This is a genomic window from Collinsella sp. AM17-1, assembly GCF_003470665.1.
Taxonomy (GTDB): Bacteria; Actinomycetota; Coriobacteriia; order Coriobacteriales; family Coriobacteriaceae; genus Collinsella.
Genome location: NZ_QRJZ01000010.1, coordinates 1 through 57,671 on the forward strand (window position 1 = coordinate 1; position 57,671 = coordinate 57,671).

The window sequence follows — 57,671 nt, forward strand, 5'->3', positions numbered from 1 at the left end:
AGGGCAACACGGTATGGCTCTACGAGCCCAACGGGGGGCCCGCCCAGGCATGGGTCCTTACCTAGCCTGCAAGACCCTTTAAATACATTTTGACAATCTCCCGACATGATTCAGGGAGAAGCCTTCTTACTAATTTCTTGGTATAGAAAATTATTCCACGCTCTCGCCTTTTATACATACACTCAACGGAATGCCAACCACCTTCGACAAATGCGTCAATATAGAGCTGTCTGTCTTTTGGAAGAGCGCTCGGGTGGCGGAGCTGATCGTTACCCTTAGCGATATCGTCAAATTCGACAGGGTACAAGTCCAGAGCGTTGCTGGATTCAATAAACTCCCTGCCGCGTTCGTTATTCACCAGCAGGCAGGAAACGCCCTTCATCTGATTGAACTTCTCGGCATCCTTCAGGACGTCGGGCCTGTTTACATCGACGCCCCAAAAATCGCCGATAGTAAGATCGCCGGCGCGAAATTTCCCTGCATAGGGGCACCTATAGCAGCTGTCGCGAAGCGTCTTGAGGTTCAAGAACATGTCGTAGTAGGGGGATTTCGACGCAGGAATGGTGACCTCTCTTCCGTTCTCAAGAAGAAGAAAAAGAAGGAGAGAGTTGCCCCACCCCTCGCGCTTGCACCTAAACCGGAAATCAACCACGGGAGACCCAAGCTGTTTGCCATAGCCCTCAACGCAGTCCGCGAACATGCGGCCGGAAGGGACGCCGTGGCAGACCAGGTCAACGGTTGTCAGGTTCCCATAATCGCGTCCGAGAAAGCCCCTAAGGCCGGCGACTTGGCAGGGTGTTCCGCAGAACAGGACCTGCCTGCCCTCACGAAGATCCGCCTTAACATCGGCAAAGCAAACTCTAGCATCGCTCTGCACGTATTTTGAATTAAGAAGCGGGCGAAGCTCATCAACGCTCGCCGCACGACGGTGCAACACTCGAAGCGTATTCCCCTCACGCTCATAAGCAGCACCATATGCGACGCCGCCAGAAGAAATAAGCTCACGCGCAACGGCACCGAAGACTCCGCCAGAAGCGGACTCCGAGACATCATCCCTACCGGCAGCGGCAAAGAACGGTCCAGCGGAATTGGAGCCTATCCCCCGGTTGAGGCCGCACGCCCTCGTGCAGGCGCCGCAACCGATACATAGATCGCCGTCAATTACAGGAAGAATGAACCCGTCCTTGCCCTCGGACATGGCGATGGCGCCTTTCGGGCAAGCGGCGGCACACGCCCCGCATCCGCAGCAATGCAACGGTGACTCAAACAGTGTGGGAACTTCGCCCCTTTTCACGGTAGACATGCAGTTATCCCCCTATTTGCAAGCCGAAATGAACTTGCGCAGAATATCGGCGTTCATATAAACGGAAAAAGCCAGCGCAATTGCCAGGCAGGCGATCGAGCTTAAGATGCCCGCACCGTAAGCGGACAGATAATAGAAAACGAATACGCCGACAATTGAAACTAAAGTTAAAACCTGCTCAACCCGGTCTTCGACAAGCTTCGTAAACTTAGCGACCTTAATTCTGCGGTACTCATTAACCACGATCATCGCCAAGAGCGTTGCAACAGATGCACCATAAAGACCGAAGTGCGGAATCAACACAACACACAGAACGGCGCAAAGGGCTGCAGACACCGCAGTGGTAGTACCCATAATTCCGGTTTCCTTATGTGCGGTAAAGATGCCACCGTAAAAGCCGGAGATGTTGCTGAAGTACGTCGCCAGGAGCAATATCGGCACATACAGCAGGCCCTCACCGAATGAACCCTTAATCAGGATGCCGTACACGAGGGGCATAAGCGCAGACATAAGCAGAACGACGCTCATCATGAAACGCCTTAGCGCACGATACACAGAGTTATAGAAAGTCGACTCGTCCTCATCGGAGTTGAGGACGCGCGCCGAGCTCTCCTTCCAAGATTGATAGAAGAAGCCATACACCTGGTCCATGACACCGGGGAACTTGTAAGAGACGGCGTACACGCCGGCGGCAGAAGCACCGAGCGTATTCATGATAATCAGCCTGTCTAGCAGGTTGTTAATAGTCCAGGAAACCTTGTTGGGAATGAGCGGAAAGGAATACCGCAGGAGGTCTCGAGCATAGGAAATGGAGAAAGCCGACGGATCGATATAGCGCCAGAGCTTCCGCATGACCATGAACACGAGGGCAACGCCGCCCTGCGCAATAACCGTGGCGGAAAGCATGCCCACAACGCCCCAACGCAGAACAGCGATAAACAGAACGTTTAGCACGATGGTAAGAGCGCTCGCAGTGAAATTCATGACGGAGTAACCCACGGTATCCCCGAAACCACGTAAGACCGCAGAAGCCATCTGCAGAAGCGCGCCAGCGACAACAAGGCCAACGACCCAGCCAAGATTTTCTGGCATAAATAGCAACCAGACCAGAATCGCCAAGACCGCAAAGCACGCGCAGCCAGCAAGAAGAACAGCGCAAGACGCGGTCACGGCCTTAGACCGATCACCATCGGTGCGACAATCGATGAGGAACCGAAACAGTGCTTCATCCATAAGTAGGGAGACAGCAGGAACGCAGAACAGGGCGATAGTGTTGATGTAGTCGACGGTACCATAGTCGCCAGTGGAAAGAACTGAGGTATAGAGCGGCAGCAAAAGAAACGAAACAAGCTTGGTTGCCATTCCGCCCACCGCAATAATGCCAGTGTTCTTAATAAGCCGACGCGTCTCCCCCATTACGAAAGCGCCTTTCTAAGATAAGCACAGGAATGCTCCCGCAGAGAATCCAGGCGAGAGTCCACGTCACTCCACTCACAAGGGGCAATATCGTCGGCGCACATAACATCGACGCAACGGTCAGACAGCCCGATATTACTCAGCAAGTCGCGCATACGCGCACCAGACTTATCAGTCGCATATACGCGGAAGGGCCTATGAAAGAGAACTGAGAATACAGTTGCATGAAAGGAATTGGTAAGAATAAGGCTTGCGTGCGCAATAAGCGAGACGAACTCCTCAGGGCCAACACCAAACAGGTTAATAGAATTTGGGATATCTAGGTTTTTATCAGATATGTAAGCAACCTTCATGCCCGTTGCTTCCGTCATCGCGACGGTGCTCTCAATAAGTTCGGGGCACTCGCGTAGTAGATACATAAATATATATTCACCCTGCAAAACATCTTTAGATGCCATATCTGCGTAGTCGTCAGAATCCAACAAAAGTGTGGGATCTAAGACAACATCTATAGGCGCATCGACAAGGGGCTGAAATAACGGAACCGTCTCCTCCTCGCGAACAGACAGGAAATCAAACCTTGAGAGCAACTCGGATACAAGCTGTTCATCAAAATTCTCAGGTCTAAAGTAAGTGTGCGCAAGACTGGGAGCGTAAGCGACTCGACGTCTATCTCCAGCGAATGAAAGGAAATAGGGGCCAACAACACCTTGTGTACAATCGAGATTCCAAATTTGATCGCTACCACAAATAAAGCAATCAAACTGATCTGCAAGCTCGCACATCTCCTCTTCATTTTGCCAACGATAAGACTTCTTCGTCATGCCGAAATATTTATTTGAAAAATCCTCGAATGCAGTCTTTCTTGACAAATACCTATTTAAACAGCGCAATGTTCGCAGCGTAGCCTTTGGATGTCGGAGCTGAAGCAGCTTATACTGTTCATAATCGTGAGAACGGTAGTCGATAATTTGCACTTCATGTCCCATATTTTCCAAAACCACTTGAAGCGCATGAGACTGAAGCGCAGACCCGAAGTTCAATGCGCCGTGAAAAGTAATCGTTCCAATTTTCATTATTTATCTGTTCCTGTTCACCCAAATATTAATTGCATCTGAAACACTAAGCCCAGAACCCCCCTGCGCCGCAAGGGCAAGAGAAGCGAGAAGATAACGGTTATAATCCGAAGAACGAAGAGATCTCTCGATATCCCTCCATCTGCCGTTTAACGATGTGTTCTTCGTCTTAAAATCATCAATTGAATTAAACGTGTCGCAACAACAAGCAAACATTGTTTTACGCGCGCTGTTGTCCAAGGCAACGGTTCTCCCAAGCAAAAGCGGCCCGAACAGAGGAAGAATACGATCGAAGTCTTCCTGAGACCAAGAAATTCCAAGCTCCGAACGATAAGAAATCAATTCATCGAGAACCCAATACGAATCAAGGCCCTTAACATTAGTAGGGGTAGACTGCATAATGGATCCAGGACGGATTCGGTAATAATAGCCGCTCAAATCATAACAAGGCTCATCCTTGAAGAAAGAATCAATCCATAACGGATGAATCAGATCTTCATACCATGCGCCTACGGGAAAACCTAGTCGATTCCAGACTTCACGACGATATAGTCTGCCCCACGGCACCATCCAACTAGCTCTATCGTTCTCTATCTCGCCAACCAAACCATCATCAGACATATATCTAAAAGTCGATGTAACGAAATCCGCAGATGTTTGAACGAGCCTGCTCCACATAGCCTCAAGATACCCTGGCCCGATCATGTCATCAGAATCCACGAACATGATGTACTTACCGCGAGAAACCCTAAGACCCGCATTGCGCGCTGCGGAAAGACCGCCGTTTACCTGGTGAATTACAAGAACATTGGGCATTAATCCATACGAATCGGCTATAGCACCAGAATCGTCTTTAGACCCATCATCGACAATAATAACCTCAAACTTGCCAGAAAACTCCTGAGTCACAATGGAGTCTAGGCAGGGTTTGAGGTATTTCTCAACGTTATACACAGGCACAATAATAGAAATGTCGTAAGATACGCTTTCCTTAAAAATAATCGGCATGAACATATTGGACGGTCTCTGGGAAACCATACTCAGCTTCGCCTTAGACGCATAGGTTATAGCATCGGAACGACGACTTAACCTGAGTAAACCATCATAAATAGGGCTGGAAAGTAAAAGTTTTATAACTTTCTTAATTGAATTAAGAATCTTCAACAATTGACTCCTCCCATCTTCAAAGTCGAATAAAGATGCGCTTCCATCGATTCGGACATTTTAGTCATGATGCCCTATCATGCAATCAACAAGACCAATCGCAGACAGCACCCCATAGAGGAATAGGCTACAAACAATAAATCACAAACGTAAGCGTCTATGGCCTCACCCAGAACATGGGGACGTTGAAGATCTTCTTTGAAAAAAGTGCAAAGACCAGCTTCTAAGCATCAACCGAAATAACTAAAGCCCTAGGAATGAATACACCGCACGACAGAACCAAATCCTCTATGTCGGTTCAATCGTAAACGCTCGCCAATTAGTCGAAAGCTAAGGACAGGCTTGGTCAAGAATAATAATGCTCCATCTAAAGATATTAGTAAAAAGCAATAATGACCTGCATTATAGAAAGAGACGACGGAGGCATTTAAAGCTGCTAAGTATGTGCCGAGCAGCAAAAGAAACGATACTGCAATTTGACAAAACAAGACTATGAATATAGTCCGGACAATTGCTGATTCGCCTCTGATACTCGCTTTTAATTGTTTTATCAAATTGTCTTTTCACCTCTTTATCCACTTCACAATGCCAAAGAACTTCATCAAGATCACAATAGTGTCGACAGATACCCCTATTGGCATTTTTGACTGAATCGCTCGACCATTCACTCGCATAGCGAATCAATTCATCGCTTACAAAGCTCCAATCAGTTATCTGACCTTCTTTAAACTGCTTCGTACTATTAGCGTCATGCTGACGATAGTAGTAAAGCGGTTCGTCAATGTGAAATAAACTCTTTGCAACATCGAAAACAGGAAGAAGTTGGCAAAGATCCTCACCGTGCATAAGGCCAACTCGTTTCGAGTACCACTCGTCACTGGCAAATAAATCTCTCCGAATGACCTTATTCCAAACACTATTGAAATCGCATCCGCACAACAGGCTTTTAACAGCATTAAATGATTCACCCGTATGCATACCAGAACAGATATCAACTTTTAACGAGGGTTTTATAGGCATCAATCCCATAGTGAAATCAAATGAAATGATATCAGCACCAGTCGAGGCAATTACATCGCATACCTTTTTAATGCAGCCTTCAAGAAGAGCGTCATCGGAGTCGAGCGAAAGAATATAACGCCCACTTGCCTCGCGAAGACCGTCTCGTCGTGCAGCGAGAAGACCTTCGTTGTCCTTGTGAATAACGAAAGCTCTCTCGCGCTTGTCGCAATAAGCATCGCAGATCTCAGGAGATCCATCGGTGGAACCATCATCCACAAGAATCACCTCAAAAGAGCCGGTTCCTTGAATATCAATAGATTCCAGACAAGCGGGGAGAAAACGCTCGGTGTTATATACCGGTACAACAATACTGATGTCAGGCGTTTCGTCATGCATAAATAACTCCTAATAGTGCCGACGAATACGGAAAAAGATCGCAACTGCCGCCATATACAAACGTAATGACAAAATAAAACACGAAAAATAAAACACCCAGAGCCCCAGTTAGAAACCGCTCTCTGCCAAGGTTTTCAGACAAACAGGGGTAAACAAAACCTGAAATGAAAAGAAAAGGGAAACTCAGTCGAATTAGCTCAGGACTGATGCTCGCAAGTTGAGCGAATAGGGAAGAAATTATGCCGCTGCTTGTATAGAAATTAAGCGTCCATCGATCGAAGCTCGTGATCAAACCCTTACTGCCTAACATCCATATAGCAAGGCAAAATAGAAAATAAATAAGCATTGTGGTATTAAATGAGCCCATTCCAGCGTGTTTGATCTGAAAGCTATATGACGACGTAAATAGAGATACGAGCTCCATTACATCCGGGCCAATCATAATCACGCAAATGGTGAAAATGATAACGCCAACGCATGCAAGAAGTGCAACGGTCTTATACGAACGTTCGCGCCCGCGGTTGAAGCATGAAATATAAATAATCCAAATAAAAAGTCCCATGATAGACATCTTGTGAAAGCCAACTGCAAGAAACAAATAAACAATAGCGGGGCCGCGTTTCTCGCGGAACAGCTCATAGACCATCATGACGAGCATGCTAGTAGCAATACATTGCCTAATTATGTTTAACGTATAACCAAACACAACGAAACAAAGAAAGAAACCTACGATAGGATACCCGCGAGGATATAACTTTCTAACAACTAAAATATAGGGAAGGAGAACGATGGCTTCACAAAGAAAAAGAACAGCGTGGAAATCACCAGTCAGTCTTCCCAGAATCCAGAAGAGAATCACGAATAGCGGCTCTTGATCTGAGCAAGCACCCATAGCACCTGTGAGCGAATAATACTGCGAGGCGTAAAAACACCTGAGGGGATATGCCGAGGTATCGGTACCGACAGATGCATCGCGCAGCCCCGCCACCAAGCAAAGGGGGAGAACCGAAATAACCGCAAGAAGAAAACTGACGCGCTTATTAGTTATCTTTACCGAAAAATATAGCAATGCAATATGGGACACAAAGGCAATGAAGTAGATTGGCATCTCTACACCTGCTTTGTATATCGTTTGTAAACTGTTGATTTTCCTCCGGTCGAAACCGTGTCGAAAACACCAACATAACAGTTAAAACCATCTTGAAAATAGATGCTATACAAAAAGCCGCCGTGGCATTCAGTAACGTTAAACAAATGCGCGCTAGTTGAGAAAATCATCTTATCAACCTTTAATTATAGGAGTTACCCGATTGCCTTACCAGAAATTGCGGCATATAACGCATAGAAAGCGTTATGAACCCTAGGAGAGATAGAAAAGAGAGCACAGCGCAGTCTCCATATTGAACAAGCATATGGGTTCTTCGATGCCCTCCAAGCAAGCCCTCGAGCATTCCTCAAATAATTCTGGGCTTCAGCCTTATCATCAAATCCGTCCGGATCAACCCTCATTGCAACGCGGAGCGTACAAAATGACTGGAAGCACTCAAACTCGCCCTGAAATTCAGGCTCGGTAAATTGTCGAACGGTCTCAATAGCCGTGTCCATGTCTTTAGCATGCTTAGAACCCTGGTTCTTGAGCGTCGTAATTGAGCCAGGTCTCGTCACGTATGCATAGAAGCACGCATCAGAGAATGCGACCTTTTGAATTTTGGAACAAATGTTAGCAATTACGCCCATGTCTTCGAAGAGCTGCCCCTCAGGAAAGACAAGGTCGCTAATAAGAGATCGTTCAAAGAGCTTTCCGCAAGCAGAACCACTCTCACCGGTTAATAAAAGAAGTTTTCGAAAATGCTCAATTCCAGATTCAACATGGAATTCTACATTCTGACCTATCTTATAGTTATCAAGGACAGGCGTCTTCGCAAAGGAGCCGATAACGAGCGGAACTTGATACTTGTCAGCCGCTTCGACCATCAACTCAACAGTTCGCGAATCGATCAAATCGTCCCCATCAACATACATGACATAATCACCGTGGCACCTTTGAGTACCAAAGTTACGCGCAGAAGAAAGACCACCGTTCTCCTTATGCAAAATCTTAAATCGCGTGTCTGACCCAACGGCATCTTCAATAAGGTCGATAGTATTATCAGTACATCCATCATCTACGATAATATATTCAATATTCGAATAAGTCTGACCAAGCAATGAGTTTACGCAAGGAAGCGCGAACATACCCACGTTGTACATGGGGACAATGACACTAACCAGAGGCTTATCAATATCAGAAGCCATATATCTAGGACCTCCTGAGAAAATAACGATATATCAACGCTCTAACGGAATTTGGCATCAGACAGACGGCGGCATGCGGCAAATAAGAACAGAAATAATCACGTTTTGTGAAATAGCCACGCTCAACTTGAGCCTGCTTAAATGCTTTAGCGTACTTAAGATACTGCGAGCCGCCCCTGCGAGCATAGAAATCCTCACTAACGCGCATCGCAACAAGCGGTTCACTCAGGTTATCCGCCTTGCAGCCACATGCGAGCATCCTGTTAAAAAGGTCCCAATCCTCAAAGTAGAGAAAGTCGGAACTGTAGTTACCAGCCTCCATAACTTTCGATTTTCTAAACGTCATGGGAGGGTGACGAAAGGGATTTCGCCTTTTGGAATAAGAACGTATAGCATCGATGCCCTTGGGAAGGTCAGTAGCCGCAACAGGTTCATTGGGAGACGTGACGAATTCGATAACATCGCTTCCGACCATATCGAGCCCGCTATCAATAGCGGCAAGCTGTTTCTCCATACGATCTGGACGAGCAATATCATCAGTGTCCATACGAGCAACAATTTCGTTAGAGCAAGCAACCACGCCTTGTCGCAGCGCGTAGCCAAGCCCATGGTTTTTGTCATACGAAACAAAATTGAACAGTCCGGGATAAAGGGAGTCATAATTTTGGAGCACGTCTTCAAGCTCTTGCGTGAGGGGACCATCCTTGACCATGACAATCTCGGCAGGAGAGACCGTTTGGTTCAACATACTGTCTAAAGCTTGAACTAAATAGGCAGGATTTTCTTTTTTGTAAATGCTCATCAACACACTGTAGGAAGAAGTAAGGTTTGTCGGCATCTATCGTCCCGTTCTCTTCTTACCAAACATAGCCCCGAAGGTACCAGTAAAGCACTTCCAATCCATAGCAAAACAACGGTTTTGGACATAGCGAAGCTCAATCTTCTGACGCAGGCCGCTCTCAAAGGTTGCCTCGTTACGATCGGTTGCCTGCCACAGACCAGTAATGCCGGGCCGGACAGAGAGCAGCTCAGCTTTTTCTTCGTCGGAAAAATGCTGTTCAAGCTCATCCCTTGTAATGGGACGCGGTCCAATGACGGATAGGTCGCCGTTCAGTACATTGAGGAACTGCGGCATCTCGTCAATGGAGCACTTACGAATAAATTGACCAACCCTAGTAATGCGGGGATCATCGTCGACCTTGCGCTCGACTTCCCATTGATGAAGCTGCTCAGGGCTCAGGTACTTACGCACGTCGTTTGCGTCGGCGACCATGCTACGAAGCTTAAGAATCTTGATTGTCTTTCCGCCCTTGCCAACACGCTCCTGTGTATACATTGGGCTGCCGGGCGATTCAAGGCTAATGAGTGCGCACACAATAGCGACAGGGATAAGCAGCAGTACGCTCATCAAAAGACTAAACACCAGGTCGAACAGCCTCTTAATAAAACGGTAACCAAGCGTACCGCTCGGCTTAATCTCTTTAAGAGCCAGCGCGTCCCCCACAGATACACAACTCTCTATTACTTCTTTAGCAGCCACAATAAAACTCACGTTCCTGTCCCCAGGAACCCCCCCCCATCTATGAATCAAAAACCAAATGAATTGCCGGCGCAACGTCTCCCTTACGTTTTGCAGGGGACGTCGAGCGCAAGCAGCTCCCTAAATGCGGAGTCGCCTTCGCCTACGTCCACCAGGCACCAGCGCTTATGACGGTCAATCTTTTTAACTCGGGCCTCTTGCCCCACCAAGGGACCCTGTTCTATGTGCAGTACGCCGCCTTCTATGCGCGCAATGCTATTGCGCACCACGCCGTCGTCGTCCAGCACGCTGCGGTACCAGTCCTGCGCGTCATCCGGCATGGGCATGTACGCCCGCTCCCTGCTACCAGCGATGCGACAGCCAAAGCTCAACTGGGCCAAAGCCCTATCGAGCGCGGCTGCATCGTGCGTGGCAACGAAGAAATATTCCTTGTACATAGGTTTGGTTTGGAGCGACCAGGCGCCGCCCCGCTTAAACCAGAACTCCTTTTGCATCACAAAAGCGTCCTGCATCAGGTTGTGCGGGATAATGCGGCGGACCTTTTCGCAGGTCTCGCGCTCTTTTCCGTTGGGGGTGTGGACCAGATACCAGCGGACGCGGCCGTGCTGGCTGTTGGTGGTGGCGCCGTTAAAAGCGCCCGGCAGCTGCTCTTGGCGCCGTGCCGTCTGTTCCATGTTCTCGCCCCCCTCTTTTGGCTTTGCGATGTACGCAAATGCAGGGGCGTTTAGAACAGGCTTCTCGCTCGCAGCTAGGCGCAGTCGCAAAAGTACAGGTTTTTGTATCTTTCGACAGATGACATTATACGAGCAATTAATCAGCGTTTGCCCAGATTACGCAAAATGTACTGCTAGTAGGTACATCTCCATACCCCTCTATAAAAACCTGTACCTTTTTGTGCAACAAAAAAAGCCGCTCAACCAGCGGCTTTTCTTATTTGGGCATGAAAAAAGGCGACCGCCCTTTGTGGACGGTCGCCTTTATTAATTGTTGTGAAGCTTGCCTTAAGCGCGGGTCTTAATCTCCTCGGTCACCTTGGCAACAAACTCATCAACGCCCATCTGAACGGTCTCGTTGGAGCGATCGCGGACGGAGATGTTGCCGGCCTCGACCTCCTTCTCGCCCAGGATGAGCATGTAGGGCACGCGGTCGATGCTGCGGGCCTCGCGGATCTTGTAGCCGATCTTCTCGTCGCGGTCGTCGCAGACCACGCGAATACCGGCCTCCTCCAGCTTGGAGCACACCTCGTGGGCGTAGTCGCGGCTCTTCTCGGAGACAGGCAGCGCCTTGACCTGCACGGGGGCCAGCCAGGTGGGGAACTTGCCCGCAAAGTGCTCAATTAGAATACCAATGAAGCGCTCGATGGAGCCAAAGCACACGCGGTGCAGCATGATGGGGCGCTTCTTGGTGCCGTCGGCGTCCACGTACTCCAGGTCAAAGTTGAGCGGCATCTGGAAGTCGAGCTGCACGGTACCGCACTGCCAGGTACGGCCGAGCGAGTCCTCCAGGTGGAAGTCGATCTTGGGGCCGTAGAAGGCGCCGTCGCCCTCGTTGACCTCGTAGTCCATGCCCAGCTTCTCCAGAGCGGTGCGCAGGCCCTCCTCGGCGCGTGCCCAATCCTCGTCCGAACCCATGGAGTCCTCGGGGCGGGTGGAAAGCTCGACGTGGTACTTAAAGCCAAACTTCTGGTACACGGAGTCGATGAGGTTGACAACGCCCACGATCTCGTCGGTCAGCTGGTCGGGACGAACAAACAGGTGGGCATCGTCCTGGTTAAAGCAACGCACGCGGAACAGGCCGTGCAGGGCGCCGCGCAGCTCGTGGCGGTGCACCAGGCCAATCTCGCCGGCGCGAATGGGCAGCTCGCGGTAGGAGTGCGGCTTGGAGGCGTACACCAGCACGCCGCCCGGGCAGTTCATGGGCTTAATGCAGTACTCCTCGTCGTCGATGACGGTGGAGTACATGTTGTCCTTGTAGTGGTCCCAGTGACCCGAGGTCTTCCACAGCTGCTTGTTCATGATGAGCGGCGTGGAGATTTCCACGTAGCCGGCCTTGTGGTGAATCTCGCGCCAGTAGTCCAGCAGCGTATTCTTAAGGATCATGCCGTTAGGCAGGAAGAACGGGAAGCCGGGGGCCTCGTCGCGCATCATAAAGAGGTCCATCTCGCGGCCGATCTTGCGGTGGTCGCGCTTCTTGGCCTCCTCCAGCATGTGCATGTGCTCGTCGAGCTCTTCCTTGGTGGCAAAGGCGACGCCGTTGATGCGGGTGAGCATCTTGTTGTCCTTGTCGCCCTTCCAGTAAGCGCCCGAGACGCCGGTGAGCTTAAAGGCCTTGAGGGCCTTGGTGTAGCAGATGTGGGGGCCGACGCACATGTCGATGTAGTCGCCCTGCTGGTAGAAGGTGATGCGGGCGTCGTCGTCCAGGTCGCCGATGTGCTCGACCTTGTACTTCTCGCCGCGCTCCTCCATAAGGGCGATGGCCTCGGCGCGGGGCTTCTCGTACACGGAGAACTTGAGGTTCTCCTTGACGATCTTCTTCATCTCGGCCTCGATCGCGGGGAAGTCGTCCTCGCTGATCTTGACGCCCTCGGGCAGGTCGACGTCGTAGTAGAAGCCGTTGTCGGTCGCGGGGCCATAGGCAAAGTCGGCCTGGGGGTACAAGCGCTTGATGGCCTGCGCCATGATGTGTGCGGCGGAGTGGCGGATGACGTGCGTGACCTCGTCCTGCGGGAGCTCGGCCACCGAACCGTCATTGTAGAGTGCCTTCATGGGTATGTTTTCTCCTCTCGGATGCCTGGTGCAAGTGCGTGCGATGCGCTCGGCATTTTTGACTTGCATCATTATAGGCAGGTTGCCTTGGTATACAAGCGCCCGCCGCACCTTAATGGCACGGCGGGCGATTTTCTACGCATGCTTCATCGTGTGGGGCGGGTTGCGCGTGTGGCTTACGCGGGACGAGCGGTGCCCGTGGCTTGCGGCCGGCCCGGCGATGGATGCGTTACTGGATGCGAGTTCGGCAGTAGGGGCAGACCTTCCAGTGCGCATCGAGCGGGCGATGGCAGCTGGGGCACACATTGCGAACCTGGGTATCGCACACCGGGCAGACGACGAAGTCCTTCTCGATGGGCGCGCCGCACTGCGGGCAGGTGCCGTACTGGGCAAGCTGGCGCTCGCGCAGGGCCATGTCCAGCTCCTGCTCCTCGCGGTCGGACGCGTAGGAGTGCGGGCGCAGGACCAGGTAGGCAATGAGGCCTACAAACGGGATGAGGGCGATGATGCCCCATGCCACGTAGGCGCTGGCGCCGCGGCGGCGAGCGTCGATGAACACATAGACGACCGACAGCACATACAGGGCGATGATAAAGCCAACGAAGGCATAGACGACGCCCATAAGCTGCGGCGACATGAGCTCGGAGATGTACTTGGACATTACGGGTACCTTTCGGAATATTTACAGTATGGTCAAGTTTACCACGGGGTTTGTTTATATGGGACCACGGCTAGGGGCGGGGCTGGTGCGGACACAAACATCTCAATCTGTAACAGATGGGAGCGGAATCCGGGTCTAGATGTTACAGATTCAGACACAGGGGTCCCTCCCCGACTTCAATCTCGATCAGTAACATCTAGGGTCCCAAAACCCCTCTTACTGTTACAAATCAAGACGTAGAAAACCGTCCGAACCGAATGTCTCAATCTGTAACAGTTACCCGGCAAAAACAGTCCCAGATGTTACAGATTTAGACAAACTACTCTCTCCTCGACTTAGATCTCGATCCGTAACATCTAGAACCCAAAAACAGTTCTTACTGTTACAGATCGAGACAACCAGAATCCGTCGGAAAGATTGTCTCAACCTGTAACAAAAAGGACCCAAAAACCCTGCCAGCTGTTACAGATCGAGACATACGAATAACCCGACGGGCTAACGTCTCGATCTGTAACAGACAACGGCATAGACCGCGAGGTTGAGCGGGAAGAACTCGCGGTCTAAAGAGGTCGACATCCGTGCCGGGTCTCCCCTCGTCTGCCGTTGGCGGGTGTTGCGGGGCTGTTCGCCGCATTGCCGCCGCACTGGATGTGCACACACCGTAGGATAGTCTTATTGACATCCTGTCAACTTGTCTGGGAGGCACTGTGACAGAAACGTTTGATATCGCGATTGTCGGCGCGGGCATCACCGGATGCGCCATCACGCGGCAGCTCGCGCGCTATGACCTGTCTATTTGCGTGGTCGAGGCGGCCAACGACGTCGCCCTGGGCGCGTCGAAAGCCAACGGCGGCCTGGTGCACGCAGGCTACGTTCCGGCGCCGGGCACGGTAAAGGCTCAGGTCAACGCCCGCGGCTGCGAGCTGTATGGCACGTGGGCCCAGGAGCTGGGCTTTTTGTTTTGCCGCACCGGATCCATGGTGCTGGGCTTTAACGACGAGGACCGCGCGCACCTGGAGAAGCTACGCCAGAATGGCCTGGTCAACGGCGTGCCCGAGCTGTCGATCATCGGACCCGACCGCATCCACGAATTAGAGCCGCGCGCCAGTGCCGAGGCGACGTGCGCGCTGTGGTGCCCTTCGACCGGTTACGTCGACCCGTTTGAGGTTGCCATCGCCGCGCTGGAGAACGCCGTGGCCAACGGGGTGACGTTTATGCGGTCAGCGCCGGTGGAAGCGATTGAAGTCGCGGACTCGGGCGACGACGCGCGCTTTACGTTGGCGACGCCCGCCGGCGACGTGCGCTGTCGCTATCTAATCAACGCCGCAGGCAACGGCGCCGCGCACCTCTCGCATATGGCGGGCGCCGAGAAGTTCCAGATGGTCTGGCGCCAGGGCAACATCGTGGTGCTGGACAAGGAGCCGCGCACGCTCATGCCGCTCTACCCCGTGCCGACGCCGGTGTCGAAGGGCGTTATCGTGACGGGCACCGTGCATGGCAACACCGTGATCACCGCCACGGCCGCTGTGCGCGAGCCGGGCGACACGCAGACCTATGCAAGCGATGTAAACGCGCTGCTGACCGGCGCGCGCAAGCTGGTGCCCGATCTGGATACGCGCCGCGTGGTGCGCGCATTTGCCGGCGGGCGTCCGGTCATTCAGGGAACGAACGACTTCTTTATTGGACAGTCGGCCGTGGTGCCGGGGCTTTTCCAGGCGGCGGGCATTCAGTCGCCGGGTGTGGCAAGCGCGCCGGCCATTGCCGAGCGCATGGAGCTTGTGATGCGTGAGGCGGGCGTGAAGCTGCACGAGCGGGCGGACTGGAACCCAATTCGCCGCGCGCCGGACGACTTTGACCGCGCACCGCTGGCGCGCAAGGAGGAGTTGATCGAGTCCGATCCCGCGTGGGGACAGATCGTCTGCCGCTGCGAAACGGTGCCCGAGGCCGAGATTGTGGCCGCGATCCGACGCCGTCCGGGCGCGATTTCGGTCGAGGGCGTCAAGCGCCGCTGCCGCGCCGGCATGGGTCGGTGCCAAAGCGGTTTTTGTCAGAGCCGCGTGGTGGCGATCCTGACGCGCGAGCTGGGCTGCGACCCCAGCGAGGTGCTATTGGAGGATGCCGGATCTTGGTTGGTCGAGGGACCGCTGAAGGGGGTGCGCTAGGATGGCGACGTTTGATAAGCGCGACGGACGAGCGGAGGCGAGCGCCGTGGCAAAGCAAGCCTTCGACGTGGTCGTTATCGGCGGCGGCCCCGCCGGCATGGCGGCCGCGCTGGCCGCGCATAAGGCCGGAGCGCGCGTGGCCATCGTGGAGCGCGAGCAGCACCTGGGCGGCATCCTCCGCCAATGCATCCACCCCGGCTTTGGCCTGTCGCACTTCAAACAGGAGCTCACCGGTCCCGAGTACGCGCAGCGCTTTATCGACCAGGTGCACGCAACCGACATTGCGCTGTTCCTGAACAGCATGGTGATTGGGATTGATTCAGGCAAGCCTGCTGAAGACGCCGCGGTCCATACCGTCACGCTCATGAGCCCCGCCGGCATGATGCAGCTCACCGGGCGCGCGATCGTCCTTGCCATGGGTTGCCGCGAGCGCACCCGCAGCGAGATCAAGATCCCCGGCAGTCGTCCCGCCGGCGTGTTTACGGCCGGCCTGGCGCAGCGATACATCAATATCGAAAACCTCAAACCCGGCTCGCGCGCCGTCATTTTGGGCTCTGGCGACATCGGGCTCATCATGGCACGCCGTTGCACGCTCGAGGGGATTTCGGTCGAGGGCGTGTACGAGCTCATGCCGTACGCCAACGGCCTGCGCCGCAACGTCAAGAACTGCCTGGACGACTTTGACATTCCACTGCACCTGTCCACCACCGTCACACGCGTGATCGGGCACGACCGCGTGGAAGCCGTTGAGGTGAGCCAAGTCGACGAGCGCCTGGCGCCCATTCCGGGGACCGAGCGCATCGTTCCGTGCGACACGCTGCTGCTTTCGGTGGGATTGATTCCCGAGAACGAGCTTTCGGTTGCCGCGGGCGTGGAGCTTGACCCACGCACGCGCGGCGCCGTAGTTGACCAGAGCCTCCAGACAGGCGTGCCGGGCATCTTTGCCTGTGGCAACGTGCTGCACGTGCACGACCTGGCCGACAACGTGACGACCGAGTCCGAGCGCGCCGGTGCAGCCGCGGCGGCGTACGCGCTGGGTGGCGGAGCCGAAACGAACGCGGTCGCGGACACGAGCTGCGAGCTCACGGTCTCCCCTGCCGGCATTGCGGGCTACGCGCTGCCGGGACGCATTACGGCTGTGGCGCTCACCAAGCTCAACTTCCGCGTACGCCGGCCGGTCGATACCGCTCGAGTACGCATCTTGGCCAACGGCGAAGAAGTGTTTGCGGGCAAAGTCCGCGCGTTTAAACCGAGCGTCATGGAAAGCTTCCCGCTGCCGGCTAAGGTGATTCAACGCGCACTCGACCTGGGTGCCAGCGAAATCGTCCTGTCCGTCGATCCCGTTGAGGAGGCATAGCTCATGAGTACGAATGTGACCGAGACGCTGCGGTTCAACTGCACCACCTGCCCATCCGAGTGCCTCCTGACCGTAGAGGTGGAGCACGACGCCAATGGCACCGTGGTGGAAGTGCGCTCCGTAACCGGTAACAACTGCCCGCGCGGCGATACGTTCGCACATCAAGAGCTCACCTGCCCCATGCGCGTGCTCACAACGACCGTGGCCGTCTCCGGCGGCGACGAAGCCCTTCTCCCCGTGCGCACGGCCGAAGCCATCCCGCTGGAGCTTCACGCCCAAGCTATGGACCTCATCCGCGGCCTAGAGGTCAAAGCCCCCATCCGCATGAGCGATGTAGTCCTCCCCAACCTCCTAGACACCGGTACCGACCTCATCGCCAGCATGGACATCGACCCTGCCTAAGCAGCTCATTTGGGACGGGGCTCTTTTAGCTACCCCGCCGTCCACCCCGCCCCTCCTCAATTGCGATGAAATAGCTCCTGATTTCCGCCAAAACCCCGGCATTCAGGAACTATTCCACCGCAACTATCCTTGGAATTGGTATTTAGCCTGTGCCTACTTTAGTGCCATTTCAAAACTATGCCGGATTACGGGGCTGATTCGGAGACTCCCATCCATACCGACATTTTTCGATTTTTGATAAGCCGTCTACCTGCGGTTTTAATTTCGCGATTATTGCCATGGTCAAGTAATACAGGCCCAGCCCCGTAATCCGCCATACTTTTGAAACCAGCCCATTTGGGACGGGTCTCTTATGACTACTTTTTCCCAAACGTTCGCTAGGCTGGCCATGCCAAGGAGTGTCCCCAAGTGCCGGCATAAAAGGAACGTCCCTAACTGCCGGGCATGGGATACCATGGTGACACCCTAGCGAAAGGATGTTTCATGGCACATGTCGATGACCAGCGTGTGGCGCGCGTGCTCGATGCGCTCGAGGCTCAGCACCCCGGCGCGCAGCTGCTCGTGAATGACCCGTGGTCGATTTACTATCTGACCGGCTTTTATGCCGATATGTTCGAGCGTTTTTGCGGCGTGCTGCTCGCGCGCGGTGCCGAGCCGGTGATCTTGGTCAACGCTCTGCATCAGCTGCCCGAGTACGACAATGCCCGCGTGGCCTACCACACCGATACCGACGTTGTGACCGACGCCATCGCACGCGAGGTCAATTCTGCCAAGCCCCTCGGCATCGATACCGTTATGCGCTCCGGCTTTTTGATGCCCCTTATGGATCGACACGCCGCGAGCAAGTTCTTCCTGGGTGACTTTGCCGTCACCGCCGCGCGCACCCACAAGGATGCCGCGGAGCAGGAGCTCATGCGCGCGTCCTCGGCCGCCAACGACGCCGTGATGGCCGACGCCATTAAGCTCGTACACGAAGGCGTAACCGAGCGCGAAATTGCCGACCAGATGCTCGGCCTGTATCGCAAGCACGGCTGCGAGGGCTTTAGCTTTCCGCCCATCGTGAGCTTTGGCGCCAACGCCGGAGACCCCCATCACGAGCCCGACGATACGGTACTCAAGCGCGGCGACGTGGTGCTGTTCGACATTGGCGGGCGTCATCGCAATTACTGCTCGGACATGACGCGCACGTTCTTTTGGGGCGAGCCGGACGAGGAGACCGCAGACATCTACGACATCGTGCGCCGCGCCAACGAGGCCGCCGAGGCGCTCATCGCACCGGGCGTGCGCATGTGCGACCTGGACCGCGCCGCGCGAGACGTAATTGAGGATGCGGGCTACGGCAAGTACTTTACGCATCGCTTGGGCCACTCAATTGGCCTGCAGGACCACGAGCCGGGCGATGTCTCGCTCGTTAACGAGCAGGTCGTAGAGCCGGGCATGACGTTCTCCATCGAGCCGGGCATCTACCTCCCCGGCCGCACCGGAGTCCGCATCGAGGACCTTGCCCTGGTCACCGAGTCCGGCGTCGAGATCCTCAACGCCTACCCCCACGACCCAGTCCGCCTAGACTAGGCAATGCGGCAAAGGGACAGCCCCTTTGCCGCATCACATGAACGCTGCCACAAAAACGGCCTATCTACTACGTTTAACCCGCATGTGTCGACCATAGCCGGGTTTTCGCAAAACCCGCAAGCCGTTTACCTGCGGTTTTAATTTCGCGATGTTCCGCGTGGTCGAGGGTAACCGGTCAAACGTAGTAGATAGGCCAATTTCGTGGCAAGCGAGTCAACTCGGGGCACAGGGCAGCCAAAAAAGCCCCGTCCCAAAATGACTGCTTTTGAGTTGCGGTGATATACGGACTGTTTGAGGCTTATGACTTGTAAAACAGTCCGTATTTCACCGCAACCGATAAGGGGATGGGTTAACGGAGCAGGCCTGCCACTTCGCCGGCTAGGGTGATGGTGCCTGCTGCTACGAAAGGCTCGCCCGCGGCATCGAAGGCGGCGAGAGCCTCGGATACGCTGGGGTATACGCCCGCGAGCTTATCGGCATCCACCAGGGTAGCAAGCTCCTCCGCCGGCAGGGCGCGGTCGGAATCGGTCTGCGTCACGGCCACGCGTGGGAAAGCCGGAACAAGCACGTCGACGATGCCCGCCACGTCCTTGTCTGCCAGCGCGGCGCACAGCAGCGTGGGGCGATTCTCTACGCACGGGTCGATCTCGTCCAGTGCGCTCACAAAGTTCTCGCAGCTCTGGGGATTATGGCAGGCGTCGATCAACTTGAGCGGATCGGTTCCCAGCACATCAAAGCGACCCGGCGTGGGGCAGCCCATAAGAGAAGCATCAAGCGTATCGTGATCGAGCTCGCGGCCCAGATAGCCCTCGCAGAGCATTATCGCGCACGCGGCATTCTGCGGCTGATAGGCCGGCTTAACCATGCTCGACGTATAAATCGCGCGCGGCGTGGTACAGCTGAACTCCACCGTATCGCCCACATGCGCCGGCACCTTGGTCGTGGCGTGGCTCACCACGAGCGGCACAATGCCGCACTCGCGACAACGAGCATCCATCACGCGCTGAACACTCGCCTCATGCGTACCCTCGCCCAAAACAACCAGGCGCCCGGGTTTGATAACCGCAGCCTTCTCCCCCGCAATGGCCTCGAGCGTATCGCCCAAAATACGTGTGTGATCGAGCCCGATGCCCGTAATGGCAACGGCGACGGGATCGGTCGCACTTGTGGCGTCCCAACGCCCGCCCATACCAACCTCGAGCACGGCAACGTCCACCGCAGCCTCGGCAAAAACCACCAGTGCGGCAGCCGTCAGCAGATCAAACGGCGTGATGGTATAGGCACGCTCCCCCGCCGCCACACGACGAGCATTCACGCGATGCCCCGCCTCGACGGCGGCAGAAACGCCACGGGCAAAGGCCTCGTCGCTCACAACGCGTCCATCGACCTCCATGCGCTCGGGATAGCGCACAAGCTGCGGCGATGTATACAGCGCGGTCTTTAGCCCCTCGCCACGAAGGATAGCAGCCGAAAAGCGCGTAGTCGAAGTCTTGCCATTGGTACCGGCAACCTGGATGCAATCGAAATACTCATCCGGACGCCCCAGCTCATCGAGCATATCGACAACCGTCTCAAGCAGAGGCCCAGCATCCCCAGAAATCCGCCCCGTATCAGCAGCAAGCCCGACAGCTTCATCAAACGAAAGCAACTCAAACTCAAAAGGAACGGTATACAAGCCAGAACGCTTAGGCATTTTCAGAACCGCCATTCATAGAAAAATAAAACAGTATAGGTTGAGGATAGTCAGCGAAAACGCCTCTGATGAGCCAAGGTGCCGTGAAACAAGGGCGCATAGGGCTTATGCCCATGCGCCCGAAGTTGAACGGCAGATTGGCCATCAGAGGCGTTTGCAGCGTCGAGCCAGCCGCCGTTCGTTAGAACGGCGGAATAGGTGTCCGCAGTAGCGAGCAAAGCGTCGGGACGCGCCCCCCGTAAGCTCTACGAGAAGTCAGCAACCTGAGCAGTCAGCGCCGCCAGGATCTCCTTGAGCTCAGCTGCACGGTCCCTCTTCTTCTGGACCACCGCGGGCGCGGCCTTGGCCACAAAGCCCTCGTTGGCCAGCGTCTTCTCGCAGCCGGCAAGCTCCTTCTGGGCCGCGGCAATCTCCTTCTCCAGGCGCGCCTTCTCGGCCGAAAGGTCAACCTTGCCCTCGAGCACCACAAAGACCTCGACGCCGCTATCGACCACGGCAATGCTCGCAGCCGGCTTCTCGACGTCGGTACCCATAACCAGCGAGGCGGTGTTCGCCAGCGGCTCGATGGTCGAGCGCAGGCTCTCGAGCTTCTCAATGTCCTCGGAGCCGGCGCGCACGACCACGTCGAGCTCGGCCTTGGGGCTCAAGCGGTAGCGCGAACGCGTGGCGCGAGCAGCGGAAACGACAGTGCGGCACAGCTCAAACGCGCGCTCGGCGGGCTCGTCGACGTACTTGGCGTAGTCGGCGGGCTCGGGCCACTTGGCGATCATGAGCGCCTCGGCGCGATCCACGTTGCCCTCGGAATCCAGGTCGAGCACGCTCGCCGGCATGTTGTCCCAGATCTCCTCGGTGACAAACGGCATGAGCGGGTGCATCAGGCGAATGGAGGTGTCGAGCACAAAGATCAGGTTGCGCTGGGCCTGCAGACGGCCCTCGCCCTTCAGGCGGGCCTTGGTTACCTCAACGTACCAGTCGCAGACCTCGTTCCAGAAGAACTGCTGCACGCCGCGGGCCATGTCGCCAAAGGTGTAGTTCTCGATACCCTCGGTGACCATCTTGACGGCCTTGGCCAGGCGGCTGAACATCCAGGCGTCGGCCGGCGTCTCCACGACGGGCTCGCCGGGTGTGTAGCCCTCCATATTCATAAGCAGGAAGCGGCTGGCGTTCCAGATCTTGGTTACAAACGACTTGGCCTGGTCGGTACGCGGACTGTCGATGAGCTTCTTGGTCTTCTTGTCGATGTTCGCGTCGAACTTGACGTCCTGGTTGTTGGTGCACAGTGTGAGCAGGTTATAACGCATGGCGTCGGCACCGTACATGCCAATGAGGTCCATGGGGTCAACACCGTTTCCCTTGGACTTGGACATGCGGCTGCCGTCCTTGGCAAGGATCGTCGGATAGATAACGACGTCCTTAAACGGCACCTCGTCCAGGAAGTACAGCGAGCTCATGACCATGCGGGCGACCCACAGCGCGATGATGTCGCGCGCGGTGACAAGCGCCGTCGTGGGGTGATGGCCCTCGAGCAGCTCCGGCTTTTGCGGCCAGCCCTGCGTGGCGAAGGTCCACAGCTGCGAGCTGAACCAGGTGTCCAGCACGTTCTCGTCCTGATGCACGTGATGGCCGCCGCACTTGGGGCACACGTCGGTGTCCTCGGTCAGGGCGTCCTCCCAGCCGCAGTCCTCGCAGTAGAACACGGGAATGCGGTGGCCCCACCACAGCTGGCGGCTGATGCACCAATCCTTGAGGTTCTCCATCCAGGTGGTGTAGGTCTGCGTCCAGCGCGCGGGGTGGAAGGTGACCTTGCCGGAGTTGACGGCGTCGAGCGCTGGCCCCTTGAGTTTGTCGACGGCGACGAACCACTGCTCGGACAGCCACGGCTCCAGCGCGGAGTCGCAACGGTAGCAGTGCATGACGGAGTGATCGAGGTCCTCGACGTGATCGAGCAGGTCGTGCTCCTCGAACCACTTGATGACGGCCTCGCGACACTCGTCGCGGTTCATGCCGGTAAACTCGCCATAGCCCTCGACGACCACCGCGTGCTCGTCGAAGATGTTGATCTGCGGCAGGTCATGGGCCTGACCCATGGCGTAGTCGTTGGGGTCGTGAGCAGGCGTGACCTTGACGAAGCCGGAACCGAAGTTGGCGTCGACGTGCCAATCCTCAAAGATGGGGATCTCACGGTTGACGATCGGCAGCATGACAGTCTTACCCACGAAGGCGGCCTTCTCGGGATCCTTCGGGGAAACGGCAACGCCCGTGTCGCCGAGCATGGTCTCGGGACGCGTAGTGGCGACGACGATGTAGTCCTGGCCGTTGACCGGCTCGGTCAGCGGGTAGCGCAGGTGCCACAGGTGGCCCTTCTCGTCCTTGTACTCGGCCTCGTCGTCCGAGATGGCGGTGGTGCAGTTGGGGCACCAGTTGACGATGCGCTTGCCACGGTAGATCAGGCCGTCGTGGTACCAGTCACAGAAGACCTTACGCACGGCCTGGGCGTAATCCTCGTCCATGGTAAAGCGCTCGTTGTCGAAGTCGACGGAGCAGCCCATGCGCTTGATCTGCTCGACAATGATGCCGCCGTACTCGTGGGTCCAGTCCCAGCAGGCGTCGACAAACTTGTCGCGACCGATCTCCAGGCGGCTGATGCCCTCGCTCTTGAGCTTCTTGTCGACCTTGGTCTGCGTGGCAATACCGGCGTGATCGGTGCCCAGCACCCAGCGCGTGGACTTGCCGCGCATGCGAGCCATACGGACGATGGCGTCCTGGATGGAGTCGTCGGTGGCGTGGCCCATGTGGAGCTTGCCGGTCACGTTGGGAGGCGGAATGGTGACGGTGCAGTCGCCCACGCCCTCGCGGCGCTTGTAGTAGCCACCGTCGAGCCACTTCTGCAGGATCGCCGGCTCGTTGGTCGACGGATCGTAATTCTTGGGCATCTCTTCCATATATCTCTCCCTGTCCCGCCGGGGAGGAATGTAGGCCCGCCAGGGTCTGCATTCCTCCCCTTAGGTATCGATTACTTCAGTCTGATATGACTTCGCTGAGGCTTAAACAAACACACAGAATAACACAGGTAGTTGGGGTTATTGCGTATATATAAAATAGCCTCCGACCGCGGGTGGTCGGAGGATATTTGCAAACACGCTTTATGCAGGTTTAGCCGTAGATGCGCTGGGGCTGTTCTTCGCCCTTTACGGAGGCTTCGGTCACGATGACCTTGGAAACACCCTCCTCGCTGGGCAGGTCGAACATCGTCTGCTGCAGCACGTCCTCGCAGATGGAACGCAGGCCGCGGGCGCCGGTCTTGCGGGCAAGCGCCATGCGGGCGATCTCGTGCAGGGCGGCGTCCTCAAACTCAAGCTCAACGTCCTCGAGCTGGAACATCTTGCGGTATTGACGCACAACGGCGTTCTTAGGCTCGGTCAGGATCGACACCAGGTCGTCCTCGTCGAGCGCCTGCGTCTGGGTGACGACGGGAGTGCGGCCCACGAACTCGGGGATCATGCCAAAGGCGTTGAGGTCCTGCGGGAGCACCTGACGCAGCAGGTCGTTCTCGTCGACCGAGGTGGGGCCGGCGATCTCGGAGTTAAAGCCTACGCCCTTGTTGCCCACGCGATCGGCAATGATCTTATCCAGACCCACAAAGGCACCGCCGCAGATGAACAGGATGTTCGTCGTGTCGATCTGCAGCAGCTCCTGCTGGGGATGCTTGCGGCCGCCGGTGGGCGGAACACTGGCCACCGTGCCCTCAAGAATCTTAAGCAGCGCCTGCTGAACGCCCTCGCCCGAAACGTCGCGGGTAATGGAGAGGTTCTCGGCCTTGCGGGCGATCTTGTCGATCTCGTCAACATAGATGATGCCCACCTGAGCGCGCTCAATGTCGCCATCGGCAGCATTGATAAGCTTGAGCAGGATGTTCTCCACGTCCTCGCCCACATAGCCGGCCTCGGTGAGCGCAGTGGCATCGGCGATGGCAAACGGCACCTCGAGGATGCGCGCGAGCGTCTGAGCGAGCAGGGTCTTACCGGTACCGGTGGGACCGAGCAGCAGGATGTTGGACTTGGCGAGCTCTACCTCGTCCATATCGTCGTTGAGCTGCGAGCCCATGCCGTCGTCAAAGGCAGACACCGCGGCGCCGCCCTCGATCACGCGGCGATAGTGGTTGTACACGGCAACCGACATGGCGCGCTTGGCGTCCTCCTGACCCATAACATAGGCCGAAAGCTCGTCATAGATCTCGTGCGGCGTCGGCACGTGCGTGATGACCTGGCGGTCGTCCTCGAGCTCAAAGCCCTCGGCCTCGGGGTCCACGGCGGGCTGCCCAGCAGCCTGGCCGTGGTCGTTGAGGAAGCCCGGCAGCTTGCCGTTGCGGGCAGCGTCCATAAAGTCCGAAGCCAGCGACTCCTCCAAGATCTCGGAGCAGGCGGCGACGCACTCGTCACAGATAAAGATATTGGTCGGACCCTTTACGAGGCGACGGACCTGGCCCTGCTCTTTTCCGCAGAAGGAGCAGCGGATGGGGTTACCGTTCTCGTCAAAGTTGTCCTGCATGTTTCCTGCCATCCTAGGCGTCCTTCGCGGCGAGGTCGCGCGAGGTAACGATACGGTCGATCAGGCCGTAGTCGAGGGCCTCGGCAGCGGTCAGGTAGTTGTCGCGCTCGGTATCGGCCTGGACCTTCTCGATGGGCTGGCCCGAGGCATCGGACAGGATCTGGTTGAGCTCGCGGCGGGTCTTCTTGATCTCCTCGGCCACGATCTCGATCTCGGTCTGCTGACCTTGAGCACCGCCGCTGGGCTGGTGAATCATGACCTTGGAGTGCGGCAGGCAGAAGCGCTTGCCCTTGGCGCCGGCCGAAAGCAGCACGGCAGCCATAGACGCGGCCATACCGACGCAGATGGTGGAGACCTGCGGCTTGATGAAGTTCATGGTGTCAAGAATCGCCAGGCCAGAGTAAACCTCGCCACCGGGCGAATTGATGTAGAGCGAGATATCCTTCTCGGCATCCTGGCTCTCAAGATGCAGCAGCTGGGCAACGACCAGGTTGGCGCTGACGGAGTTAATCTCCTCGCCCAAGAAGATGATGCGGTCGTTGAGCAGGCGCGAATAGATATCGTAGCTGCGCTCGCCGCGCGGCGTCTGCTCGATAACGTATGGCACGAGGGCGGAATCGAACTTAGCGATCATACGCATCTCCATTTCTCTTACGGACCAATAATGGTTCTAGACAAACGTACGGTGCCCGCATGCTATGCATTGGCTGGCACCGTACGAAGCAACCGGATAACCGGTGTATAACTTTACCCCATCACGGGCGCACGCATGCGCTCGTGGGCAAGGTGGCGAGAATTACTCGGCGTCCTTGGCGGTCTCGTCGACCTCGGTCACCTTGGCGTTCTCGACCAGGTGGTCGACGGCCTTGGAGCGACGGATGGACTCGCGAACGGCAGGCATGCGGCCATCGGCGATGAACTCGGCCTTGGAAGCCTCGACGTCCTTGACGCCGGCCTTCTCGAACTCGGCGTTGATGTCGTCCTCGGTAACCTCGATCTTGAGCTCACGGGCGAGAGCGTCGAGCGCCAGGGACTCACGGGCAACGTCGTTGGCCTGCTTGTGCAGGTCGCCGATGAACTGCTCCATGGTCAGACCGGAAGCGGGCAGCCAGGTGTCCAGCGTCATGCCGCGGGCAGCGAGGTTGGACAGGAAGTTCTGGCCAAGCTCCTCAAAGACGGACTGCTCGTAGTCGGCATCCATCTCGTCGAGCTGCAGGCGCTCGGCGAGAGCGGAGACGCAACGGTTCTCCTTCTCGGCCGGGAGGCGGGAAGCCTTGTCCTGCTCGATCTCGATCTTGATGGCGTCGCGCATAGCGTCGATGCTGTCGAAGCCAAAGTCGGACTTGACGAGCTCGTCGGTGAGCTCGGGGGTGTTGCGGACCTTGATGCCCTTGACGGTGACCTCGACGGTGTGGGTCTCGGCCTCCTCGCCCTCCTCAGCCTCGTCGGTCCAGGTGACGGACTTGACGTCGTCAACGTTGGCGCCGATCAGAGCCTCGTTGAACTCAGCGGGGTTGCTGTCGCTACCGGCGATGAGCATGCGGCCCTCGGCGGCGAAGTTATCAGCGTTCTCGACGGCCTTGAGGTCGACGGTCACATAGTCGTCAGCCTCGACGACGCGGCCCTCGACGTCCTCGAAGGTGGCGCGGTAGTTGAGGAGCATCTCGACCTGGTTGTTGATCTCGGACTCGGTGACCTCCGCAGGGGGCATCTCGATCTCGACGGCGTCGAAGGAGGAGAGCTCAGCGGCGGGACGCAGGGAGAACTCGACGGTGTAGGTGTAGTCCTCGTGATCCTTGGCGAGGTCGAGCTCCTTGTAGTCACCGTTCTTGGTGGGGACGATGTCCAGCTCGTTGAGGACGGCGGGCTCGTTAGCGGCGATCAGGTCGTTGGTGGCCTGAGCGAGGGTAGCCTCGGCGCCAAGAGCAGAGTCGATGACCGGACGGGGGGCCTTACCAGCGCGGAAGCCCGGGAAGCGATACTTCTTGGCGGTGTCCTTGTAGGCCTTCTTGATCGCGGCGTCGACGTCGGCGGCCGGGATGGTGACCGTAGCGGTGAGCTTGGCGTCCTTGACGTCAGAAGCGGTGATGTTCAACACGTTCCTCCTCATACTGCCCAGCTTATCTGAGGTGCTGGTACCTTTATGCAACAAACGTCGCGAGGGCATAAGCCGACGCGGGTGCGTTGGTGCGGGCGAAAGGACTCGAACCTTCACGGGAATCCCACCAGAACCTAAATCTGGCGCGTCTACCAATTCCGCCACGCCCGCATGAGCGCACAGATTAGAAATGATAGCAGATACGAGCGACAAGCGCACGCACACGTTTTACAGGCTCACGACCTCACCACGAGTGCAAAAGGCGGGACGAGTTGCCCCGCCCCGCCCATTACGACTTGTTCGTCGACCCGCTACTCCCCCAGCAGAGCCTTCTCGGGCGTGATGGGCAGCGAGCGTACCTGATGTCCGGTGGCGTGTGCCACGGCCGAGGCCACGGCGGCGAGCGGCGTGTTGATGACGACCTCGCCGATCGACTTGGCACCAAACGGACCCGTCGGCTCGTAACTCGGCTCAAAGGCCACGCGGATGCTGCCGATATCCAGGCGCGTGGGCAACTTGTAGCTCATAAAGTTGCCGGTGCGCAGGCGACCGCGGTCGTCGTGCTCGACGATCTCGTAGAGCGCGTGGCCAATACCCTGGGCAATGCCGCCCTCGGCTTGGACGCGCGCGAGCGCCTCGTTGATAACGGTGCCGCAGTCCACAGCCGCAGCGTAGTCCACCACGGTCACCTTGCCGGTGGCCTTGTCGACCTCGACCTCGGCAATGCCGGCCATAAACGGCGGAGGCGAAACGGGCAGGCAGGCAGAGGCATGCGAGGTGAGCGCGTCGCCGCCTGCGATGTTCTTGACGCACAGGTTGGCAAAGTCGCGCAGCGTGAGGTAGCGGTTCTGCTCGCGCGCTGCACGCTCGTCGGACAGGCGCACATACTGACCATCAAAGACCACATCGGCGGCTTCCACGTCCCACATCTGGGCGGCCTTGGCGCAAATCTTCTCACGCAGCTCGGTCGCGGCGTTCTTGGCGGCAAGGCCCGTCACGTACGTGCCCGAGCTCGCGTACGAGCCGGCGTCGAACGGCGACACGTCGGTGTCCACGCCGCGCACCACAATGAGCGAGCTTTCAACGCCCAGCTCCTCGGCGGCAATCTGCGCCAGGATCGTATCGACACCCATGCCGTTATCGGTGGCGCCGGTGCCGATGGTAACGAAGCCGTCCTCTTCCAGGCGCATGTCGATGCCGGCGATGTCGACGTTGGAAATGCCCGAGCCCTGCATGGTGAGCGCGCAACCCAGGGCGCGCACACGGTCGCCCAGGTCCACGGCCAGCGGCTTGTCACGCCAACCGATCATGTCCATCGCGCGCAGCAGGCAGCGGTCGAGTGCGCAGGCGTTAAGCTTCTCGTTGTAGTACTGCGGCATGATCTCGCCCTCGCGCACGATGTTCTTAAGGCGCAGGTCGGCGGGGTCCATGTGCAGCATGTCGGCGAGCTCGTTGACGGCGCTCTCCACGGCAAACTGGCCCTGGGTGGCACCGTAGCCGCGATACGCGCCGCCGCGGTTGGTATTGGTGTAGACGGCGTCCCAGCTAAAGCGGCTCGCCTTCACATGGTTGTAGATGGGCAGGCTCTTGTGGCCCGAAAGGCCGATCGTCGTGGTAGCGTGCTCGCCGTACGCGCCGGCGTTGGACAGCGTGTGCAGATCGATGGCCGTAATGGTGCCGTCGTTCATGGCGCCCAGCTTAACGGTCATCTGCATCTGGTGACGCGAGTTGCCCGCGGTGATGGTCTCCTCGCGGGTGTAGCAGCAGTAGCTCGGACGGCCGGTCTGCTGAGTGACAAACGCCACGAAGATCTCGCAGCAGCCCGTCTGCTTGGAGCCAAAGCCGCCACCGATGCGCGGCTTAATGACCTGCACCTGCGACTGCGGAATGTCGAGCGACTGCGCGACCATGCGGCGCACGTGGAAGGGCACCTGCGTCGAGGTGGTCACCGAGATGCGCCCAAACGCGTCGGTCGTCGCGAAGGCGCGGAAGGTCTCCATGGGCGCAGTCTGCGTGGCCTGGCTGGTGTAGGTGCGCTCAAAGACGATGTCGCTCTGGGCGAAGGCCTCGTCAAGATCGCCAAAGTCGCTCGTGCCGCTGCATACCAAGTTGCGCGGGACGTCGCCGCCCTGCGGGAACATAAAGGTCACGTCGCCCTCGGGGTGGACCACGATGTCGTTATCGAGTGCCTGGGTAAAGTCGAGCAGGGGCTCGAGCACCTCGTAGTCGACCTTGATGAGCTTGAGCGCCTTGTCGGCGGCCTCCTCGGTTTCGGCGGCAACGATCGCCACCTCCTCGTTTTGGTAGCGCACGAGGTTCTCGAGGATCAGGCGGTCGTAGGGCGAAGGCTGCGGATAGCTCTGACCGGCGATGGTAAAGCGGCGCTTGGGCACGTCCTCATAGGTGTAGACGCCCACGACGCCGGGCACCTTCAGGGCGCGCGACGTATCGATGGAGCGAATCTTGGCGCGGGCATACGGGCTTCGCTTGAGTTTGACGATGAGCGCGCCGGCGGGCACCATATCGCCCGTGTAGACGGGACTGCCCTCGAGCAGAGCCTTCGAGTCCTTCTTGGGCTGCTTGTGGGTAATCTGCTTGTAGGTGACGCCGTCGCAGCTGGTGTCGTTGACCGGCAGCTCGGGCATCTCAAAGCCCACCTGCACGCCAGACTCGTTGAGGAAGCGGACGATGGCGCGCAGCTGGCTCTCATAGCCGCTGCAGCGGCAGAGGTTGCCGGCGAGCTGGCGCGAGAGCTCCTCGCGCGTGGCGACGAGGCTCGGGTCCTCCTTGGCGGCACGGGCGAGCGCCAGCACGTTCATGATGAGGCCGGGGGCGCAAAAACCGCACTGCTCAGCGCCTTCGGCAGCCATCGCACGGGCGAGAGCCTCGGACTCGGCCTTAAGGCCCTCAAGCGTGGTGATGGTGTGTCCCTCAACACGGGCGGCGGGAACCGAGCAGCTCAGCACCGGGTCGCCGTCGAGCCACACCGTGCACAGGCCGCAGTTGGTGGTCTCACAGGCGCAGCGCACCGACGCACAACCCTGCTCGCGTAACAGTGCAAAAAGCATGGTGTCGGGGGCAATCTGAACCTTGACCTTGCGGCCGTTGAGCGTAAAGGAAAGATCGATGAGTTTGGCAGCCATTAGCGCACCTCGCTAGAATCGACGCCGGGCACGCGGCGGCAGGAATACTCGTCCGTGGCAAACTTAGGAATCTGCACGCCCTCGAGCTCGCGGGCAAGCGCGGCCGAAAGCTCGATGCCGGCGGCGCGGCGCACGGCCTGGACGGCGAGCGGGGCCGAGATGCGGCGGCGGTAGTCGGCCGAACCCCACAGGTTGGTGCCGTAGCTCAGCGCGCGCACGGATGCGGCCAGGGCGCGAAGCTCGTCCTCGGAAGGCTGCTCGCTGGTGAGGCCGCATGCCTCGCCCTGCAGCAAGGTCGCACGCAGCGGGCGGGCGCCCACGGTGACATGCCAGCTGTTATCCCACCAGGCGGCGGTAACGTTTAGGGAGGGGAAGTCGGTCGCGGCCTTGCGTACGGCCTCGTAGCTCGCGCGGTAGTCGTGCTTGACGACCACGACGTGCTCGATTACGTCGCGCACGTAGCCCATGTTCACAAACTCGGCAAGCGGCACGCGCCCAGCGCCCGTCAGCTCAACGTACGAATCGAGCGCGAGGAAGGCGGAGAGCACGTCAGAGAAGCCAAAGCGACCGTAGATGCTGCCGCCCACCGTGGCGGTGTTGCGCAGCTGCACACCCACGATATCGTGGACGGCGAACTCAAAGACATGGTTGACAAGCGCGTTGAGCTCGGCATGGCGCTCGAGCTGGCGCAGGGTACACATGGCGCCGATGCGAAACTCGGTCTCGGTCTCCTCGATCTGATCGAGTCCACAGGCCGAAAGGTCAATCGCCGTCGCCACGCGACGCGAACCCAGGCGCATCCAGATGCCGCCGCCCACAATCTTATTGTTGCGGTTCTTCTGTAAGAGCTCATAGGCTTCGGCCGCGTTTCCAACACGGACGTAGGTACCGAACTTGAGCACGTTCTCCCCCATCTCTTCACTTGTCCAGTACCTCTAAGTGTACCAAACGAGAGCGCACGACCCTCACCGCCATAGAAAAAGGCTCCCAGCCGGAATGGTTGGGAGCCTTATAGCATGCTATGTCGAGCGAAGATTTAGCAGACGCCCTGGGCGAGCATGGCGTCGGCGACCTTCAGGAAACCGGCGATGTTGGCGCCCATGACAAAGTTGCCCTCCTGGCCATACTCCTTGGCGGTGTCGTCCACGTTGTGGAACATGCCGCGCATGAGCTGCTCGAGCTTGCCGTCGACCTCCTCGAAGGTCCAAGACAGGTGCTCGGCGTTCTGGCTCATCTCCAGGCCGGACACGAGCACGCCGCCGGCGTTGGCAGCCTTACCGGGCATAAAGGCGACGCCGTTCTTCTGGAAGTAAGTCGTGGCCTCGATGGTCGTGGGCATGTTCGCGCCCTCGCCGACCACCTTGCAGCCATTGGCGACGAGCGCCTGGGCGTCCTCGAGCAGCAGCGTGTTCTCGCGAGCGCAGGGCAGCGCGATGTCGCAGGGCAGCTGCCACACGCCGCGGCCGTCGCCCTCGTGCCACACGGCGTTGGGCTTCTCGTCAACGTACATGGCGAGCGTAACGCCCTTGTCGTGGCCGGAGCGCTTCTTGTTGTAGACATGCTCGAGCACGGTGTAGTCGATGCCGTCGGGATCCTCGACCCAGCCATGGGTGTCGGAGCAGGCGAGCACCTTGCCGCCGAGCTGGGCGACCTTCTGGACCGCGTAGATGGCGACGTTACCGGAGCCGTGAACGACGACGTTCTTGCCCTCGAAGGAGTCGCCGCGGCTCTTGAGGTACTCGTCCACAAAGTAGACCAGACCGTAACCGGTGGCCTCGGTACGGGCGAGCGAGCCGCCAAAGGAAAGGCCCTTGCCGGTAAGGACGCCGGTCCACTCGTTGGTCAGGCGCTTGTACTGACCGAACAGGTAGGCAACCTCGCGGCCGCCAACGCCCAGGTCGCCGGCGGGAACGTCGGTGTTGGGGCCAATGTGGCGATAGAGCTCGGTCATGAAGGACTGGCAGAAGTGCATGATCTCGTTGTTGGACTTGCCCTTGGGGTCAAAGTCGGAACCGCCCTTGCCGCCGCCCATGGGAAGGGTGGTCAGGCTGTTCTTGAGGATCTGCTCCAGGCCCAGGAACTTGAGCATGCCCAGAGTGACCGTCGGGTTAAAGCGCAGGCCGCCCTTGTAGGGTCCAATGGCAGAGTTGAACTCGACGCGGTAGCCGCGATTGACCTGGACCTTGCCCTGGTCGTCGAGCCAGGGGACACGGAACATAACGATGCGCTCGGGCTCGACGAGGCGCTCAAGCAGGGCAGCCTCCTCGTACTCGGGATGGGCGTCGAGCGCCGGCTGAATGGTGCCGAGAATCTCGGTCGCGGCCTGGATGAACTCAGGCTGCTCGGGATAGCGGGCCTTGAGCTCTTCGAGAACTTTCTGCGTGTAGCTCATGCTTCCTCCAATGATGGGAAACGAAAAATGTTGGTCGCGGCACCCCATGCGCCGCGAACTTTATCGAGTATGGATAATATCGCACTGTTGCAGCAAAGTTTCGCATAAGCCAACGAGCAGATGTTTCGTTTTGATTACGATGCAGGTAGAAGCGTTTTTGAGAGCCTGACGTGCAAAACCTGTGTTTCAAACCTGTTTCGTCCACGTGTTCCAAACCACCACATTGGGGACAGGCACCTTTGTGGTGATGTTGGCGGTTAGAGGACGAGCTGATGGTAGTCGGCGGGGGTTATGCGGCCTTCGGTGGCAGCGCGGAAGGTGGCAAGGGCATCGCCCGAGAACGGCATGGCCCAGCACAGCCCGCAGCCGGCGGTGATGGAGCCGGGCAGCGGCATGATGCGCCCGGGCACACCGGCGGCAAGGCACAGCTGCTCGCATTCCATCACATCGAAGGTGCTGTCAAACGACACGATAATCTTGCGCTCGTGGTCGAGGGCATCACCGGACGGGCCTTCGCGGTGTGCCTCGCGATACGCCGCGGCGGCCGCCTCCTCTTCCGTGGTATGTCCACAGCCACCGCAACCGCAGGTACAGTGTTCGGACCCGTCGCAAGTGCAAGGCTCTCCCGTGTCGGGACAAATATCGTGAGACATGGCAACTCCAATCGTCTAGGCGAGTAACTCGGCCGCCGCAAACTCCTCGGGCGTATTGACGTTCTCGAAGCAGAGCGTCGAACCGGCAACCTCGACAATCTGGGGCTCATCCAGATAGCCGGCATGGACCTGGTCGATCAAACAGCGGATGCGTTGGCGGTCCCGGTCGAGCAACTCACGGGCAACCGGCGCGCAAGCCTGGCGGCGCCACACGGCGCACAGCGGCTCAATCCCCCGCTCCTCGCGCGGGACGCACACATCGAGCGGGCCTTCCTTGACCCGATCAGAAAGCGCGCCGATCAGTTCTGGCGAGACGAACGGCATATCGCAGGCGACGATCGCCGCGAGGGGCAACCGAGCGGCAGCCAGCGAACTCGCGATGCCGCGCATGGCGCCCGCCGGCCCCTCAAGGTCCGACACTATTCGCGGCACCAGGCCGCCAAACGCGCGCTCCTCAAGGTAGGCAAGCTCGCTGGGACGCGAAGTCGTCACGACCAACTCGCCGGCAACTGGCGCCAGCCGACCCAGCACGCGTTCGATGAGCGGCTCGCCGCAAAACGCCATGCGAGCCTTATCACAGCCCATGCGCGAGGACAGCCCACCCGCTTGGACGACACAAGAAAGATCGGCACGTCTTACGGTAGTCATACGGCAAAACACCTCCATCGGCATGCTCGAAACCCGGCGCACGAAGCTAAATACAGCCACCGAAATAGCAGCGCTACGAAAAAGCTCGTGCAAAAACAAAACAGCGCCTTTGCGGCACGCAGCAAGACCGCGAGCACAAAAGCGCTGGTAGCATATGGCGGGAACGTATGTGAATCGAACACATCCAAGACGTTTTGCACGCCTCGCAACGGTTTTGAGGACCGCGGAGCCCACCGGAGCCCATCCGTTCCCAAGTGCGGCGGTATTTTACCAAACCGAGCAGCCGATCTAGCGCAGGGACCTCAGGCCGCCGGCCTCCTTGTCGAGCACCGTAAAGCGCACGGCATCCAGGTGCTCCAAGATGCTGATGGCACGTTTGCGCGACACGCCCAGAGCCTCACGCAGCACGCTCGCGGTGGCTGCGCCGCCGGCTGCCTCAATGGCGGCGGCGACGAGCTCACGCGCATGGGCCTCGGCGGCGGCAGACAGGGCAACGTCGCGCTCGACCTTAACGATCGAGCGATTGAGCGAAAGCTCGCGCAGGGCACGCGTCATGGTGTCGCGATCGAGCTGCAACTGCTCGCCCACTTCGGGCAACGTCGGTGCATCGAGGCCGGCTTCGTCCAGCAAGGCAACGATACGTTCGCAGGCCTCGCGCACCACACGCGCCGCGGCGGCAGCGGAGTGCGGGTCGAATACCTCGGCACCCTCGGCGGCACACACGCCACGCGAGCAGCCCTCGGCAATCAGAGCCGCGGCAACGCCATCATCAGCGGCAGGCCACGCAGCATGGGCAACGGCGCCGGGCGTAAAGCCCGTCTCCTTGGGAGCCGCCGCGTGCATGGCTGACAGGGTCGCCGCCAGTGAATCCATCGCGGCGTCGAGCACCACGGCGTCCGCCAAGAGGCCCGCATCGCACGCGGCAAGCTTGCGAACGGAGCCCTGCGCCACCAATCCGCGCAGTGCGGCATCGGCCTCGCCGACACCAAGATCCAAAGCCTCGGCAACATCAACCGCCGTAACCGGCAGCGTCTGCAGCGCCAGCCAAGCGCCCACACCGCCCGCGATATCGCCGGACTCGAGCGCCGCATACAGCGCACGCTCCCCTTCGGCAAGCTCGCGCGAGCGACGGCAGCGTGAAAGCAGCACGCGCCCGCCGCCAACAAGCATCACGGGCGAATAGGACAGCACCACGGCATGGTCCCCGGCACGTAGCGGCAGCGAGTTTTCCAGGCGCACCTGAACGATGCGGGTCTCGCCCACCGCCATGGGGGCCTCACCCTCCATGAACATGATGCGACCGACTACCTCGGCCGTACCCGCCATCACGTGCACACGCGCGCCCGACTCGAGCACGCGCGGCTTGGCTCCCTCGCGACCCAAATACGTAAACGTCATCATAAAGCGCATCGTCTGGCCAAAGCGGCCCGCCACGCCGAGCATCTCACCGCGATCGAGCGCGGCGACGCCATCGCCCACCAGGTTGAGCGCCACACGCTGTCCGGGCAGTGCTCGCGGCGTATCGCCATGCACCTGAATCCCGCGCACGCGACAGACCGTACGCGACGGCAGCGCGACGAGCTCATCCCCCACCGCGACGGGCGCATCGTGCAACGTTCCCGTCACCACGGTACCGGCGCCCTTGATCGTAAAGCAGCGATCGATGGGCAGACGCGGTGCGGCATCGGTGAGCTCGGCACGGGCACGGCAGGCACCCCAGCAAGCGGCAACCTGCTCGTCGAGCGCAGCCAGCAGGTCATCGATTCCCGCACCGGTCTTGGACGACACAGGCACGATCGGCGCTTCCGCAAACACGGTACCCGACAAAAAGTCATCGACATCGAGCTCGGCAAGCTCGGTCATCTCGGCGTCGGCCAGGTCGCACATCGTCAGCGCGACCACCATGTGTGTGACGCCCAGCAGCTCCAGCACATGCACGTGCTCGCGGGTCTGCGGCATCACGCCCTCGACGGCCGAAACCACCAGCACGGCCACGTCGATACCCGTGGCGCCCTGCACCATGGCGCGCAAGTAATGCGCATGGCCCGGCACGTCGACCAGGCCGACGATCTTGCCACTCGGCAGCGCCAGCTCGCCAAAGCCCAGCTCTACGGTCATACCGCGACGGCGCTCAACCTCCAGACGATCGGGATTCTTGCCGGTCAGCGCCTCGATCAGTGCCGACTTACCGTGATCGACGTGGCCCGCCGTGCCAACAATAACGGGACACTCCACCAGCGCTTGAACCTCACTCATCGAGCAATCGCCTTCTCAACGCACGCGACGAGCGTCGATGCCGCCGTCTCGATATCGCGGTCGCCCACAAGCGTACGGACGTCAAACAAAATGCGATCGTGCGAGGCGCGCGTGACGACCGGCGTATCGAAGTCTTGGACGAGCGAGCGCTTGAGCGCGTCGACGGACAGGCGCCCGTCGACCGGGCAGACGGCCACGCACATCGTGGGCAGCTCGACGGTAGGCAGCGAGCCGCCACCGGGGGTCGACGATTCCTCGGCAATCTCCACCTGCACGGCGCACGGGCAACCCGCCCTATCGAGGCCTGCCGTCATCAGCTCGCGCAGCTTGCGTGCACGACGCTCCAGATGAGCCTGTGGAAGCGTGAGCATGTTGAGCACCGGCACCTCGCGATGTGCCACATCCGCCCCATCCATGTAAATGCGCAGCGTAGCCTCGAGCGCCGCCAGTGCGAGCTTGCCCGGGCGCAGGGCACGCATAAGCGGATGCGACCCGCAGGCCTGGACCAGATCGCGACGACCCATGATAATGCCCGCCTGCGCGGCACCCAGCAGCTTATCACCCGAGCACGACACGATATCGAGCCCCGCCGAAACCGAAGCCGGCGTGGTTTCTTCGCCGCCGCGCACCAAGATGTCGTCGGGCAACAGCGCGCCCGAGCCCTGGTCCTCGTAGAACAGCAGGCCATGCTTGTGGGCCAGGGCGGCAAGCTCCCGAGAGCCCACCTCCTCGTGAAAACCCTCGATGCGATAGTTGGAAGGATGGACCTTCAGGATCATCGCCGTATCGGGCGTGATGGCTTGCTCATAATCAGCCAGGTGCGTGCGGTTGGTGGCGCCGACCTCGACGAGTTTGGCGCCCGAAGCCGCCATGACATCGGGGATGCGAAAGCTGCCGCCGATCTCGACAAGCTCGCCGCGGCTGACGATGACCTCCTTGTCTGCGGCATGGGTCGCCAGCACCAGCAGCACCGCGGCGGCATTGTTGTTGACCACGAGCGCGTCCTCGGCACCGGTGAGCGAGCGAATCAGCTGCGCGGCGTGCTCCTTGCGCGACCCGCGCGAACAGGTGTCCACACTGTACTCGAGCGTACTGTACCCGCGCGCAACCTCGGCCACGGCCTTTGCCGCCGACTCCGCGAGCGGGGCTCGACCCAGGTTGGTATGGATGACCACACCCGTGGCGTTGACGGCGGGGCGCAGGCTCGGCAGCGCAGAACGATGCGCGCGAAATTCAATGGCCGATGCCAGTTCGCGCTTAGAGCGTGGGGCAGCACCGGCGCGAATGGCGGCGCGCTCCTCGTCGAGCTCGGCCGTCACGGCAGCATGGACCACCGCGTCGCAGGTCTCCCCCACCGCCTTCACCACCGGCCACTCGGCGAGCAGCTCGTTGACGGAAGGAATGGCGCGCAGGCGGGCGCGTACCTCATCGGACATGTTCTGGCTATCGCTCATGTGCGGCCTTTCAAAACCAAAGGTGAATCAATCGTTCGAACGTCAAACTATCAGCCAATTCGATCGGCTGAGTCAATCATCCGCTATTATCCTCGCGCGCCGCGATCTTTTCCACGCGAACGGCGTTTTCCTGGGTGAGCGCGGCGCCCGTCAACGGGTCCCAACGTAACGGCGTATGGTCGAGCGGGCCAACGCCGAGCGCTTGGGCGCCATCCGCGCCGGTGCCAAACGAACGCCCACCGGGAGCAGCCGACGTAAAGATGCACGCCGGATGCAGATAGGGCGTCGTCTCCACGCGCACGCGGTCGCGGCCCATATCGCTCACAAGCTCGACGACCTCGCCGTCGGCGATGCCCATGTGCGCAGCAGCATCGGCATTCATCTGCACGGCATCCAGGTCCGACCCAGCCTCGGCGGCACCTTGGGCTGCAAGCCTTCGCGAGGTGTGCGACTCAAAGGGACGGTTGCCGCTAATGAGGCGAAACATCCCCGGGCCAGGCTCCACCATGGGCGCGATCCAGTTGGGCACGCGACCCAGACCGGCGCGCTCCCATACGTCGCTTGCCAGCGCGATCCTGCCGCCGTTCAAGGGGATCACCGGCTCGCCCGTACGCGACGGCAGCGCAACACCCGTGTCGGCCCAGCCGCGCTCCTTGAGCGCAGCGAGGTCAATTCCAAACGGCGCCACCTGGGCAGCCGCCAGGTCGTCGGACGTAAACCGAAAGTACTCGCCCGCGCCACACGCCTGCGCCAACCCGGCAAAAATCTCCCGACCGGGACGCGTGTCGTCATGCAGCACGGGCAGCACGGCATTGCGGTAGAACAGGCGCGCGTCATTAACGCCCGTCACCGTTCCCACGCCGCGGTCGGTCTCCAGATATGTAACATCGGGCAGTACGAAGTCGGAAGCACGCGCCGTCTCGGACCAGCGAATATCAATCGTCACGAGCAAGTCGAGCTGCTGCAAAATACTCAACCAAGCCTGCGCATTGCCATAGCCCGCACCGGGGTTACTGGCATAGACGATGAGCCCGCGCAAATCGCCGGCAAGAATCGACTGACCGATGGTCGTGCACAGGCCGCGCACCGGATCGACCAGTGGATAGCGCTCGGACCCCAACTTGGGCTCACGTGGCATCGACGGCGTCGCGAAACGCGTAGGGTCCAAATCGCCCAAGGCAAGCGGCGTCGGCGGGTTGAGCGCACCGCCCGCATGTCCAATACAGTCCAGCAGCACATCGACCATACAGATAGCTCGCGCCGTCTGGGTACTGTTGGCATACGCGATGCCGATGCCGCCATGAAAGCCGGCATCCACCACGGCGGCGGGCGCGGCGGCAGCCATATCGCGCGCCGTAGCGACAATCTCTGCGGCCGGCACGTCGCACATCGACTCGGCCCACTCAGGCGTCCAAGCACGGGCCGCCTGCGCCAGCTCGTCAAAGCCCGTGGTATAGCGGGCAACAAACTCGTGGTCGTACAAGTCCTCGGCAATGAGCACATGCGCAATGCCCAGCAGCAAGGCCAGATCACAGCCCGGGCGTACGCGCAGCCAGCGGTCGGCAAGCGCAGCCGAGCCGCTGCGCCGGGGGTCGACCACGATAATTCTCGCCCCACGGCGACGGGCATCGTTGAGTGCATCAACGGCCCCCATCGTCGACGAATCGACGATGGAACGCCCCAGGTACATGATGCAATCGGTATGTGCCAGGTCGGAGGCGGGACTATAGCCCAGGCTGTGCTCCCAACCGGTAAGTCGGCTTACCTCGCAGGCACCGTCGGCACCGTATACGTTGGGTGAGCCCAGCGCATGCATAAAGCGATAGGCCCAGTAGCGGTCGAATGAGGGCACGCCGAGCGTCATGCCCAGCGCGCGCGAACCGTGCCCGTCAACAATTCCCCCAAGGCGCGCAGCAATCTGGGCAAACGCCTCGTCCCACGAAATCGCATCAAACCCCGAGCCATCCCGGCGGCGGCGCATGGGGTGCAAAATCCTGTCACGCTCGTCAAACGGCATAGACAGGCGATGCCGCCCGCGGGCGCACAGGGCACGCGTCGCGCACGGATGCCCCGGCACCGGCAGCTCGGCCACCACGCGACCGTCCTCAACGCGCGCCGCAAAGGCGCAATCGGCATAGCATCCCCCGCATGTGGTCACCACGGCGCGACCGTCACGTTTCACAGCAGATGTCATCTCGATTACCCCTTTCATCAGCTAAACACAACAGGCCAAAAGCCCGGCAACGGGCCCCAGACCCAAAAAGCCTCCCGCACGGCAACGCCCCGCGGGAGGCCCAACGTCAAACAGACGGTACCTTACGCCTCGGACTTCTTGGCGTAGATAAACCAGTAGCCGAGCGCGACCAGAACCGCGCCGCCCACGATGTTGCCCAGCGTGGCGGCGGACAGGTTAAACGCAATGCCCGCGACGTTGAGCGCATCGGCGCCGGCGATGTCGGCGCCATAGCCGCACGCGTGCATCACGGCACCCATGGGCAAAAAGTACATGTTAGCAACGCAGTGCTCAAAACCGCAGGCCACAAAGGCGGCGATGGGCAGCAGAATGCCCACGACCTTATCGACCACGGTCTTGCCGGCGGTACCGATCCACACGGCCAAACACACAAAGATGTTGCACAGGATGCCGCGGAAGAAGATCGTCACCCAGTCGATCGTCACCTTGCCGGCGGCGACACTCACCATGGAATTGGCGACCGCCTCGCCGTTGAGCTTATAGATGCCGGCCATGTACACCAAAAAGACGATGAACAGGGCACCGACAAAGTTACCAAGCCACACGACGATCCATGCCTTGAGCATCTGAGCCAGGGTGATCTTTTTGCTCTTGAGCGCGCAAACCATAAGCGAATTACCGGTGAACAGCTCGGCGCCACACACCAGCACCAGCACCAGGCCCAGGCAAAAGCACAGGCCGCCCACGACGCGCTGGGCGCCCCAGCCCAACGTGCTATCGCTCAAGAACACGGTAAAGAACAGGCCGCCGAAGGCAATAAACGCACCGGCGAACATTGCCAACAGAAAGGCCTTTGCGACCGGCAGGTTGGCCTTGGTCACGCCGGCGGCCTCGGTCTTGGCCTCGATCGCAGCGGGCGCCAGGCAATCGGGAGCAGGGTACTCCACCTTGGAATCTGCCATGTCAATCACTTCTTTCCTAATCAGCAGGGACAAGCGCTCCTATTGCTCTTGCCCCAAGCGGACAAAGTGGGAAAAGTCGTTGGCGGCCACGGCGTCGTACACGGCGTCGACGGCGTCAAAGACTTCCGGGGACATGGGGTTGTAGAACTCCGTGTCGCCCGGCTGAATCCCAACGAAGACGATATCATCACACGATTGCTCGATTTCCTCGATCAGAATCGACAAAGGAAGCGAATGCGTGGTGAACATCGACTTGCGGGCCACATCGCGCTTGTCGAGCAAACGGATGGACCCGACGGGCAGCGCCATGTCGGCGGCATCGACCAAGACCAGGCGAGGCGGACGCTCGCGCTTGACCTCGATGATGTCGTCCTCGGGCGTTTGACCTCCGTCGATGGTGTACCAACCGGCAATGGGTGCGTCTTCCATCTTTTTGGAGAGCACAGGGCCGGCGGCATCGTCGGCGCGCAGTACGCTTCCCGCCGTGAGCACAATGCCCGCAAACGGGGCACCGTTCACACGTCCATCCACAACGCGACCCATTACTGCAACCTTCCCGTCAGATACACGCCCGATACATCGCGCACGCGCTCAACCAGATCGCGGAACTTCATTAAGAACGCGACCTGCTGGGCATGAATGCCAAAGTCGTCATCGAACACCGAGATGCCGGCCTTGGCCGACCCGCGAAAACCGCGCTCGTCGAGCAGCGCATCGCAGGCCTCGAGCAGCGACGGCACCGACGCCTTGTCGAGCTGGCACTCGCCAAAGGAGCGGATGGCCTCGAACTTTATTTTGGCCTCCCCCTCCGGCAACGCGTCGACGAGCGAATAGAACACATCCACCGGCACCGACAGGCGCGGCTCAAAGCAGTCGAGCACGCCGGTGTGGTGGCCCACGGCGAGCGTGTAGTACAGCACGTCGCAGGCCTCCTGGGGAACGTCTTCCTCGGTCTCCACAAACTTACGCGTGAGCTCGTAAAAGACCACCTGATCGGGCGCATGGCCCAGGCAGGGGTCGGCGACGCCCTCGGCGGCCTCGTCGCTTGCGCGCGAGGCATCGCCAAAGGAGCCGCCGAGCATGCCGGGGCCCGCAAAGTAACCAGAGCGGTCCGTGAGTTCCATCTAGCGACCTCCGGCCAGCACCAGATCCTGCAGCGCCGAGTACACCTCGACGCGGCGAGGATCGTCCTGCTTGTCGATAAGCAGCGCCATGGCACCGCGGATATCGCCCTTGGGTGCGCCCTCGAGCGTGTCCATAAACTCGTTGGCCAGGTCGCGGCCGTAACGGTAGCCGCTCATGGCGCGAGCCTCGCGCTCAATGGCAACACGCAGCTTGTACGGCACGCCGGGGTGCAGGATATCGGCCTGCTCGCCGGCGGCCTCCACCGTGGTTTCGGCATGGAGCTTTTGGTCCAGCAGACCGAGCGCCATGGCAAAGCCGTAGATGGTCTGCGCGGGGCTGGGCGGGCAGCCGGGGATGTAGACATCGACCGGCAGAATCTTGTCCGTGCCGCCCCAGACGCAGTAGTTGTCGTAGAAGATGCCGCCGGTGCAGCCGCACGCGCCATAGGACACCACGATCTTGGGATCGGGTGCGGCCTCAAAGGCGCGCAGCGCCGGCATGCGCATGGCACGCGTCACGGCGCCGGTGTACAGCAGCACATCGGCGTGACGGGGCGAGGGCACGACCTTGATGCCAAAGCGCTCAACGTCGAAGACGGGCGTGATGGAACCGAAGATCTCGATCTCGCAGCCGTTGCAGCCGCCGCAGTCAACACGGTAGACGTACACCGAGCGCTTGATCTTCTTAAGAAGGGTCGCCTTGGCCTTCTCGATGCTCTCATCGAGCTCGATCTTGGTCGGGCGGTACTGAAGCCGCTCGGGCAAAAGCGTGGGTTCGGCCATGGTTACTCCTCCTTCGTATCAAAATCCATGATGATGCCCTCGACCGGCGCAGGACCGGCGGGAATCTCGGGCGCATCGGGGTTGAGCTCGCGGTCGATATACTCCGGGTTCACGCCGTGGCCGCCCAGATACTCCATGCCGGGGCCCTGGGGCTCACCGGACGCAAGCGTCTCGTTGGCAGCCATGCCGTGCGCGTTGCCGGTCTTTACGGCCGAAGCGGCGCGCAGGGCGTCGAGCTCACGCTTGCACTCCTGGCACATACCGACGGTACGGGCGGCCTGGATGGCCTCCATGCCGCCGGCCTTTTGCAGCAGGCGCTTGGCGTAGTCGATCTCCTTGTGCGGGGCGAACGGCTTGCCGCAACGCGAGCAGTGCTCGAGCGTATAGACGCTCTTGCTGGTGAGGTCGTCCTTGCTCATAACGGCCAGCTCAAACTCTTCGGTGAGCTTGATGGCCTCCATGGGACAGGCTTCCTCACAACGGCCGCAGAAGATGCAGCGACCGTAGTCGATCGACCAGGTGATGGTATCGGAGGCAAGGTCGGTGTCCATGCGAATGGCATCGGCCGGGCACGCCACGCCGCAGGCACCGCAGGCGATGCAGAGCTCGGCGTTGTGCTCGGGCTTGCCGCGCATGTCCTTGTTGGTGGGAAACGGCGCAAACGGGTACTTGACCGTCGCGTCGCCGGCCTTGGCGTTAACCTTCCAAAGCTTCAGCATATTAGAGCGCCTCCTCATCGAGCGGAGCGGCCATGGTGCCCTCGCCCGCAAGCGGCGACTTGTCGCGCCAGACGTTCTCGAACTGTTCCTTGTCGAGCACGTGGTCGCGCTTGGCGGCGACATCAGTCACCGTCACGCGGTCGGTGCAGGAGTAGCACGGGTCGAGCGAGCCGACGATCAGCGCCGCATCGCCCACGGTGTTGCCGCGGAACATGTAGCGCAGGACCGGCCAGTTGCTGTACGTGGCGGCCTTGGCGCGCCAGCGATAGCACTTCTGGTTATTGCCGAGCATAGCCCAGTGCACGTCCTCGCCGCGCGGCGCCTCGGTGGCGCCGATGGCGTACTTGTGCGGGGTGTACTCCCAATCCGTGGTGAGGATGGGTCCCGACGGGCAGTTCTCGAGCATGGTCTCGATCATGTCGATCGAATCGTAGACCTCCTGGATGCGAACGGCGGTACGGCCGAAGGCATCGCAGGTGTCGGCCGTGGCGGCGTGCATCTTTTGGACGTCCGGATCGGCGTAGCCGTCGAAGGGATGGTCAAAGCGCACGTCGCGGGCATAGCCCGAGCCACGCATGAGCGGGCCGACCGGCGAGAAGTCGCGTGCGATCTTGCGGTCCAAGATGCCGATGCCGCTCGTGCGCTCAATAAAGTTGGGCGTGGAGAGCAAAACGTCGACGAGCTCCTGGACCTCGGAGCGCAGCTGGTGGATGGTCGTGAGCGTGGAGAGTTTCTGCTCGGCCAAAATGTCGCGACGCACGCCACCGATCACATTGAGGCCGTAGGTCTTGCGGTGGCCGGAGAGTTTCTCGGCCAGGTCCATGGACTTCTCGCGAACGCGGAAGAACTGCTGGAAGCCGGAATCGAAGCCGGTGTAGTGCGATGCGAGGCCAATGTTGAGCAGGTGCGAGTGCAGGCGCTCGACCTCGAGCATGATGGCGCGGATGTACTGCGCGCGCGGCGGGACGTGAATGCCCTGGGCGCGCTCGACAGCCTCGGCGTAGGCCACCGAGTGGGCGCAGCCGCAGATACCGCAGATACGGTCGGCAAGGAACGTCACGGCATCATAGTTCAGGCGCGTCTCGGCGACCTTCTCCATACCGCGATGCACGTAGAACAGGCGGTAGTCGGCATCGACGATCGTCTCGCCCTCCACGAACAGGCGGAAGTGGCCGGGCTCGTCGGAGGTGATGTGCAGCGGTCCCATGGGGACGAGTGTGGTCTCCTTGCCCTTGGTGTCGGCCAGGAATTCGTAGTTTTCCATGTCGCTCGCGGGGGCGGGGCGGAAACGGTAATCCATCGAATCCTTGCGCAACGGGTACAGCCCGCTGGGCCAATCGTCGGGAAGCACCAGGCGACGGCGGTCGGGCAGACCCTCGGGAATCAGGCCAAACATATCGCGCAGCTCGCGCTCGCCCCACACGCAGGCGGGGACGAACGGCGTCACGGACGGGAACGTCATCTTGGCGGGGTCGACCTCGGCACGCACGGTAACCCAGCCGGGGTCCTCCCCCTCCATGGAGATGACGTAGTACACGGCGTAACGGCCGCACAGGCTGCGCTCGTCGTTGCCGACAATCACAGGAATCCAGCCGTAGCGCTCGTAATACAGGTAGTGGACGGCCTCGGGCAGACGGTCCAGCTTGACGGTGATCGTCAGCTGGTCCTCGCACTGCCATTCGACCTTCTCGATAGCGCCCGGCACTGCAGCACGCAGGGCCTCGACGTGGCTTTCGCAGCGACGAGCGTAGTCCTTCTTTTCAGGTTCTGCCATGGTGCTAATTCACCTCACTTGTCTTGGTCTGGGAACTGAACACCATGCGGTAGAGAGGGGCCTCGTGGAGCTCTTCGACGCTCTGGTTCAAAACGACGGACGTTGCATCCTCGACGCCGCTCGTGATGGCGACCGGGGTGGCGATACCGAACCACATGACCACGATCGCGAGGGCGATCTCGGGGATGATCATGAGGGCGGGCACCTCGTGGCGCTTCATGCCCTCGGGCGCCTTGCCGAAGATGGACTTGAGCGCGATGCCGGTAAGGGCGAAGTACACGCCGGTGAGGCCGATGGCCACGAGCACGACCACCCAGATGGGACCGGACTGAACGCCGGCCACGAAGGTGAGGAACTCGGAGATGAACAGGGCGAACGGCGGGAAGGCGGCGAGCGCGAGCAGGGCGATGATGGTGAGCGCTGCCGTGACGGGAGCGATCTCGACGACGCCCTTGATCTTGTTCAGGTCGCGGGTGTGGTAGATGTGCTGGATGTTACCGGCCATGCAGAAGGCGAGCGCCTTCGTGAAGCCGTGGAAGATGCAGTGCAGCAGGCAGGCGGCGATACCGAGCGGGCCACCGATACCCAGGCACAGCGCGACCACGCCGACGTTGTCGACGGAGGAGTACGCGAAGCGGCGCTTGATATCGTCCTGCTTGAAGATGCACAGGGCAGCCACCAGGATGGACAGCGTGCCCAGGATGAGCAGGAGCGTTCGCGGATAGGTGTCGCCCACCGTGATGATGGACAGGGAGTAGAAGCGGATGATCACCAGCATGGCGCACTTGAGCAGCACGCCCGAGAGCAGCGCGGAGACCGGGCTCGGAGCCTGGGAGTGCGCGTCGGGCAGCCAGGTGTGCATGGGGAACAGGCCCGCCTTGGTGCCGAAGCCGATGACGATGAACGCGAACGCGAGGCGCACGAGCATCGGGTCGAACTGGTCGGCGTAGGGCATGATGGAGGTGAGGAAGGCGGCCTCATGCGCGTTGGGCATGATATCGGCGGCGTTCGCGTAGATGAGCAGCGTGCCGAACAGGCCGAAGGCCACACCGGCGGTGCAGACCATCGCGTACTTCCAAGACGCCTCGAGCGCCTGCTTGTTCTTGTAGATGCCCACGAGGAACACGGTCGACAGCGTAGTGGCCTCGACCGCCGCCCAGGTGAGGATGATGTTGTTGGACAGGCAGACGAGCAGCATCGTGAAGACGAACAGGCTGAACAGCGCGTAGTACTGCTTGGTGCGTTCGGCCGGCATGGTCTTCTCCTCGATATCGATCTTGATATAGGAGATGGAGTACACGCCGGTGATGAACCCGATGATGCCTACCAGAAGGACGAAGATCGACGAGAGCGAATCGAGATGGAGCCACAGGCCCAAAGCGTCGATATTCTGCCCGCTCGAGAGCATGGTTCCCGCGGTGACGACCGAAAGGACAAGGGTCGCCGCGACGGAGATGGTGTTGAGCCCCGCGAAGACGTTGTAGGACGTCGTCTTGGGGAGCGCAGCCATAATCAGGGAGAACACGAGAGGACAAGCGAGCAGGGCGACCGTCAGCATTGAAACATCCATGGCCTACCCCTTCAATTCGGTCAGGTCGTGGGAGTCGAGCGACTTGGTGTCGTTCCAAATCCTCACGACGACGGCGGACATGATGATGACGGCGAAGATGGCGTCGGTGGCGATGCCGATCTCGATGATCTCGGGGGCCGTGGGCGCGAGCAGAGCGAGCGTCACGTGGCTACCGTTCTCCATAAGGCAGTACCCGAAGATCTGCTTGAGGATGTTGCGCTGGGAGATGATGCACGTGAGGCCGACGAAGAAGTGCGCGAAGCTGATGGCGAGGGCCGGAGTGGCCACCTCGGCGGTGGGCAGGCTCAGGCGCGTGACCACCGCGAAGCAGACGGCCACCTCCAGACCGGTGAGGATGATAGTCCAGGCCGGCTTGATGGAGGAGGTCAGCGTGCTATCGGCAGGCGAACCCATCTTCTTGTAGGCACGGTTGAGAATGAACGGAACGAGGATCACCTTGGTGACGAAGGCCGACGCGGCCCACATGAGAAGCTCGGTGGCACCGGTGGTGAGGCCCAGGGTGAGCAGCACGCCCACCAGGACAACCGACTGGATCGCGTACCACTTGATGGCGGACGGGATGGTCTTCGAGACGACCACCATGGTGGAGGTCACGATCAGAAGACCGCCCAGGATATTGACTAACGAATAACCCATGTCCTACCTCCTAACCCATCCAACTAGAGGACAGAGGACCGGCGACGACGACCATGATCATGAGGACGACGAACACGAACGCCATGGCGCGCGGAAGGGGCTGGCCGGCGGCCACGGTCTCGCTCGGCTCACCGGGCAGGACCTTACCCATCCAACGCAGGAACCATGCGAAGGTGGCGACGGTCTCGACGACCATGACGCACACGAGGACAAAGATGACCGTGTTGGTAGCACCAACCGCGAAGCCACCGGAAATGATCTGGAACTTGGAAAAGAACGTGCTCATGGGGGGCACGCCGGCGATAGCGGTCGCGGCGACCGCAAAGCCCACGCCCGTGACCGGGTACTTCTTCATGAGGCCCTGGATCTTGGGCAGCATACGGGTTCCCAGCGTGAAGCTGAGAGAGCCAGCGATGAGGAAGAACAGGGTCTTGGTGAACGCGTGGTTGAAGATGTGCTCGACGGCGCCGTTAAACGCCATCTGGCTTCCGAACACGGAGAGGCCCAGGCCAAAGAACACGTAGGCGAGCTGCGCGATCGTCGAGAAGGCGAGCAGGCGCTTCATATCCTTCTGGGGCAGGTACATGAGGAAGCCGAAGAGCATGGTCACGACGGCGTCGATGATGGCGACCCAACCGACGATCTCGGGGATATCGCCGGCGCTCGCAAGAGCGCGGGCGAACACGCACACGCCGACCTTAACCATGGACGCGCCATGAAGGTAGGCGGAAACGGGCGTGGGGGCCTCCATTGCGGAGGGCAGCCACATGTAGAGCGGGAACTGGGCGGACTTGGCCCAAGCAGCGAACAGGATGAGCAGCAGCACGACGGTCTTCATACCGGAATCGAGCTGGGAGATCGCGCTCAGCGCGAACGTGCCGGTTCCGGCGAACAGGAAGGCCGCGCCGATGTAGAGTCCCAGAGCGCCGATATGGGTGATGATGAGCGCCTTCATACCGGCCTTCTTGGCCGTGGGCGTCATGTAGTAGCTGATGAGGCCCCAGGAGCACACACCGGTGATCTCGAAGAAAACGAGCTGGCCGACGATGGTGGAGCTGTAGGCGAGACCGGCCATGGCGCCGATGAACGTGGAGAAGTACACGTAGAAGCGACGACGGGGCGCGTCGGGATGCTCCTTATTCTTATCGCTCATGTACGGGAACGAATAGATGACGACGAGCAGGCCGATAGCGACGAACGCGGGTGCGAGCAGCGTGCTCATCCGGTCGAATATGAAGCCCATGACCAAGGTCTGGCCCATACTCGCCCAGGTTACATCGACCGCGTTCATGCCGTTTCCGGCAAACGTCGCGGCCAAGCCAACGGAAGCGACCGTGGCGATGCCGCCGACAAAGGCGCAGATCCATTTAGCGTAGGGACGCGGCAGCATGACGATGAGCAGGGAGCCCAGCATGGGGACGGCGATCGCCACCATGGCAAAGAGGGACAAGCTCGATTCGATTGACATAGTTTCTCCCTTCTCCCTACACGCCTACGACGACGAAGACGAACGCGAGGACCGCGATGCCGACGACGGCCCAGGTCTGGTTACCGAGCACCTTGAAGCGCGAACGGGAAACGGAGTTCTCGAGCACGCCGCAGACGACGAAATCGACCAGGCACTTGACGAGGAAGACGACGGCACCCACGAGAGCGGTGACACCGATGGTCGCGGGCTCTCCCCAGGGGATGAAGATGGAGGTGAACCAAGCGACGACCACGACCTGCTTCATGCCCATGGCGAGCTTCATCATGGCCAGGGACGGGCCGGAGAGCTCGGCGAGCGGGCCCTCCTGGAGCTCCTGCTCGGCTTCGGCCTGATCGAACGGAAGCTTGCCGAGCTCCATGTAACAGGCGGCCGCGAAGGCGACGCCGGCGAGGATAACGGCGACGACGCTCGAGACGTTGCCCGTAACGATGTGCTGACCCATGGTCGCAATGTCCGTGGAGCCGCACACGATGGCGACGGTGAACAGCGCGATGAGCATGGACGGCTCGATGAGCACGCTCATGAGGAGCTCGCGGATACCGCCGAAGCCCGCGTAGGCGTTGGAGGAATCCACGCCGGACAGCGCGAAGAAGAAGCGGGACAGCGCGAGCGCGTACATGATGGTGATGGCGTCACCAAAGACGGGCATGGGGCTCTGGAGCGTGAACATGGGCAGGCCCATGGCGAGCATAAACGACACCGCGAGGAACAGCGGCGGCATGATGCGCAGCACGAAGCTCGAGTCGGAACTCACGGACTCGGGACGCGCCATGAGCTTCGCGAGGTCCCGGTAATCCTGAAGGATGGACGGACCGCGGCGATTGTGCATCTTCGCGCGAATCACACGGGCGAGGCCGGAGAAGAAGGGCGCGACCAGCATGACCACGAGGCCCTGCGCCATCGCAAGAACGATGTTCATAATATCCTCTCCCCTCTCTAGACCATGACCACGGCGAGCACGAGGAAGACCACGAGCGCCGCGACGATGTAGCAGATGTATACGGAGTAGTTGCCGCCCTCGATCTTGGAGGCGAGGCCGGCCAGCTTGTCGGCACCCTCGCTCGGTGCATCGACCAGGAAACGGTCGGGCAGGGGCTCGACGCCCTGGGCGACACCGGTGAGCTTCTGGAACACGTGCGCGATGGACCAGCAGATCTTGGTGCATACCTCGCGCAGGGTGTAGAGCGGGCCCATGAAGAGTTCGACGTCGGACGCGAAGCTCGTGGCGACGACGGGCATGTGCTCGTTGGGCTCGTAGCCGCACGCCCAAGGGTCGGTCTTCTTAGCGGGGGCCTTGGCGCCGAGGCAGGACCTCAACGCGAACGCGAGGCCGGTGAGGACCACGAGCGCGATGGCGATCGCGGGGGTGGAGGTGGCGGCACCGGAAATCTCGTTCACGAGAGACACGCCCGAGGTGGCTGTGACGGCGTAGCCGGCAAGCACGCTCTGGGCGACGTCGCCCAGAACCGGGGCGATGACCGGGGAGCCGATTCCCAGTACCACGCAGATGGCCGCGAGGAGCATCTGCGAGAACAACATCGGAGCCGGGGACTCCTTGGCGTTCGCGGCCTCCTGGGAACGAGGGCTGCTCGCGAACGAGACGCCGTAGGCCTTCACGAAGCACGTGACGGCCAGGGCACCGGTGATGGCGAGGGCGGCAGCGGAGGCGACGGCGAACACCATGACGACCGGGTCGGAGAGCGTCGAGATGTTGAACAGGGACTGGTAGGTGAACCACTCGGAAACGAAGCCGTTGAGCGGCGGGATGGCCGAGATGGCAAGGGCACCGATGAGGAAGCAGACGGCCGTGACCGGCATGCGGCGGAACAGACCGCCCATCTTCTCCATGTTGCGCGTACCCGTGGCATAGAGCAGGGAGCCCGCGCCGAGGAACAGCTCACCCTTGAACATGGCGTGGTTGAGCGTGTGGTAGAGGGCGGCCATGAGCGCGATCGTCGCGATGACGTCGTTGCCCAGGGCGTGCGCCGTCATGGACGCGCCGACACCGAGCAAGATGATGCCGATGTTCTCGACGGAGTGATAGGCAAGCAGGCGCTTGATGTCGTGCTCGTGGAGGGCGTAGACGACACCCAGGACCGACGAGATGGATCCGAAGACCAGGACCATGAGGCCCCACCAGAGCTGGACGCCCGAACCCGCGAGCAGGTCGAGACCGACCTTGAGGATTCCCAGGATGCCGATCTTGATCATGCCGCCGGACATGAGGGCGGACACGTTGGACGGCGCCTCGGGGTGCGCCTGGGGCAGCCAGGAGTGCAGCGGAATGATACCGGCCTTCGCGCCAAATCCGAAGAACGCGAGGACGAAGCACGCGGAGGAGACGGCGGGTCCAAAGTCATGCGTACGGAAATCACTGAAGCTGAAGGAACCGCCCACGCCGTTGGTCATGAGCAGGAAGCTCGCCATGATGAGAACGAAGCCGACGTGCGCGATGACGAAGTAGAGCCAACCGCCCCTAATGGAGTTCTTGTTCTCCTCGATAACGACAAGGAAGTAGCTCGTAAGGGACATGAGCTCAAAGGCGACCAGGAACCAGAACACGTTGTCGGCGGTGATGACGAGCATCATCGAGGCGACGAAGGTGTTCATAAAGAAGCCGGCGCGCCCGACCTTGCCCGGGTACTCGTCGAAGTAGGACAGACCGTAGATGAAGCCCGCAAAGGCGAGAATCGAGATGAGGACCACGATCAGGCCCGCAAGGCCGTTGAGCAAGAGCTCGAGACGGGCGAACGGGAAGAAGAAGACCGTGTTGAGGGACGAAACGTCGCCAAGCACGGCCTCGAGGCCCGCGATGAACGACAGCACGGCCGCGACGGCGCCGATCAGGCAGCCGGCGGTCTTGGCGGCGTTGTCGGCCTTAATCAGCAGAACCGAGGCGAGCGCACCGATGCACGAGACGGCAAGCGATGCGATAAACAGCGTCATGCTATCCATTGTTTACGCTCCCTTCTGCTTTCTCGGACAGACCCTGGGCCACAGCGGTAACGTCGACGACCGGACCGTTTTCGATCGAGCGCAGGCGCTTGGCCTCGTCGAGCTCGCGATCGGCCGCGCCGCCCATGACGGTCAGCGCCTTGGTGGGGCACGCCGCCACACAATGCGGACCGTCCGGATCGAAGGCGCACAGGTCGCACTTAACAGCGCAGGTGTACTGGCCGGGAGCCCACGTAAGCAGGCTGCTCAGGGACTTAGGATACGAAGGCGTCGGGTCGCACATGCCTGCGACACCGGCGATAGACGTGCCATCGGGATGGATGGCTCCGAAGGGGCACGCGATGGCGCACAGCCTGCACCCGATGCACTCCTGCTCCTTGACGTGGATGCGATCGCCATCGTGCTCGATGGCATTCACCGGGCAGACCTCGGCGCAGGGGGCACCCTCGCAATGGTGGCAGGCAAGGGCGGCCGAAATACCGCCGGTCTTCACGAGCGCCAGGCGCGGCGTATCCTGAAGACCCTGCATCCGGTGGGCGTCGGCACAGGCGGACTGGCATGTTCCGCAACCGATGCACCTCTCCGGGTTGATGTCGATGAAGCGGTTCATCCCCACTTCCTTTCAAAATAACGGGCCGGGCTCCCGAACGTACGGGACGCCCGGCCCAAAAAGCCAACGAGAACGGGACTACACGATTTGATTCACGTGCGTCTCGTCGTCGAACTTGGCGGCGCCAGGCTCAACGTCCTGGGGAGCGGCGGCGTCCACCAGAGCCTGCTTGAGCTCGGTGTACTGACGCTCGACCTCGCCCTCGGCCCAGACCTGGTCGGCGATAGCGTCGACCTGGCAGGCGGAGAACTTGTCCTCGGGCGTATGCGAGACCGGGTCGACCTTGTGCATGGTCAGCTCGTTGCACTTGCCGATCCACCACTGGTAGGTCATATAGACCGTGCCCTTGTTGATGCGGTCGCTCACGTCGGCGCGGCTGTATACCTGGCCGCGGCGGCTGTGGATCGAGACGATGTCGCCATTCTTGATGCCGCGTGCCTGGGCGTCCGCGGGATTCATGCGGACAAAGCCGGGCTCGTCGGAGAGCAGCGCCAGCGTCTTACAGTTGCCGGTCATCGAGCGGCAGCTGTAGTGGCCGACCTCGCGGACGGTGCACAGGATGAGCGGGTACTCATCGTCGGGAAGCTCGGAGGGCGCCTCCCAGTCGTGCGCCATCAGGTTGGCGCGGCCGTCCTTGGTGGTGAACTTGCCACCTGCGAACATGTCGGCCGTACCGTGGTCATTCACATCGGTGCTCTTGACGGGCCACTGGGCGTAGCCGCCCTCGGGAGCCATCTTCTCGTAGGTCGCGCCCACAAAGTTGGGGCACAGGCTAATGCACTCGTTCCAGATCTGCTCGGTGTTGTCGTAGTGCATGGGATAGCCCATGCGCGTGGACAGGTCCGCGAAGATCTCCCAGTCGTGGCGGCACTCGCCCTTGGGCGGAACGGCCGCGTCAAAGTGCTGGAAGCTACGGTCGGATGCGGTAAAGACACCCTCGTGCTCGCCCCAAGAGGTAGCGGGCAGGATGACGTCGGCGAGCATGGTCGTCTGCGTCATAAAGATGTCCTGGCAAATGAACAGGTCCAGCTCGGAGAGCGTCTTGCGCATACCGGCCGAATCGGGCTCGGTCTGCACCGGGTCCTCGCCGTAGTTGTAGAAGCAGTGCACCTTGCCCTCGTCGACCAGGTGGCCCAGGTCGGTGAGCTTGTAGCCCTCCTCGAGCGGGAGCTTTTCCTCGGGCACGCCCCAAGCCTTGGCAAACTTGGCGCGAGCGGCGGGGTCGGTGACTTTCTGGTAGCCAGGGTACAGGTTGGGCAGCATACCCATATCGCAGGAGCCCTGGACGTTGTTCTGACCGCGCACGGGCGCGAGGCCGGAATTGGGTTTGCCGATCTGGCCGGCAACGCAGGCGATGGAGGCGATGGTGTGCACCGTCTTCAGGTTCTGCTTCTGCTGACATACGCCCATGCCCCAGCCAATGATGGCAGAGGGCTTCGCCGTGGCGTACATCTCGGCAGCTTGGTGGATCAGCGCGGGCTCGACACCCGTGATGTCCTGTACGGATTCGGGAGTGTAGTTCTTGATGGTCTCCCACCACTCGTCAAAGCCGTTCGTATGCTCGGCGACGAATTCCTTGTCGTAGAGGCCATCGTTGACAAGACAGTTAGCAAAGGCGTTGAGGAACGCGACGTTGCAACCGTTCTTGATCGGAAGGTAGATATCGGCGATACGCGCGGTTTCGATATGGCGCGGGTCGGCGACGATGATCTTGCAACCCTTTTCTTTGGCTCGCACGATGCGCCTTGCGACGATGGGGTGCGAATCGGCAGGGTTATAGCCGAAGAGGAAAATGCAGCCCGCATCCTCCATACCGGGGATGGAGCATGACATGCAACCTGAACCAACCGTGTCCATCAGACCGAGGACAGTAGGGCCGTGTCAAGTACGGGCGCAGTTGTCCACGCTGTGGGTGCCGATGCACGCACGCGTAAACTTCTGCATGACGTAGTTCGCTTCATTGCCGCCGCCTCGCGAAGAGCCGGTGGTCATGACAGCGTTAGGACCATATTCGTCAATTATGGCCTGCATCTTAGATGCGGTGAAATCCAGCGCCTCGTCCCAGCTTACGCGCTCAAGATCCGCGCCCTTGGTGCGGCGGATCATCGGGTGCAGTACGCGAGGAGTCAAGATCTTGGTGTCGTTGATGAAGTCGTAGCCGCTCATGCCCTTAAGGCACAGCTCGCCCTGATTGGTAATGCCGTTGAGCGGTTCGGTACCCACGACCTGGCCGTTTTGGACCAGGAGGTTAAACTGGCAACCGGCGCCGCAGTACGGGCAGATCACTTTATGCTTCTCCATGACACCCTCCTTCCTTTCTCTGCTACCGATTAATCGGTACGTATTTGACAATCGTTGGGCCTATATAGCCGCCCGCCTACGCCTCGTTTTCGATGGTGGCGCGGGCACGCTCGGCGGTCAGTTCCGCCAGGCGCTCCTCGTCTACCAGGGTGAGGCCCTTGGTCGGGCACGCCTCGGCACACGCCGGACCGCCGGGACGGTCCACGCACAGGTCGCACTTGAGCACGAAGCTCTTGGTCTGCGAACCCACGCGCACGTCGCCCATCAAGACGGGGACCTGCGTGGTCGCCACGCTCACGGCGCCAAAGGGGCAGGCCATGACGCAGCTCTTGCAGCCGATGCAGTTGTCCTCGTTGACGCCGATACGATGGTTCTTTGGATCAAAGAACAAGGCGCCCGTGGGGCAGGCCTTGGCGCACGGGGCATCCTCGCAGTGATGGCAAGCCACCGGTGCGGAGATCTCGTACGTACGCGTCACGCGCAGGCGCGGCGCGGCGATGTTGCCGGGGGTGTCGTGTGCCTCGATACACGCCGCCATGCAGGTTTGACACCCAATGCAGCGCGAGGAATCGGCTACGACTCGTTTATTGCCCATGTTGTTCACTCCCTCCTGAATCCCATGCCGGAGAGACCCTGTCGACATTGCCCCAGGCCGCCCGTAGCCTGGCATCGACGTATCGAATACATGCGGCGAAACAGGCACTCGATAGAATTTCTCCAACGGTATACAGGTTGAATATACGCAGTTGCAGGGGGCAAACTTGAGCGTAACCCCTGCAATACGGGTGTATTGCAGGGGTTTTGGCAGGTTAGGATTATTCTCGATAGGATATAAAGGCGAGTGTATTACACGCGTACGTCCGAGAGAGATTTTGCGCCATTTCTGAAGGATGTAGTACGTTTGTAATATCGTTTACACTCAATTACTCTAGTGCAATAAAGTAGTGGTTGTAAGATTGACTATTATTAGCCGATGCTGTATTTGACTATTCAAATTGCACGCTTATTAAGGGAGGCCAGTGATGTCATCGACTCAAAAACGAGCCATCCTGCAGGTGCGCATTCGCGAGGAAGACAAGCAGCATGCCGAGCGTCTCTACGACGCCATGGGCACATCGCTCGCCGAGGCCGTGCGCCTTTTTGTCGCGCAGAGCATTTTGATGCGCAAGCTCCCCTTTCAGCCGGTCGCCGTGCGCTCAAAGGACGGCACCGCCGCCTATGGATCGCTCAAAGCATATGGAGATCCCAATCGCCGCTCCGAGGAGCGCAATGCCTGGATTGAATACCTTGCCACAGAAAGCGACGATTCGATTTTGGGTCCCGAGGAAGTAGATATCCATGAGTAGCACCATCATCGACGAGACCGTCATCCTACGCTACCTGCTTGACGACGACGAAGTTCTGTCACCGCGCGCCGCCAAGGTCATCGCCACGCGCACTGCTCGCGTCTACCCCGAAATCATCACGCGCGTCGTGGTCACGCTGCGCGACGTCTATAAGGTTCCCCGCGTTGAGATTGCTGCGGCCATGAAAAGGCTGCTCGATGACGTCATGGTCGACGAGCCCACCGTTGTCGCCCTTGCCGTCAAACTCTTTGGCAAGACCCATATGGACTTTTCCGACTGCCTCCTCGCAGCCCGAACCGCCATCTACAACGATGATGTCGTGAGCTTTGGCAAGCCCATCATCCAAGGCATGATCGACTACCGCCGTAAACGCCAAACCGCCACCGACGCCCGCGGCCACAGCACCGACGCCACCATCGACAAGCTCCGCCACCACGGTCGCCACTAACCGGCAGGCAACGACATCGCCCGCCCCTCAGCCTCATCCCCTACCTAGGTTGCGGTGAAATACGGACTATTTCATGCCTTTAAAGGCCTCAATAGTCCGTATTTCACCGCAACTTATTGAAGGTTGGCTGCGAACGATTTCGCTATCGGGGGTCAGCGTAGGGTTTTGTTGTCGGAATGCCGTAACCGCGCATCATGGCACCGAACGATTCTACGTCGTAGGTGTCCGAGAGTTTGAAATGAATGACGTTGTGGCCCATGGCGCGAAGGTTCGCGTCGCGCATAAGGGCCGCTCGATAGGTTTTTGCCGCCACTTGCTCTGGATCATTTTGAGCTTCGTCTTCAAACTTACCTAGCCTATGCAGCTCTGCCAGCGTCCATGAGCCGTCTGGCATCTGCCAGCCATAATCTGCTAGATAATAGCCAGCGTTTCCCGGTCGCGTTATCTCAACTTGAAGCTCAGGCGCGGCAACCCCAGCGAGAATCATCGCTGCTCTCGCCTCGGACTCGCCGCCATTGTCTGACCTGCCGTCCATATGCTCTAAAACGTCAAAAGCACGCGCGATGCCATGCAACCCTCGGCAATTTGTCTGCGCATATGCTCGCAGCTCTTCGCGTTCGACATCGTACTCACGGGCCAAGCCATCGACATAGCCTAGCGCATAGCGAAAGGCGCTCGTTCGGGCGATATCAACAACCGTTCGATACGGATCCGTCAGCGTAAACAGACCGAGCCGCCACACT

The 57,671-nt window shown here is 59.8% G+C and carries 46 protein-coding genes and 2 tRNA genes (1 of these 48 running past the window's edge); 6 read left to right on the forward strand and 42 right to left on the reverse strand.

The window, feature by feature from the left end:
* Positions 1–61: 61 nt before the first annotated feature.
* From DW195_RS05995 to DW195_RS06050, 12 genes are all read right to left on the reverse strand, one after another.
* Positions 62–1,303 (reverse strand): Coenzyme F420 hydrogenase/dehydrogenase, beta subunit C-terminal domain, encoded by a 1,242-nt coding sequence (locus tag DW195_RS05995; protein ID WP_118206153.1) that lies wholly within the window; start codon positions 1,301–1,303, stop codon positions 62–64.
* A 12-nt stretch (positions 1,304–1,315) separates the two neighbouring features.
* Positions 1,316–2,719: a lipopolysaccharide biosynthesis protein gene (locus tag DW195_RS06000; protein WP_118206154.1), complete on the reverse strand. Its 1,404-nt coding sequence runs from the start codon at positions 2,717–2,719 to the stop codon at positions 1,316–1,318.
* Entirely contained in the window at positions 2,719–3,795 is a 1,077-nt protein-coding gene (locus DW195_RS06005; protein WP_118206155.1) for a polysaccharide pyruvyl transferase family protein, read from the reverse strand. Before DW195_RS06005 ends, DW195_RS06000 begins: the two co-directional genes overlap by 1 nt.
* A 3-nt stretch (positions 3,796–3,798) precedes the next feature.
* Positions 3,799–4,959, reverse strand: coding sequence for a glycosyltransferase (locus DW195_RS06010; protein WP_147356493.1), 1,161 nt, complete (start codon positions 4,957–4,959; stop codon positions 3,799–3,801).
* A 402-nt stretch (positions 4,960–5,361) separates the two neighbouring features.
* Positions 5,362–6,357, reverse strand: coding sequence for a glycosyltransferase family 2 protein (locus DW195_RS06015; protein WP_118206157.1), 996 nt, complete (start codon positions 6,355–6,357; stop codon positions 5,362–5,364).
* Positions 6,350–7,465 carry an EpsG family protein gene (locus DW195_RS06020; protein WP_118206158.1) on the reverse strand — a complete coding sequence of 372 codons (1,116 nt, stop codon included), beginning with the start codon at positions 7,463–7,465 and terminating at the stop codon, positions 6,350–6,352. Before DW195_RS06020 ends, DW195_RS06015 begins: the two co-directional genes overlap by 8 nt.
* Before the next feature lie 194 nt (positions 7,466–7,659).
* Entirely contained in the window at positions 7,660–8,652 is a 993-nt protein-coding gene (locus DW195_RS06025) for a glycosyltransferase family 2 protein (RefSeq protein ID WP_118206159.1), read from the reverse strand.
* 4 nt (positions 8,653–8,656) lie between these two features.
* Complete coding sequence (locus DW195_RS06030; protein ID WP_117798191.1) at positions 8,657–9,490, reverse strand: glycosyltransferase; 834 nt, start codon at positions 9,488–9,490, stop codon at positions 8,657–8,659.
* The gene (locus DW195_RS06035; RefSeq protein WP_199576320.1) at positions 9,491–10,204 is read right to left on the reverse strand and encodes a sugar transferase; all 714 of its coding nucleotides are present in this window, start codon (positions 10,202–10,204) and stop codon (positions 9,491–9,493) included.
* Positions 10,205–10,275: 71 nt separating this feature from the next.
* Positions 10,276–10,866 carry a hypothetical protein gene (locus tag DW195_RS06040; protein WP_118206160.1) on the reverse strand — a complete coding sequence of 197 codons (591 nt, stop codon included), beginning with the start codon at positions 10,864–10,866 and terminating at the stop codon, positions 10,276–10,278.
* 327 nt (positions 10,867–11,193) lie between these two features.
* Positions 11,194–12,957, reverse strand: coding sequence for a threonine--tRNA ligase (gene thrS, locus DW195_RS06045; protein ID WP_118206161.1), 1,764 nt, complete (start codon positions 12,955–12,957; stop codon positions 11,194–11,196).
* A 229-nt stretch (positions 12,958–13,186) separates the two neighbouring features.
* The gene (locus DW195_RS06050; RefSeq protein ID WP_055251579.1) at positions 13,187–13,618 is read right to left on the reverse strand and encodes a zinc ribbon domain-containing protein; all 432 of its coding nucleotides are present in this window, start codon (positions 13,616–13,618) and stop codon (positions 13,187–13,189) included.
* Positions 13,619–14,325: 707 nt separating this feature from the next.
* Here DW195_RS06050 and DW195_RS06055 point away from each other — a divergent pair.
* The 4 genes from DW195_RS06055 to DW195_RS06070 all read left to right on the forward strand — a co-directional run bounded on the left by DW195_RS06055 (position 14,326) and on the right by DW195_RS06070 (position 19,111).
* The gene (locus DW195_RS06055) at positions 14,326–15,780 is read left to right on the forward strand and encodes an NAD(P)/FAD-dependent oxidoreductase (protein ID WP_118206162.1); all 1,455 of its coding nucleotides are present in this window, start codon (positions 14,326–14,328) and stop codon (positions 15,778–15,780) included.
* A 1-nt stretch (position 15,781) separates the two neighbouring features.
* Entirely contained in the window at positions 15,782–17,137 is a 1,356-nt protein-coding gene (locus tag DW195_RS06060) for an NAD(P)/FAD-dependent oxidoreductase (protein ID WP_199576321.1), read from the forward strand.
* A 3-nt stretch (positions 17,138–17,140) separates the two neighbouring features.
* Positions 17,141–17,539: a DUF1667 domain-containing protein gene (locus tag DW195_RS06065; protein WP_118206163.1), complete on the forward strand. Its 399-nt coding sequence runs from the start codon at positions 17,141–17,143 to the stop codon at positions 17,537–17,539.
* 483 nt (positions 17,540–18,022) lie between these two features.
* Entirely contained in the window at positions 18,023–19,111 is a 1,089-nt protein-coding gene (locus DW195_RS06070; protein ID WP_118206164.1) for a Xaa-Pro peptidase family protein, read from the forward strand.
* A gap of 349 nt (positions 19,112–19,460) precedes the next feature.
* Here the strand turns inward: DW195_RS06070 and DW195_RS06075 are convergent, their stop codons facing one another.
* From DW195_RS06075 to DW195_RS06210, 29 genes are all read right to left on the reverse strand, one after another.
* On the reverse strand, positions 19,461–20,804 hold the full coding sequence (locus tag DW195_RS06075; RefSeq protein ID WP_118206165.1) for a folylpolyglutamate synthase/dihydrofolate synthase family protein: 1,344 nt from the start codon (positions 20,802–20,804) through the stop codon (positions 19,461–19,463).
* A 245-nt stretch (positions 20,805–21,049) separates the two neighbouring features.
* On the reverse strand, positions 21,050–23,746 hold the full coding sequence (locus DW195_RS06080; protein ID WP_118206166.1) for a valine--tRNA ligase: 2,697 nt from the start codon (positions 23,744–23,746) through the stop codon (positions 21,050–21,052).
* 211 nt (positions 23,747–23,957) lie between these two features.
* Positions 23,958–25,364: an ATP-dependent Clp protease ATP-binding subunit ClpX gene (gene clpX / locus DW195_RS06085; protein WP_118206167.1), complete on the reverse strand. Its 1,407-nt coding sequence runs from the start codon at positions 25,362–25,364 to the stop codon at positions 23,958–23,960.
* Position 25,365: 1 nt separating this feature from the next.
* Positions 25,366–25,986 (reverse strand): ATP-dependent Clp protease proteolytic subunit, encoded by a 621-nt coding sequence (locus DW195_RS06090; protein WP_022095182.1) that lies wholly within the window; start codon positions 25,984–25,986, stop codon positions 25,366–25,368.
* Positions 25,987–26,148: 162 nt separating this feature from the next.
* The gene (gene tig / locus DW195_RS06095; protein WP_158567908.1) at positions 26,149–27,450 is read right to left on the reverse strand and encodes a trigger factor; all 1,302 of its coding nucleotides are present in this window, start codon (positions 27,448–27,450) and stop codon (positions 26,149–26,151) included.
* Positions 27,451–27,537: 87 nt separating this feature from the next.
* Positions 27,538–27,621 (reverse strand) — tRNA-Leu (locus DW195_RS06100).
* Between the two features lie 140 nt (positions 27,622–27,761).
* Positions 27,762–30,593, reverse strand: a complete 2,832-nt coding sequence (locus DW195_RS06105; protein ID WP_118206169.1) for a molybdopterin cofactor-binding domain-containing protein — start codon at positions 30,591–30,593, stop codon at positions 27,762–27,764.
* A complete protein-coding gene (locus tag DW195_RS06110) occupies positions 30,593–31,495 on the reverse strand; it encodes a xanthine dehydrogenase family protein subunit M (protein ID WP_199576322.1) in 903 nt (300 codons plus the stop codon). Before DW195_RS06110 ends, DW195_RS06105 begins: the two co-directional genes overlap by 1 nt.
* Positions 31,496–31,629: 134 nt before the next feature.
* Entirely contained in the window at positions 31,630–32,985 is a 1,356-nt protein-coding gene (gene gdhA, locus DW195_RS06115; protein WP_118206171.1) for an NADP-specific glutamate dehydrogenase, read from the reverse strand.
* Between the two features lie 257 nt (positions 32,986–33,242).
* Entirely contained in the window at positions 33,243–33,638 is a 396-nt protein-coding gene (locus tag DW195_RS06120; RefSeq protein ID WP_118206172.1) for a DUF3343 domain-containing protein, read from the reverse strand.
* Positions 33,639–33,653: 15 nt separating this feature from the next.
* Positions 33,654–34,286 (reverse strand): molybdenum cofactor guanylyltransferase, encoded by a 633-nt coding sequence (locus DW195_RS06125; RefSeq protein WP_158567909.1) that lies wholly within the window; start codon positions 34,284–34,286, stop codon positions 33,654–33,656.
* A 155-nt stretch (positions 34,287–34,441) separates the two neighbouring features.
* Positions 34,442–34,538: transfer RNA gene (locus DW195_RS10405), tRNA-Sec, on the reverse strand.
* 36 nt (positions 34,539–34,574) lie between these two features.
* Positions 34,575–36,542 (reverse strand): selenocysteine-specific translation elongation factor, encoded by a 1,968-nt coding sequence (selB, locus tag DW195_RS06130; protein ID WP_118206174.1) that lies wholly within the window; start codon positions 36,540–36,542, stop codon positions 34,575–34,577.
* Positions 36,539–37,996, reverse strand: coding sequence for an L-seryl-tRNA(Sec) selenium transferase (gene selA / locus DW195_RS06135; protein WP_199576323.1), 1,458 nt, complete (start codon positions 37,994–37,996; stop codon positions 36,539–36,541). Before selA ends, selB begins: the two co-directional genes overlap by 4 nt.
* Before the next feature lie 76 nt (positions 37,997–38,072).
* Positions 38,073–40,190, reverse strand: a complete 2,118-nt coding sequence (locus tag DW195_RS06140) for a molybdopterin-dependent oxidoreductase (RefSeq protein WP_158567910.1) — start codon at positions 40,188–40,190, stop codon at positions 38,073–38,075.
* A 122-nt stretch (positions 40,191–40,312) separates the two neighbouring features.
* Complete coding sequence (locus DW195_RS06145; protein WP_118206176.1) at positions 40,313–41,152, reverse strand: formate/nitrite transporter family protein; 840 nt, start codon at positions 41,150–41,152, stop codon at positions 40,313–40,315.
* A 39-nt stretch (positions 41,153–41,191) separates the two neighbouring features.
* Positions 41,192–41,695: a hydrogenase maturation peptidase HycI gene (gene hycI, locus DW195_RS06150; RefSeq protein ID WP_055286177.1), complete on the reverse strand. Its 504-nt coding sequence runs from the start codon at positions 41,693–41,695 to the stop codon at positions 41,192–41,194.
* Entirely contained in the window at positions 41,695–42,276 is a 582-nt protein-coding gene (locus tag DW195_RS06155; protein WP_118206177.1) for a formate hydrogenlyase maturation HycH family protein, read from the reverse strand. Before DW195_RS06155 ends, hycI begins: the two co-directional genes overlap by 1 nt.
* Complete coding sequence (locus DW195_RS06160) at positions 42,277–43,059, reverse strand: NADH-quinone oxidoreductase subunit B family protein (protein WP_022095195.1); 783 nt, start codon at positions 43,057–43,059, stop codon at positions 42,277–42,279.
* 2 nt (positions 43,060–43,061) lie between these two features.
* A complete protein-coding gene (locus DW195_RS06165; RefSeq protein ID WP_118206178.1) occupies positions 43,062–43,778 on the reverse strand; it encodes a formate hydrogenlyase complex iron-sulfur subunit in 717 nt (238 codons plus the stop codon).
* Between the two features lies 1 nt (position 43,779).
* Entirely contained in the window at positions 43,780–45,552 is a 1,773-nt protein-coding gene (locus DW195_RS06170; protein WP_118206179.1) for an NADH-quinone oxidoreductase subunit C, read from the reverse strand.
* Between the two features lie 4 nt (positions 45,553–45,556).
* A complete protein-coding gene (locus DW195_RS06175; protein ID WP_118206180.1) occupies positions 45,557–47,122 on the reverse strand; it encodes a hydrogenase 4 subunit F in 1,566 nt (521 codons plus the stop codon).
* Between the two features lie 3 nt (positions 47,123–47,125).
* Positions 47,126–47,779 carry a hydrogenase 4 membrane subunit gene (gene hyfE, locus DW195_RS06180; RefSeq protein WP_099431574.1) on the reverse strand — a complete coding sequence of 218 codons (654 nt, stop codon included), beginning with the start codon at positions 47,777–47,779 and terminating at the stop codon, positions 47,126–47,128.
* Between the two features lie 10 nt (positions 47,780–47,789).
* The gene (locus tag DW195_RS06185) at positions 47,790–49,247 is read right to left on the reverse strand and encodes a hydrogenase 4 subunit D (RefSeq protein ID WP_118206181.1); all 1,458 of its coding nucleotides are present in this window, start codon (positions 49,245–49,247) and stop codon (positions 47,790–47,792) included.
* Positions 49,248–49,263: 16 nt separating this feature from the next.
* Positions 49,264–50,187, reverse strand: a complete 924-nt coding sequence (locus DW195_RS06190; RefSeq protein WP_006234113.1) for a respiratory chain complex I subunit 1 family protein — start codon at positions 50,185–50,187, stop codon at positions 49,264–49,266.
* Between the two features lie 17 nt (positions 50,188–50,204).
* Positions 50,205–52,223 carry a hydrogenase 4 subunit B gene (hyfB, locus tag DW195_RS06195; protein ID WP_118206182.1) on the reverse strand — a complete coding sequence of 673 codons (2,019 nt, stop codon included), beginning with the start codon at positions 52,221–52,223 and terminating at the stop codon, positions 50,205–50,207.
* Entirely contained in the window at positions 52,216–52,833 is a 618-nt protein-coding gene (locus DW195_RS06200; RefSeq protein WP_022095203.1) for a 4Fe-4S dicluster domain-containing protein, read from the reverse strand. Before DW195_RS06200 ends, hyfB begins: the two co-directional genes overlap by 8 nt.
* A 78-nt stretch (positions 52,834–52,911) precedes the next feature.
* Complete coding sequence (gene fdhF / locus DW195_RS06205) at positions 52,912–55,134, reverse strand: formate dehydrogenase subunit alpha (protein WP_118206183.1); 2,223 nt, start codon at positions 55,132–55,134, stop codon at positions 52,912–52,914.
* Positions 55,135–55,210: 76 nt separating this feature from the next.
* Complete coding sequence (locus tag DW195_RS06210; RefSeq protein WP_233540829.1) at positions 55,211–55,729, reverse strand: 4Fe-4S dicluster domain-containing protein; 519 nt, start codon at positions 55,727–55,729, stop codon at positions 55,211–55,213.
* A 427-nt stretch (positions 55,730–56,156) separates the two neighbouring features.
* Here DW195_RS06210 and DW195_RS06215 point away from each other — a divergent pair, with 427 nt between their 5' ends.
* Both DW195_RS06215 and DW195_RS06220 read left to right on the forward strand, forming a co-directional pair.
* Positions 56,157–56,480: a type II toxin-antitoxin system RelB/DinJ family antitoxin gene (locus DW195_RS06215; RefSeq protein ID WP_117765829.1), complete on the forward strand. Its 324-nt coding sequence runs from the start codon at positions 56,157–56,159 to the stop codon at positions 56,478–56,480.
* Complete coding sequence (locus tag DW195_RS06220; RefSeq protein WP_199576325.1) at positions 56,473–56,928, forward strand: PIN domain-containing protein; 456 nt, start codon at positions 56,473–56,475, stop codon at positions 56,926–56,928. The genes DW195_RS06215 and DW195_RS06220 overlap by 8 nt, the downstream gene beginning before the upstream one ends.
* 142 nt (positions 56,929–57,070) lie before the next feature.
* On the opposite strand, the gene DW195_RS06225 is transcribed toward DW195_RS06220, so the two are convergent.
* Positions 57,071–57,671 carry the 3' portion of a hypothetical protein gene (locus DW195_RS06225; protein ID WP_118206184.1) on the reverse strand. It continues 401 nt past the right edge of the window, so the window shows 601 of its 1,002 coding nt (coding positions 402–1,002); its start codon lies beyond the right edge, outside the window — the gene reads right to left on this strand; its stop codon occupies positions 57,071–57,073.

Excerpts from the sequence above, each read along its gene's own strand:
- DW195_RS06030 (WP_117798191.1), bottom strand. The coding sequence starts at position 9,490 with ATGCCGACAAACCTTACTTCTTCCTACAGTGTGTTGATGAGCATTTAC.
- DW195_RS06020 (WP_118206158.1), bottom strand. The coding sequence starts at position 7,465 with ATGCCAATCTACTTCATTGCCTTTGTGTCCCATATTGCATTGCTATAT.
- DW195_RS06120 (WP_118206172.1), bottom strand. The coding sequence starts at position 33,638 with ATGTCTCACGATATTTGTCCCGACACGGGAGAGCCTTGCACTTGCGAC.
- hyfB (WP_118206182.1), bottom strand. The coding sequence starts at position 52,223 with ATGGATAGCATGACGCTGTTTATCGCATCGCTTGCCGTCTCGTGCATC.
- DW195_RS06175 (WP_118206180.1), bottom strand. The coding sequence starts at position 47,122 with ATGGATGTTTCAATGCTGACGGTCGCCCTGCTCGCTTGTCCTCTCGTG.
- DW195_RS06005 (WP_118206155.1), bottom strand. The coding sequence starts at position 3,795 with ATGAAAATTGGAACGATTACTTTTCACGGCGCATTGAACTTCGGGTCT.
- clpX (WP_118206167.1), bottom strand. The coding sequence starts at position 25,364 with ATGGCAGGAAACATGCAGGACAACTTTGACGAGAACGGTAACCCCATC.
- DW195_RS06160 (WP_022095195.1), bottom strand. The coding sequence starts at position 43,059 with ATGGCCGAACCCACGCTTTTGCCCGAGCGGCTTCAGTACCGCCCGACC.
- DW195_RS06015 (WP_118206157.1), bottom strand. The coding sequence starts at position 6,357 with ATGCATGACGAAACGCCTGACATCAGTATTGTTGTACCGGTATATAAC.
- DW195_RS06155 (WP_118206177.1), bottom strand. The coding sequence starts at position 42,276 with ATGGAACTCACGGACCGCTCTGGTTACTTTGCGGGCCCCGGCATGCTC.
- DW195_RS06140 (WP_158567910.1), bottom strand. The coding sequence starts at position 40,190 with ATGACATCTGCTGTGAAACGTGACGGTCGCGCCGTGGTGACCACATGC.
- DW195_RS06060 (WP_199576321.1), top strand. The coding sequence starts at position 15,782 with ATGGCGACGTTTGATAAGCGCGACGGACGAGCGGAGGCGAGCGCCGTG.
- DW195_RS06165 (WP_118206178.1), bottom strand. The coding sequence starts at position 43,778 with ATGCTGAAGCTTTGGAAGGTTAACGCCAAGGCCGGCGACGCGACGGTC.
- hycI (WP_055286177.1), bottom strand. The coding sequence starts at position 41,695 with ATGGGTCGCGTTGTGGATGGACGTGTGAACGGTGCCCCGTTTGCGGGC.
- hyfE (WP_099431574.1), bottom strand. The coding sequence starts at position 47,779 with ATGGGTTATTCGTTAGTCAATATCCTGGGCGGTCTTCTGATCGTGACC.
- DW195_RS06070 (WP_118206164.1), top strand. The coding sequence starts at position 18,023 with ATGGCACATGTCGATGACCAGCGTGTGGCGCGCGTGCTCGATGCGCTC.
- DW195_RS06025 (WP_118206159.1), bottom strand. The coding sequence starts at position 8,652 with ATGGCTTCTGATATTGATAAGCCTCTGGTTAGTGTCATTGTCCCCATG.
- DW195_RS06000 (WP_118206154.1), bottom strand. The coding sequence starts at position 2,719 with ATGGGGGAGACGCGTCGGCTTATTAAGAACACTGGCATTATTGCGGTG.
- gdhA (WP_118206171.1), bottom strand. The coding sequence starts at position 32,985 with ATGAGCTACACGCAGAAAGTTCTCGAAGAGCTCAAGGCCCGCTATCCC.
- thrS (WP_118206161.1), bottom strand. The coding sequence starts at position 12,957 with ATGAAGGCACTCTACAATGACGGTTCGGTGGCCGAGCTCCCGCAGGAC.
- DW195_RS06215 (WP_117765829.1), top strand. The coding sequence starts at position 56,157 with ATGTCATCGACTCAAAAACGAGCCATCCTGCAGGTGCGCATTCGCGAG.
- DW195_RS06090 (WP_022095182.1), bottom strand. The coding sequence starts at position 25,986 with ATGATCGCTAAGTTCGATTCCGCCCTCGTGCCATACGTTATCGAGCAG.
- DW195_RS06050 (WP_055251579.1), bottom strand. The coding sequence starts at position 13,618 with ATGTCCAAGTACATCTCCGAGCTCATGTCGCCGCAGCTTATGGGCGTC.
- DW195_RS06170 (WP_118206179.1), bottom strand. The coding sequence starts at position 45,552 with ATGGCAGAACCTGAAAAGAAGGACTACGCTCGTCGCTGCGAAAGCCAC.
- DW195_RS06080 (WP_118206166.1), bottom strand. The coding sequence starts at position 23,746 with ATGGAAGAGATGCCCAAGAATTACGATCCGTCGACCAACGAGCCGGCG.
- DW195_RS06145 (WP_118206176.1), bottom strand. The coding sequence starts at position 41,152 with ATGGCAGATTCCAAGGTGGAGTACCCTGCTCCCGATTGCCTGGCGCCC.
- DW195_RS06200 (WP_022095203.1), bottom strand. The coding sequence starts at position 52,833 with ATGAACCGCTTCATCGACATCAACCCGGAGAGGTGCATCGGTTGCGGA.
- selB (WP_118206174.1), bottom strand. The coding sequence starts at position 36,542 with ATGAGTGAGGTTCAAGCGCTGGTGGAGTGTCCCGTTATTGTTGGCACG.
- selA (WP_199576323.1), bottom strand. The coding sequence starts at position 37,996 with ATGAGCGATAGCCAGAACATGTCCGATGAGGTACGCGCCCGCCTGCGC.
- DW195_RS06185 (WP_118206181.1), bottom strand. The coding sequence starts at position 49,247 with ATGTCAATCGAATCGAGCTTGTCCCTCTTTGCCATGGTGGCGATCGCC.
- DW195_RS06040 (WP_118206160.1), bottom strand. The coding sequence starts at position 10,866 with ATGGAACAGACGGCACGGCGCCAAGAGCAGCTGCCGGGCGCTTTTAAC.
- DW195_RS06065 (WP_118206163.1), top strand. The coding sequence starts at position 17,141 with ATGAGTACGAATGTGACCGAGACGCTGCGGTTCAACTGCACCACCTGC.
- DW195_RS06210 (WP_233540829.1), bottom strand. The coding sequence starts at position 55,729 with ATGGGCAATAAACGAGTCGTAGCCGATTCCTCGCGCTGCATTGGGTGT.
- DW195_RS06190 (WP_006234113.1), bottom strand. The coding sequence starts at position 50,187 with ATGAACATCGTTCTTGCGATGGCGCAGGGCCTCGTGGTCATGCTGGTC.
- DW195_RS06075 (WP_118206165.1), bottom strand. The coding sequence starts at position 20,804 with ATGCCTAAGCGTTCTGGCTTGTATACCGTTCCTTTTGAGTTTGAGTTG.
- DW195_RS05995 (WP_118206153.1), bottom strand. The coding sequence starts at position 1,303 with ATGTCTACCGTGAAAAGGGGCGAAGTTCCCACACTGTTTGAGTCACCG.
- DW195_RS06105 (WP_118206169.1), bottom strand. The coding sequence starts at position 30,593 with ATGGCTGCCAAACTCATCGATCTTTCCTTTACGCTCAACGGCCGCAAG.
- DW195_RS06125 (WP_158567909.1), bottom strand. The coding sequence starts at position 34,286 with ATGACTACCGTAAGACGTGCCGATCTTTCTTGTGTCGTCCAAGCGGGT.
- DW195_RS06220 (WP_199576325.1), top strand. The coding sequence starts at position 56,473 with ATGAGTAGCACCATCATCGACGAGACCGTCATCCTACGCTACCTGCTT.